The organism is Brevundimonas sp. ZS04, assembly GCF_001956865.1.
In the GTDB taxonomy this organism is placed as follows: Bacteria; Pseudomonadota; Alphaproteobacteria; order Caulobacterales; family Caulobacteraceae; genus Brevundimonas; species Brevundimonas diminuta.
The window spans coordinates 112476-167936 of sequence record NZ_MTHE01000005.1 but is presented as its reverse complement, the minus strand read 5'-3'; the positions used below and the strand labels follow the sequence as shown (position 1 = coordinate 167936).

Sequence of the window (55461 nt, the reverse complement as noted above, 5' to 3'; positions counted from 1 at the left end):
AGGCGGCGCGGATGGGGGTCGAAGCTGACCACGGCCAGGGGGACGCCCAGGCGATCCGCCGCCTCACGCGCCGAGGCGATGACCGCCTGATGGCCGCGATGCACGCCGTCGAAGGCGCCGACGGCCACGGCCGCCCCCTTCTGCGCGTCCGTCAGGCCGCGCCAGTCGCGAATGACCTCGACCACTTCAGGCGGCCTTCAGCGCGCCGAGGGCTTGCGGCGGCGCGGCACGCGCACGACGGCCACGCCGTCCATGATCAGCTTGTCCTCGACAAAGCCCTCGCAGCGCAGTTCGCCGCGCGCGCTGTCATGATCCAGGGCGATGACGGTGATGACGATCCGCACCGTGTCGCCGATCCGCACCGGGAAGTGGAAGGCCAGCGTCTGGGAAATGTAGATCGAGCCCGCGCCCGGCAGGATGGTCCCCACCACCGCCGAGCCGAAAGCCGCCGACAGCAGACCGTGGGCGATACGTCCGCGATAGGCCGTCTTGGCCGCGAAGGCTTCATCCAGGTGCACCGGATTGAAATCGTCGGACGCCTCGGCGAACAGACGAATCCGCTCTTCGGTGACGTGAACCGTCTTCTCGGCGGCCATGCCGACGTGGAGTTCGTCGAGGATATAACCACCCGACGGGTGCGCTTGGACCAGATCAACCATGAGCCGCCTTTAAGGCAGGTGCGACGAAATGGCGAGACTCACCACGTCAGTTCCAGCGCGGCGTAGCGAGCGAAGGTCGTCTCGGCGCGGAGCAGTTCGGCCGCACGCGCCGGATCGAGCGTTCCGTCCGCCCCCTTGGCGGCGTCGCCGTGAATGCCCTGGGCGATGAACAGACAGTCCAGCGCCTGTTCTGCGGCGCCCAAAACGTCCGTGACCACGCCGTCGCCGATGCACAGGACGCGCGAACGATCGACGGGGCGGCCCATCAGGCCCTCAGCCTCTTTCAGAGCCAGGGCGTAGATGGGTGCGAACGGCTTGCCCGCCATGACCACGCGGCCGCCCATCGATTCATAGAGGTCGGCGATGGCGCCGCCGCAGTAGATGATGGAATCGCCGCGCTGCACCACGCGGTCGGGGTTGGCGCAGATCAGCTCCAGTCCGCGCGCGACGGCGGGCGTCAGGCGCTCGCGATAATCCTCGGGAGTCTCGGTCGTGTCGTCGTAAGGGCCGGTGACGGAGATGAAGGCGGCGTCGTTCGCGTCGTGGGCGCTGGTCAGGTCCAGGCCCTCATAGAGGACGAAGTCGCGATCCGGCCCGATGATCCAGGCCGGGCCCGGCGCGCGGCGCGCCAGTTCCATGCGGGTGGCGTCGCCCGAGGTGACGAACGCCTTCCAGGCGCTGCGCGGCACGCCCAGAGCATCCAGCTGGGCCACCACGTCCGGCGAGGGGCGCGGCGAGTTGGAGATCAGGACGACATGGCCGCCCTTCTCATTGAACTTCGTCAGGGCCTCGCAGGCCGCAGGCCAGCTTTCGCGGCCGTTGTGGATCACGCCCCAGACGTCGCAGAGCAGGATGTCGTAGTCGTCGGCGACGGCGGACAGGCGGGGCAGCGGATGAGGCAGGGTCATGCCCCGCTTATAGCGGGGGAAAACCGGGGGGGAAGGCCGTGCGGCGATCGGCGCGCCTGCGCTTTCCCTCTTCGCCGTCGAACGTCTTCCTGCTAACCGGCAGGACATGAAGATTTCCCGTCTCGCCCTGGGGGCCTATCTGATCGCCCTCGCCGTCATCGTGCTGGATCAGTTGACCAAGGCCTGGGTGCTGAGCGCCATCGGCGCCGAACACATCACCCACATTCCCGACGGCTTCCGCATCGCCGAGGTGGCGCCGCCGGTGTTCAACCTGACCTATGTGCTGAACACCGGCGTCAGCTTCGGCCTGTTCGGAGGCGGCGCCGGGCGCTGGATCCTGAGCGTCTTCTCCGTCGTGGTGGCGGGCCTGCTGGCCTGGTGGGCGACGCGGGCGGACCGTCGACTGCTGATCGCCGCCATCGGCCTGGTCATGGGCGGCGCCGTCGGCAACGTCATCGACCGCATCCGCTTCGGCGGCGTGGTCGACTTCCTCGACTTTTCCGGCACGGGCCTGTTCCCCTGGATCTTCAACATCGCCGACAGCGGCATCACCGTAGGGGTCGCCCTGCTGATCCTGGACAGCTTCTTGTCCGAGCGCCGTTCCGCAGTTGGCTCGGCCCACGAAAAGTCGTAATCACACCCCCTTAACTATCGACCCGAGCCTGCGCCCGCGCGGCGCGCCTCCCGGAGCCGAACGACCCATGCGTAACCGTCCCGTCCTGATCGTGACCCTGGCCGCCGGCGCGGCCCTCAGCCTGAGCGCCTGCGGATCGATGAAGCAGAGCATCGGCCTGTCCAAGGTCGTGCCGGACGAATTCGTCACCGTGGCCAGCGCCCCCCTGGTGGTGCCGCCGGAATACGGCCTGACCCCGCCTTCGCCCGGCGCCCCGCGCCCGCAGGAGCTGGCGCCTGAAAGCGCCGCCCGCCAGATTCTGCTGGGTCAGCGCCAGGCCGTGACCCGCACTCCGGGCGAACAGATTCTGGCCGCCGAGGCCGGCGCTGACCGCGCCGATCCGCTGGCTCGCTACGTCGTCGACGACGAATTCGGCAGCCTGGCGCACAAGGAAGAAAGCTGGGCCAACCGCATCATGTTCTGGCGCAAGGACGATCCGGCCAGCCAGGCCGCGACCGTCAGCCAGACCTCGGAAGGCGGCAAGACCATCGACGCCGCCAGCGAGCGCGCGCGTCTGGACGCCCTGACCGGCGGTCGCGAGGGCATCACCATCGCCCCCCGCCGCGACGGCCGCTTCAAGCTGCCGGGCCTCTAAGACCGGACAGGCTGCATCTTCAGCCAAGGGGGCGCGTTCGTCACGACGAGCGCGCCCTTTGCAATTGGCGCGCTTGCTTGACGCAACGGCCGCGCTTCAGGATCGTTGTTCACAGCTGGTTGCGGGGTTGAAGCGATGGCTAGGGCTTGGAACGGATGGCGTGTCGCCTTGGCTGCGGGCGTTCTGACGGCCTGCGCGCCTCCCGCCCTGGCTCAGACGCAAGCCGCCGCCGAGACGCCGCGCACGCCCCTGACCTACGCCGAGGCTGAGGCGCGGCTGCGCACGACCTCCAGCCTGGGGCGCGCCGCCGGCTACGGGGTCGAGGCCGCCGAGGCCCAGGCCCAGGTCGCCGCCGGGCTGAACCGGCCCACGGTGTCGCTGGACGCCCAGCTGATCCGCTATCGCAAGACCTTCGACCTGTCGCTGTCGGACGCGCTGGACCGCGCCCAGTCCGACCTCGGCGCCGCCATCCCCGGCCTGATTTCGGACCTGCCGGGCGTGCCGGGCGACGTGCTGAACGCGGTGGGCCAGCGACTTGAGGCCGCCCTGCCGGAGATCTTCGCCGCCCTGCCCCACGACATCCGGCTGCAGGTGGACGACACGACCTTCCGCCCGACGGTGACGGCGCTGCAACCGATCTACACCGGCGGGGCCATCCCCGCCCTGCGACGCGCGGCGGCGGCCAATGTCGACCTGGCCGAGGCCCGGCGGCAGGAGGCCCTGAACCTGGAGAGCGTCAACCTGGCCCGCGCCTATTTCGGCCAGGTGCTGGCGGCCGAGGCGTTGAAGATCGCGCTGGAGACCCGCGACGGCTTCGACCTGCACCTGAAGAACGCCCGCCGCATGGAAGAAGAAGGGATGCTCAGCCGCGCCCAGACCCTTCAGGTCGAGGTCGCGCGCGACGCCGCCCAGCGCCAGGTCAACCGCGCCGAGCTGGAGCATGACAACGCCGTCGCCTCCCTGGCCCGCGTCGCCGACGTCGAGACAGGCGTGACCCCCACCACGCCTCTGTTCGTCAATCGCGATCCGGTCGGCCCGGCCGCCGTCTTCCTGGACAGCGCGAGCCAGTCGAATTCGCGCCTCGTTCAAGCCCAGGCGGGGCGCGATCTGGCCGAGGCCGGAGCGGATCTGGCGGCCTCGCGGATGAAGCCGTCGGTCTACGCCTTCGGCACCTACAACATGAACCCGGACAATTCCCTGCCGACCGAGCCGGACTGGGCCTTTGGCCTGGGCGCTCGCTACACCCTGATGTCATCGCTGGACCGACGGCGGATGCTCGGCGCCGCCCGCGCCCAGGCCTCGGCCGCCGGCGAGGTCGAGCGCCAGGCCCGCGACGACGCCCGCCTACTGGTCACGCGCGCCTACAACCAGGTCGAGCTGGCGCGGCGGCAGTTCCTGACCATGGACAGCAGCCTGGCGGCCGCGCGCGAGAACCTGCGCGTGCAGGAGGTCGGCTTCCGCGAGGGCGAGGCCACGGCCGCCTCGGTCATCGACGCCCGCAACCTGCTGGGGACGGCGCGGCTGCAACGAGCGGCGGCGGCCTATGAGTACGACCTCAGCCTGTCTGCCCTGCTGGCGGCGGCGGGAAGCGACCAGACCCTGAACGACTATCTGCAACGCGACGACCGGATCAGCGCCCCATGAATCAGCGCCCCATGAGCGAGACGCCTTCCTCGGCCTATACGCCGCCCCAGCCGGCCGAAGCGCCCCCGCCCAAGCCGCGCCGCTCGCCCCTGCCCCTGATCGTCGCGGCGGGCGTGGTCCTGCTGATCGCCTTCATCGTCGTGGGCCTGTTCCTGGCCGCCCGCCCGGCGCCGGATCAGGTGCAGGGCATGGTCGAGGCCGAGACCTTCACCGTCGCCACCAAGGTGCCCAGCCGCGTCGAACGCTTCCTGGCCGCCGAGGGCGATCAGGTGAAGGCGGGACAGGAGCTGGCCCTGATGAGCAGCCCCGAGGTCGAGGCCAAGGACGCCCAGGCCCGCGCCCTGCTGCAGTCGACGCAGGCCATCCAGTCCATGAGCCGAGAGGGCGCCCGCGCCGAGGACGTGCAAACGGTCGAGTCGATCTGGCGCGCCTCCCAGGCTGCCGCCCGCCTGGCCGACCAGACCGCGCGCCGGGCGGAAAACCTGTTCGCCGAGGGCGTCATCTCGGCCCAGCGCCGCGACGAGGCGGTCGCCGCCCGCGCCGCCACCGCCTCCCAGACCGAGGCCGCCCGCCAGCAGTATCTGAAGGCGCTGGCCGGAACCCGGCCGCAGGAGAAGTCGGTCGCCGACGCCAACGTAAGCGGCGCCCGCGCCGCTGTCGCCGAGGTCGAGAGCCTGCAGGGCGAGACCCGCCTGACCGCCCCGCACGGCGGCGAGGTGTCCGAACGCTTCGCCAATGTCGGCGAACTGGTGCTGACGGGGGTGCCGGTCTTCACTATCGTCGACACGGCCGATCCCTGGGTCGCCTTCAGCGTGCGCGAGGACCAGTTCCGCGACCTGAAGATCGGCGCCGCCGTGCGCGGCGACGTGCCCGCGCTGGGGATCAAGGGCACCGCCTTCCGCGTCACCGCCATCAGCCCCCAGGGCGAGTTCGCCACCTGGCGCTCGACCCGTCAGTCCAGCGGCTATGACGTGCGCAGCTTCCAGGTGAAGGCCAAGCCCGCCCGGCCGATCGAGGGTCTGCGGCCGGGCATGAGCGTCCTGTTCGACTGGTCCTCGCGATGACGCGCAGCGCGGCCGTCTTCCTCGCGGCCGTTCAGGACGAGACGCGGCGGCTGGCGACCCGCCCGTGGGACGCCTTCGTCGCCTTCGGCCTGCCGCTGATCCTGCTGGCCGTGATCGCGGCCATGCTGGCGCCCGGCGTGATCCGCCAGGCTCCGGTCGCCGTGGTGGATCAGGATGACTCGGCCTTCAGCCGCGCCGCCATCCGCAACATGGAGGCCAGCCCTGGCGTGCGCGTGGCTCACGCCCCGGCGACAGTGGACGAGGCCGTGGCCCTGATGCGGCGGGGCGAGGTCTACAGCATCGCCCATTTCCCTTCAGGCTTCACCGAAGGCGCCTTTCGCCGCCCGGAACAGGTGACGGTGTCGTTCAACGGCGCCTTCCAGACCGTCGGCGCCCTGTCGGCCCTGGGCCAGTCCTCGGCCATCGCTTCGGCCGCCGCGCCGAGGCTGGAAGAACGGGCGCGCCAGATGGGCCTGCCCGCCACGGCGTTGGAGCCGCCCGCCGTCCAGGTGTCGATCATCGGCAATCCGCAGCTGAGTTTCGAGCTGTTCCTCGGCGGCCTGCTGGCGCCAGGCGTGCTGCACCTGCTGGCGGCCTGTTCGGCGGTGCTGGCGGTCGGACGGCTGATGCAGGGCGGGTCGTTCCAGACGTTCAGAGCGCAGACCGGCGGGCGGACCACGGCTGCCCTGATCGGGCGGCTGACGCCGCACTTCGTCGTCTTCACCCTGTGGGGCCTGGCCTGGATCGGCTGGCTGTGCGGGGTCAGGGGCTGGGGCGTGGCGGGGTCGCTGCCCCTGCTGATGCTGGGCGTGGTCGCCCTGATGGCGGTCAGCGTCGCCCTGTCGGCCCTGCTGGTCGCCCTGCTGGGAGACGTCGACATGGCCTTCTCGGGCACCGCCATCTATTCCGGCGCGGCCATCGCCTTCTCGAACGGCACCCTGCCGCTGGATCACGGGCCGCGCTTCGCCCGGATCTGGAGCGACATCCTGCCCTACACCCACTATCTGCGGCTGCAGACCGGCCAGATGGTGACCGGCGCGGCGCCCGGCGGGGCCTGGCGCGACCTGGCGATCCTCAGCGCCGTCACCCTGATCGCCCTGATCCTGTCGGTCGTGCTGATCCGCCTGCGCGCCCGCCGCGCGCCCAAGGCCGAGGCGCTGGCCTTTCCTTTGCCCGAACAGGGCGTCGGCGCCGCCTTCATCGCGACCTTCCGCAACCTGCCGCGCGCCCGGCCGGTCAGCAGCCTGCTGATCCTGGCCGTGGTCCTCTACGCCTTCTACTATCCGGCGGCCTACGCCGGGCAGGCGGCGACGGGCCTGCCGGTCGCCGTGGTGACGCCGACGCAGAGCGCCCTGACCCGCGCCCTGGTCGAAGACCTGAACGCCTCCCACGCGGTCGAGGTCGCCGCCGTCCTCCCCTCGACCGCCGAGGCGTCGGACCTGATGCGGCGCGGCGTGGTCGACGGCGTCGTCATCCTGCCCGAGCGGTTCGAGGCCGATCTGGCGCGCGGCGCGCCCGACGGCGTGGCCGTCTGGCTGAACGGCGGCTATCTGGTCCGCGTCACCTCGGTCGGCAAGGCCGTCGCGGCGGCCGCCGCCCATGTCGCCGAGACGCGGCTGGAGGGCCTGCCCGAGGCCGCCCGCGCGGCCCGGTTGGCCCCGAGCCTGAAACAGGTCTCCCTGTTCAACCCGACCGAGGGCTATGGCGACTACGCCGTGCCCGCCGTCAGCCTGATCATCCTGCAACAGACCCTGCTGCTGGGCGCGGGCGTCATCGCCGCCCTGCGTCGCGAGACCGGCGCCGCTCCCCTGCGGCGCAGCGCCCGGCTGGGTCTGTGGCTGGCGCTGACCGCGATCGGCACGGCGTCCTGCCTGTTCTATTTCGGCTTCGTCTTCTGGCTTCAGGACTATCCGCGCGCGGGCGACATGGCCGGGGTGATCCTGTTGGCGCCGGTCTTCTCGGCCGGGGTTGCGGCGCTGGGCCTGCTGCTCGGCGGACTGTTCGACCGGCATGAGCGGGTGTTGCAGGTGCTGGTCGGCACGTCAGCGCCGCTGTTCTTCCTGGCGGGCGCGGCCTGGCCGCACTTCATGATGCCCAAACTGCTGGTCTGGCTGGCGCACCTGTCGCCCTCGACCGCGGCGGTTCAGGCCTTCGTGCGGATGAACGCCATGGGCGCCGGCCTGGCCGAGGTCGCGCCCCAGGCGCTGATGCTGGTCGCCCTGGCGCTGGTCTTCGGCGCCCTGTGGCTGTGGCGCGACGACGACCGCCGCCGCGCCTGAAGGCTCAACCCGCCGCCATCGGCGCCGAGACCCCCGCCGAGATCATCTCCTGCGCGCCCTGCTGGAAGCCGAAGTCCGGCACGATCTCGCCCTCGCGGTTCGAGGCCTCGTCCCAGCGCGCGATCAGCTGCTCGCCCGCATCCGCGCCCCCGCCGATCCGCACGCCCGGCGTCAGGGTGATGTTGGCCGTGGCGAAATGCCCGCCGCCCGCGCACAGGATGGCCCGCGTCGGCGCGGCCTCGCCCACCAGCGCCAGCAGGCCGGGGCTGACCAGGGCCGGGTCCAGCGCCTTCAGCACCTCTTCGGACAGGATGCCCGCCGTCATCTGGGTGGCGGCGGTCGGCGCCAGGGCGTTGACCTTGATGTTATGCTTGGCGCCCTCGATGGCCAGAGTCTGCATCAGACCGACTTGAGCCAGCTTGGCGGCGCCATAGTTGGCCTGGCCGAAATTGCCGTAGAGGCCGGACGAAGAGGTCGTCATGACGATGCGGCCGTAGGTCTGCGCGCGCATGATCTCCCACACGGCCTTGGAGCAGATGGCCGCCCCCATCAGATGCACGTCCACCACCAGGCGGAAGTCATCGAGGCTCATCTTCGAGAAGCTCTTGTCGCGCAGGATGCCGGCGTTGTTGATCAGGATGTCGATGCGGCCCCAGGCCTTCATCGCCGCCTCGACCATGGCCTGGACCGCGTCGACGTCGGTGACGGAACCCGCCGCCGCCATCGCCTGGCCGCCCGCCGCGACGATCTCGTCCGCCACGCCCTGCGCCGCCGCCTCGGTCAGGTCGTTGACCACGACCTTGGCGCCCTGACCGGCCAGATAGAGGGCGTGACAGCGGCCCAGCCCCCCGCCCGCGCCGGTCACGATGGCGACCCGATCCTTCAACTGCATGAACATCTCCGATGATGGGTGACTGGAAAACCGGCGGGCGTCCTAGCCCTTGAAACCGTCCTTGAGGGCGCGGCGCTCGGCGAAGTCGGCGGCGTCGCGGGCGCGCAGGAAGGGGTTGAAGCGACGCTCGATCCCCACCGTGGTCGGCACGCTTGCCTCGCCGCGCTCACGGGCGGCGAAGATGGCCTCGGCGTGCGCCTTCAACGCCTCATCGGCGTCCGGCAGCGACAGGGCGAAGCGGGCGTTCGAGGCCGTATATTCATGGGCGCAGTAAAGCGTCGTCGCTTCGGGCCAGGCGGCGATGCGGTTCAGGCTGTCCCACATCTGCTGCGGCGTTCCCTCGAACAGCCGCCCGCAGCCCAGGGCGAAGATGACGTCGCCGACGAAGGCCAGCCCATCTTCCGCCGCATGATAGACCACATGGCCCAGGGTATGACCCGGCGACAGCACCACATCGAAGGTCGTTTCACCCAGGCGCACCGCCTCGCCGTCGACCAGAACGTGATCCAGCGGCGCCGCGCGGCGCACCTCTTCCGGCCCGGCGATCTCGCAGCCCGTCTCGGCCTGCAGCCGTTCGTTGCCGCCGGTGTGATCGGCGTGCCAGTGGGTGTTCAGGATCAGATCCAACCGCCCCCAGCCCGACGCCTCCAGATCGGCCAGGACGGCCTCGGCGTCCGGCGTGTCGACGGCGGCGACCAGCCCCGTCGCCTCATCGCGGATCAGGAAGCCGTAGTTGTCGGACAGACAGGGAAACTGGCGAACGGTCAGGGTCATGGGGAGGTCTCCTATCGAAACCCTATCCTAAGCCGCGCGAAGAGGAACCCTCCGCCGCCCAGAATGGATGAAGTCGCGCAGACTTTCAGCCATACTGCCCCCCATGCGCCGCAGCATCGACGATCTCCGCACCTTCTACGGCGAGCCGACCGGCGCGCTGGCCCGGCGCATGCTGGCGCGACGGCTGGAGGACGCCTGGGGCGAGGCCAACAACTGCGACGTTCTGGGCCTGGGCTACGCCACGCCCTGGCTGGACGGCTTCATCGGCGCGCGCCGGGTGATCGCCGCCATGCCGGGCGGACAGGGCGCCGAGCAGTGGGCCGCGGCGGGACGCAACCGCACCGTCCTGGTCGACGACCGGCGCCTGCCCTTCGCCGCCGGAACGTTCGACCGCATCCTGCTGGTCCACGCCCTCGAGGAAGCCGACGATCCGCAGGGCCTGCTGGCCGAAGCGGTGCGCGTCCTGGCCCCGGCCGGGCGCATCATCCTGGCGGCGGCGGCGCGCGGCGGCATGTGGGCGCGCGCCGAAACCACCCCCTTCGGCCACGGCCGCCCCTTCACCCGCGGCCAGTTGGAGCGGCTGGTGCGCGAGGTCGGACTGGAGCCCGCCGCCTGGTCGCAGGCCCTTTATGTCCCGCCGTGGCGGCCGATGCTGCCCCTGGCCGACGGTCTGGAGCAGGTGGGGCCGAAGCTCTTTCCCGGCGCGGCGGGCCTGATCATGCTGGAAGCCTCGCGCAGGGCCTACGCCCGCGTGCAGCCCGGCGGCGCGGCCCAGGCCGTGCTGGCCGGACGCCCGGCCCTGACCCCCTCGCCCGCCGCTCGCGATCAAGCGTCCGCCGCGCACCCTATGGTCGCCGCACGCAAACAGCCGTAAAGCCCTCGCCATGCAGAGACTGATCCTGATGCGTCACGCCAAGGCCGAAGCCTCGGCGCCGGGCGGCGACGTGGCCCGTCCCCTGAGCGAGCGCGGCCGCCGCGACGCCGCCGCCATGGGCCGCGCCCTGGCCGAGCGGGGTCTGAAGCCCGACATGGCCCTGATCTCGGGAGCCCAGCGCACGCGCGACACTTGGGATGGCGTCAGCGAGCATTTCGGCGATGTCGAGCTGCACGTCTCCGACGCCCTCTACAACGCCCCCGCCGACGTGCTGCGCCGCGCGGTCGAGGCGGCCGAGGACCAGGCCGGCTGCCTGCTGCTGATCGCCCATAACCCCGGCGTGCACCAGCTGGCGGTCGAGTATCTGATCGAGAGCGCCGCCTCACCCTCGGTGCTGGACAAGATGAGCGGCGGTTTCCCCACCGGCGCGGCGGCGATCTTCAGCGTCGATGTCGCCGGTCGCCCGTCCTATGAAGGCTGGCTGACGCCGGAGACCCTGGCGTGACCGATCTGCCCGACGTCGCCTTCAAGATCCTGAGCCGCGTCGACTGGCGCGCCGCCCTGGCCGAGGGCCGTTATGACGGCTCGCCCGTGGACGTGGCCGACGGCTACATCCATCTGTCCGCCGCCGACCAGTTGGAAGCCACCGCGGCGAAACACTACGCCGGTCAGACCGAGCTGATGCTGGTCGAGGTCGACCTGACCGCCCTGGGCGACGCCCTGATCTGGGAGCCGTCGCGCGGCGGCGCCCTGTTTCCCCACATCTACGGCCCCCTGCCTATCGCGGCGACGCGCGCCGCCCGCGCCCTGTCGGTGACGGCCGACGGCCGCATGATCGTCGAAGAGACCGCCTGAACATGAGCCTGACCGACCTCGGCGCCTGGGCGCTGCGCCAACTCGACCCGGAAACCGCGCACCGCCTGGCCATCCGCGCCTTGCAGATGACGCCCCTGCCCGCCCCCGGCGCCGACGATCCGATCCTGAAGGCCACGATCGCCGGGCTGGAGATGTCCAACCCCGTCGGCCTGGCCGCCGGTCTCGACAAGAACGGCGAGGCGCTGGAAGGCCTGTCGCGCCTGGGCTTCGGCGCCGTGGAGTGCGGTTCGGTCACGCCGCGCGCCCAGCCGGGCAATCCCAAGCCGCGCCTGTTCCGACTGGCCGAGGACCGGGCGATCATCAACCGCATGGGCTTCAACAACGAGGGGCTGGAGCCCTTCGCCGCCCGTCTGGCGCGGCGTCCGACCCGCACGGCCATCGGCGCCAACCTGGGCGCCAACAAGGACACCGAAGACAAGGCCGCCGACTATGTCGCGGGGTTGAGGAGGCTGGCGGGACTGGCCGACTATTTCACCGTCAACATCTCCTCGCCCAACACGCCGGGCCTGCGCGCGCTGCAGGGCCGCGAGGCGCTGGACGACCTGCTGGGCCGCATTCATGAGGCCCGCCCCGGCGACGGGGCGCCTGTCTTCCTGAAGATCGCACCCGACCTGATCGGCGAAGAGATCGGCATGATCGTCGAGGCCTCCATCGCCCACCGCATCGACGCCCTGATCGTGTCCAACACGACGCTGGAGCGGCCCACCTCCCTGCGGTCCGCCTATAAGGGCGAGGCGGGCGGCCTGTCGGGCGCTCCATTGAAACCTTTCGCCCAGAAGGCGCTGGAGGCCGCGGCCGAGGCGGCGGGCGGGCGCCTGCCGCTGATCGCGGTGGGCGGCATCGCCGACGGCGCGGACGCCTATGCCCGCATCCGGGCGGGCGCCTCGGCGGTCCAGGTCTATTCGGCCCTGATCTATGAGGGACCGGGCATGGTCGGCCGGATCAAGCGCGATCTGGCGGCCCGTCTGCGCGCCGACGGCTTCGCCAGCATGGCCGAGGCGACCGCCTCCGGCCGTTGACGGAGCATTAGGTCTCCGTCGCCATGATGCAACCGAGGGGCGCCATCGCCCGTTCGGAACGCCGCATGACGCAGACCGACGCATCCCGGAACGGGTGGGCTTACGCCATCCGACAGCGGCACAAGATGCTGCCCCAACGGCTTGTCGTGGGGTTGGCCTGCGCCCTGTTGTTCAGCCCTATCCTGGGCCTGCCCATCTGCCTGGGCTGGCTGGCGGTCTATCTGCTGATGCAAGCGGCCGAGGCCGCCGCCTTCGCCCCCGTGACGCGCGGCCAGGTCTCCGCGCCCCAGGGCTGGCGCGGCGCCCTGGGCGATCTGGCGCTCACGGCCAACGCCGGGGTCTACGCCAGCATCGCCGTGCCGCTGTGGATCATGGGCGGTCTGCCCGGCGGCGTAGTCGCCACCACCCTTCTGGCGGCGGGCGCGATCAATTCGGTCATCGCCTCGGCCGGCAATATGCGGGTCTTCCTCTGGACGGTCGCGCCCCAGGTGGCGGTGCTGGCCTTGGCGCCGCTGTTCATGGCCCGCCTGGGGGTCGAGGGCCGCTTCATCCTGCCGGTCGCCATCGGCGTCGTGGCCTTCATCTTCTTCTGCCTGACGACCCGCAGCCGCCTTCACGCCGCCGGCGAAGCCGAAGCCCGCGCCCTGAAGGAAGCCGACGGCAAGCGCCGTCAGGCCGAGAGCGTCATGGCCGGCCGCAGCGCTCTTCTGGCCGCCGTCGCCCACGACCTGCGCACCCCGATCGGCGCCATCCTGACCGGCGCCCATGAACTGACGCGCGTCGCCGCCCCCTCGTCCGCAACCCGTCAGCAGACGGCCATGATCGAGGACGCCGGGCTGATGATGAAGGGGCTGCTGGACGACCTGCTGGACCACGCCCGCCTCGACGCCGGGCGCCTGAAGGTCGAGACGCGGAATTTCAACCTGCGCGACCTGCTCAACCACACCTTCCGCCTGTGGCAGGGCCCGGTCAGGGCCAAGGGCCTGCGCCTGCGCCTGGACGGCTCGCGTTATATGCCGGGCGTGGTTCAGGGCGACGCCATGCGCCTGCGCCAGGTGCTGAACAACCTGATCTCCAACGCCGTTAAATTCACCGATGCGGGCGTCATCACCATCCGGCTGCGCTCCTGGCGCGATGAGGCCGGGCTGCATGTCCTGCTGATCGACGTGGCCGATACCGGAGCGGGCATGACGGCCGGTCAGATGGACCGCCTCTTCACCCCGTTCGATCAGACCACCGACGGCGTCGCCGCACGCTACGGGGGCTCGGGGCTGGGCCTGGCGATCAGTCGTGATCTGGTCGAGCTGATGGGCGGCCGCCTGACGGTCCGCAGCCAGGCGGGCCAAGGCTCGACCTTCACCGTCGCCCTGACCCTGCCCGAAGGCGTGGAAGAGGCCGCCGCGCTCGCCTCCGACCTCGTCGCCGCTCCCCCTGTCCGCAGCCTGCCTGAACGGGCGCCCATGCCGCCGTCAGCCCCGACCTTGGCTCCAGCCCCGACGCCGCCCTCCGTCATGACTGAGACGGATGCACCGCGCGACGCAGAACGCCCCTTAAGAGTGCTGGTGGTCGACGACCACGCCATCAACCGCCGCGCCATTCAGGTGATCCTGCAAGCCTTCGACTGCGAGCTGACCATGGCCGAGGACGGCCTGGCCGCGCTGAAGGCCTGCGAATCCGGCGTCTTCGACGTCATCTTCATGGATGTGCGGATGCCGGAGCTCGACGGCCGCGAAACCACCCGCCGCCTGCGCTCGGGCCATGGGCCGAACGTCGCGACGCCCGTCATCGCCGTGACCGCCGACACCGCGCCCGAGGACATCGCCGCCTGCCTGGACGCGGGCATGAACCACTTCGTCGCCAAGCCGTTGACCCCGGCGGTGCTGTTGGCCGCCCTGAGCGAGGTGCTGGGCGCGGCCGACGAGGCGGACATCGACGCCCAGGCCGTCGCCTAAGTCGTCGCCTTCTCCAGCAACGCGTCCAGCAGCCGCTCGCCCCAATCCGGCGCCTTCTGCTCGCACTCCCACAGGGTCAGCACGCGCCAGCCCTGCGCCTGCAGCTCCGCCGTGACGCGGTCATCGCGCGCCCGGTTGCGGTCAATCTTGGCGATCCAGTAGTCGGCGTTGGAACGGGGCTGGCGCGCCCCGCGCGGGCAGTCATGGCCGTGCCAGAAACAGCCGTGGACGAACAGGGCGATGCGCCGCCCCTTCATCACCACATCAGGTCGGCCGGGCAGGCCGCAGCCGCCCAGCCGATAGCCGATCCCGGCGCCCCGCAGCAGGCGCCGGACCTTCATCTCGGGCGCGGTGTCGCGCCCCTTCACCCGGCGCATGACGGCGCTGCGTTTTTCCGGGGTGAAGACGTCGCCCATGGTTCAATAAGCGACGCGGGTCGTCACAGCTGGGCCAGCAGGTGCTCGGCCGAGGAGACCTTGAACTCGCCGCCCTGCTCGATGTTGAGCTGGTCGACCACGCCGTCCTTGACCAGCATGGAGTAGCGCTGCGAACGCTCGCCCATGCCGAAGCCCTTGGCGTCCAGCACCAGGCCCACCGCGCGGGTGAAGTCGCCGTTGCCGTCGGCCAGCATGACCACGTCGTCGGCGCCGTTCAGATCATTGGCCTTGGCCCAGGCGCCCATGACGAAGGCGTCGTTGACCGAGACGCAGGCGACCGTGTCCACGCCCTTGCCCGCCAGATCGGCGCGATGGTCGACATAGCCCGGCAGATGGCGCGCCGAACAGGTCGGGGTGAAGGCGCCCGGCACGGCGAACAGGGCGACCGTCTTGCCGCCGAACAGCTCGGCCGTCGTGACCGGCTTGGGGCCGTCGGGCGTCATGGTCGTCAGGGTGGCGTCGGGAATGCGGTCGCCGATCTGGATGGTCATGTCGGGGTCTCCGGGAGTTCGGCCCGGACGATCCAGGACGATGGGAGTCAGATAGAGACCCGTAAGGAGATCGCCAAGCGCGTGGGCCTTGAGAATGGCTTGCGCCCGCCATCGTCCGCCCCGATGATAGGGGCATGACCGCCTTCTCCTCCCTGACCGGGCGTCTTCTGGTGGCGATGCCGGGCATCGACGACGATCGCTTCCGCCACGCCGTCATCCTGATCTGCGCCCACGACGACGAGCACGCCCTGGGCCTGCGCCTGGACCAGCCCGCGCCGGGCGTCTCCCTGGCCGAGGTTCTGGAAAAGCTGGACACCCCCGTCGACGATGCCGCGCGCGACCGTTCGGTGCTGATCGGCGGCCCGGTCGAGCGCGAGCGCGGCTTCGTCCTGCACACCGCCGACTGGACCAGCGAGGACGCCAGCCTGACCTTCGGCGACGGCCTGGCCCTGACCGGCACCCGCGACGCCCTGGCCGCCATGGCCGACGCCGAGGACGGCCCCAGCCGCGCCATCCTGCTGCTGGGCTACGCCGGGTGGGGCGAGGGGCAGTTGGAGGAAGAGCTGAACGAGAACGTCTGGCTGACGACGGACGCCGATCCGGCCCTGATCTTCGACGCCGACTACGACACCAAATGGAGCCGCGCCCTGGCCGCGCTCGGCGTCGACGCCGCCCGCCTGTCCAGCCAGAGCGGCCGGGCCTGAAGGCGGTCGAACGCCCTCAGGCTCCGAGCATCTCGCTGACGAACTCATCAGTGTGACGGCGTTTGGCGGACAGGGCCGCGACGGCGATCCGTCGGTCCTTCACCACGACGACCTCGGCCTGCGATCCCCATGTCCCGCCGTTGTGGAAGGCGGCCTCTCCGCCCTTGTGCGGGGCCAGAAGCCAGCAATAGCCGATGGCGACCGCGCCCATCTGGGCCACAGGCGTCTGAGCCCTGAGCACGCCCTTCACGATCTCGTCCGGCCCCTCGCCCCAGGCGGCGCGCAGGAAACGCAGTTGATCCTCGACCGTGGAAGCCAGCATCCCCGCAGGCGCCATCTGATCGCGCAGATAGGGCACGGGGCGATCCCAGTCGTTGACGCTGATCGCCACCAGATCGGGCTCTTGCTCCGGCCGCAGGAAATCCGTGCGTCGGATTCCCAGCGGTCTGAGCAGGCGCTGATCCAGCAGATCGGCGAAGTCCATCCCCGCGGCGTGCGCCAGGGCGTCGCCCAGCAGGCTGACGCCCATGCTCGAATACCGAGACGCTTCGCCGACCCGCGCCTGTTTCACCGCCGCCATGAGCATGGCGCGATACTTCGCTGCATCCACGCCGCGCCACGGATCTTTCACCGACAGGGACAGGGCGGCTAGGCTTTCGCGCCAGAACAGGGGCTTCGGCGTATTCGGCAGTCCGCTGCGATGGCTGGCCAGCTCAACCAGGGTCGGCGGCCTGACCGGCCAGGGCAGAGCCTTGCCGAACAGATGATCCACCGGCGCCTCGGGATCGACGTCTCCCGCTTCGACCATGACGCCCAGCAAGGAGCCGGTGAAGACCTTGGTGACGGAGCCGATCTCGAACCGTCGGTCGATTTCATGATCGGGGAAGGCGGCGAAACAGAGCCTGGCCCCATCCTGTACGCCGACGGCGAGCGGCGCCGACGAGGCGCCTTTCAGCTTTTCAAAGCTGACATCAAGGCGCTCGTTCGTTTGAGACTCACCTTGTAAACGCATCGACTGTGCGCCCCTGAATGTAAGAACAAGAGGCGATCAATCAGTTCGACAGCAACAGGTTCAAGTTACAAATAACTTAGATAAAGCCTATCCGGCGTCACCTTTAACGCCCGAAGCAAATCTATTTTATACGAAGAGACGCGACACGGCCGCATCTTCTCACCTGCAGCTTGCTGAAGTCAGCCGGACCGCGCCTTGATCGGCGCCGCGCCGTCGGCGAGGGACTCGTTCAGATAGACCTCGGCCTCCTGGGCCGGCAGAGCGGGCGCATAGCCGAAGCCCTGGCCGTAATGGCAGCCGTCATCGAGCAGCAGTTGCGCCAGGGAGGCGTTCTCGACCCCCTCGGCCACCACTTCCAGCGCCAGGTCGCGACCCAGGTTGACGACGGATTTGACGATCTTGGCCGAGCCTTCGTCCTTGTCCATCGTCAGAACGAAGTAGCGATCGATCTTCAACGTGTCGAACGGCAGCTTGGCCAGGTAGGACAGGGACGAGAACCCCGTGCCGAAATCGTCCAGCGCCAGACTGGCCCCCGCCTCGCGCAGGGCCTTCAGCACCTCGGCGGCGCGCGCGGTGTCGCGCATGATGTCGCCCTCGGTGACTTCCAGCTTCAGGGCGCCGCGCGGCAGGCCCGCCTCCTTGATGATGCGGGCCACGTCCTCGACCAGATGGGCGCGCTCGATCTCGCCCACCGACAGGTTGACGCTGCAGAACAGCCGCCCGGCGCCGGGGTGGCGCTGCAGCCACTCGGCCAGCTGACGCGCCGCCTCGGTCATCATCAGCAGGCCCAGTTCGTTCATCAGACCCATTTCATCGGCCAGGGTCAGGAACTCGTCCGGCGGCACCAGGCCGCGCCGGGGGTGGCGCCAGCGCGCCAGGGCCTCGAAGCCCGCCACGGCGCCGCTGTTCAGATTGACGATCGGCTGGAAGAAGGGCTCGATCTCGCCGCGCACGAAGGCGTTGCGCAGGTCCGCCTCAAGCGCCAGGCGCGACAGGCTGTCGGTCTCCAGCGCTCGGCCATAGGCCGCCGCGCCGCCGCGCCCGGCCTGCTTGGCCTGTTCCACCGCCAGTTCGACCCGGCGCAGAAGCTCGGCGGCGTCCGGCGCGTCCGGTCCGCCCTCGGCCGTCACGGCGCCGATGGACAGGGTCGGATAGATGTCGAAGCCCGCCAACCGCAGAGGCTGCTCCAGCGCCTCGCGCAGGCGCTCGCTGCCGCTGGCCCCGCTGCCGCCGCGCCGCACCAGGACCGCGAATTCGTCCTCGCCGATGCGGGCCGGGGCGCAATCCTCGGAAAAGGCCGCCGACAGACGCGACCCCAGGGCCGACAGCACCAGATCGGCGCGCTCATGACCCAGGGCCTCGTTGAGGCGACGCAGCCGGTCCAGGTCGGCCACCACCATCTCATAGTCGCCGGCCGCCGCCAGGGTCTCGGCCACGCGGACCAGGAAGGTGCGTCGATCCAGCAGGCCCGTCAGCGCGTCGCGATCAGCGCCCGCGAACTTGGTTTCAAGCGCGACGATGCCCGCCGCGCGCAAGCCGTCCTCAAGCCAGACTCCGCGCCACAGGCAGGTCTCGCAACCGCGCATCCGCAGGCGCACGGCGATCTCCGTCCCCTCGGCCTGAGGCTTGAGCAGACGATCGGCCAGGGCGCGGTCCTGAGGCATGGCCAGGGCGGTGAAGGCCGCGCCCGAGCATTGCGGCGCCAGCGGCCCCAGACCCAGCGGCCGGGTGGCCCCCGTAAAGCGGATCTGATCCTCGGCGGGCGTCCAGATCCATAGGGCGGCGTCGGCCGCGGCGAGGGCTTCGATCGCCGTGGTCGGATCCCACGTCAGGGCTCTGGATCGTGTGCTCAAGACGGGTCCGATACTCTGACTGAAGGGGCGACGCCGACGGCGAACTCATCACGCAGAACGCCAAACAGCAGATGGTCTGCCCACCGGCCGTTAATTTTCAAATAAGCACGGGCCACGCCTTCCTGCCGAAAGCCCGACTTTTCCAGAACGCGGCGCGAGGCGTGGTTGGTCGGCACGCAGGCGGCCTCGACCCGATGCAGTCCCAGAGCGCTGAAGGCGTGGCCCAACATGGCTCGCGCCGCCGCCGTGCCGACGCCCTGTCCGGCATAGGGGCGGCCGATCCAGTAGCCCAGGGTGCCCGTCTCGGCCACGCCGCGCCGGATGTTGGACAGGGTGATCGCGCCCAGCAGCGCTTCGTCGGCTTGATCGAACACGAACAGGGGCCAGGCAGTGCCCTGCTCCATCTCCCGCGCATAGACGCCCAGGCGGCGGCGATAGGCGGCGCGGGTCAGATCGTCCTCGGCCCAGGCCGGCTCCCACGGCTGCAGATAGTCGCGCGACTCCTCACGCAGGGAGGCCCACGCCACATAGTCCGCAGGACGCGGCGGGCGCAGCAGAACCCCCTGCCCGTTCAGGACCGGTCCGGTCGCCTCGGCCATCCAATCGAACAGAGCCATGGGGCAGACGATAGCGCGAAGGGATCTCGGCGTCAGCAGGCCGCGATCAGCCCGCCGCCATCCGCTGGCGGAAGACGCGCCCCGCCCCGCCCGCCGCCTTGGGCCCCAGAACCGCCGTCGCCGCCAGTCCCTGGCTCGTCATGGCCTGGCCCACCGCGCGCAGATCCTGCGCCGTCTGGGCCTCGATGCGGGCGGCGCTCTCTTCCGACGAGACGGGCGCGCCGAACGCCAGGGTCTGCCCCGCCAGACGGCCCGAGCGGCTGGCCGGGCTTTCGTCGGCCATCCACAGGCTGGCGTTCAGCACCGCCTTGGCGCGCGCCAGTTCCGCCTCCGTCGGCCCCTTGTCGGCCAGGTCGAGGATTTCGGCGGCGCACAGTTCGGCCAGCTCCAGCGACCGCTCGGCCGCCGCCCCGGCGTAGACGCCCAGCACGCCCAGTTCGTCATAGGTCTCGTGATAGGCGTCGATGGCGTAGGCCAGGCCCCGATCCTCGCGCGCGCTCTGAAACAGGCGCGAGGCCATGCCCCCGCCCAGGATTTCGGTGAACAGGCGCAGGGCGGGCTGGCGCGGATCGCGCACGCCCAGGCTCGGCAGCTGGAAGACCAGATTGGCCTGTTCGATCTTGCGCGCCAACTTCGCCTCGCCGCCGGTGAAGACGGCCGGCTCCGTCGGTTCATGCGGTGCGGCGACCGCCTGGCCGAACCAGGCCTCGGCCAGGGTCAGCAGTTCGGGCTCATCGACCGCGCCGGACACCGACACCACCATGTGATCAGGCGAATAGAGGCGCGCGCGCCAGTCGGCCACGGCCGCCCGGTCGGCAGGCGCCAGGCTGGCGATCGAGCCCAGGATCGGCCGCCCCAGGGCCTGGCCGGCGAAGGCCTGGGTCTGGGCCATCTCGAACACATGATCGTCGGGCGTGTCGAAGGCCTCGGCGATCTCCTGCGCCACCACGTCCTTCTCGCGCTCGATCTCCTCGGACGACAGGGTCGGGCGGAACACCAGGTCGGACAGCACCTGCATGGCCAGCGGCAGGCTGCCCTTCAGGGCGCGCACATCGAAGCTCGTGCGCTCATAGCCGGTGGCGGCGTTGATCGAGCCGCCCTCTGCCTCGATGCGCTCGACGATCTCGCGCGCGCCCATGTCGCCCGCGCCCTTGAAGACCAGATGCTCCAGCAGGTGCGACCAGCCGGAACGCGCTTCGTCCTCCATGCGGGCGCCGCCGTTGACGGCCACGGTCACGGCGATGGTGCGCAGGCCAGGCATGGGGTCGCACACGACGCGCACGCCGTTGGACAGGGTGTGAAGACGAGCAGTCAGGTCAGCGATCCTTGGAAGGCGTGGGGCGATAGCGGCGCAGCAGCAGGGCCGCATAGAAGACGACCAGGGTGATCGCCAGGCCGAACCAGGTCAGGGCGTAGCCCAGGTGGTTGTTGCTGAAGGCGGCGGGCGGCGCCACCGGCCGCAACGCCGTCAGTTCAGGATTGGCCGAGGTGGTGGCATAGACGGTGTAGGACGACACCGCCCCCGTCACGCCCAGTGCCTGAGCCATCGCCGCCCGGTCGCGACCATAGAAGAGCTTGCCCGAGGGCGGCGGGGTCATGGCGTTGGGAGCGGGCGCCTGGCGCACCACGCCCGCGATGACGACCGGCATGGCGGCCTCAGCCTGCACGGCCGGACGCTCGACGGTCTCGGCGGGCAAGAAGCCGCGGTCGACCAGCACCGTCCCGCGCCCCTCGACCGGACAGGCCGAAATCAGCCGCACCCCGGCGTCGCCGTCCTCGATGGTCTGAAGCTCGACGAAGGGCGCCGCGTTCAGGCCGCGGCAGGTCACGACCACCTGGCGGAACTCGGGATCCTCCAGCGCCAGGGCTTCGGCCAGGGGAAGCGGCGCCTGGGCCGCAGCGGCTTCGGCCTTATCGATGAGGTCCAGCTTCCACTGCAGCCGCTGCACCTGCCATACGCCCAGCGCCAGCAGGGCGCCCAACAGCAGGACGGCGATCACGGTCAGGATGATGGGAAAGCGAGGCCGGGCGGCGACGGTCATCGGGTCTCTCGGTGGGAATTGGCGCCGCGCTGGCGCAGCATCTGCAGGGCCGTCATCAGCCCTTTGCCCGGCCGCATCAAGGCCACAGCCAGAACCGCGACCAACGGCAGCCAGATGATCAGGTGCAGCCAGATCGGCGGGCTCCAGGCGATCTCGACGGCCAGGGCCGAGAAGCCGACCAGAAAACCCGCGATCTGCATGATGAAGGTGGCCGCGCCGTCGCCCGTCTCGACCGCGCCCAGGTCATAGCCGCAAGCCTCGCAAACGGCGCGGCGCTTCAGGAAGCCCTGGAACAGAGGCCCGCGCCCGCAGGCCGGACAGCGCCCCATCAGACCCGCGCGAACAGCGGGCCAGACAAGCAAATCGGCGCGGGGCTTGAGGCCCCGCGCCGACGAAAGCTCGACTTGTCCGTCGCGTTCGATCAACCGAAGACGACGTACATGAAGACGAAGAGGAACAGCCACACCACGTCGACGAAGTGCCAGTACCAGGCGGCGGCTTCGAGACCGAAGTGCTTCTGCGGGGTCATCTGACCGGCGTAGAGACGCAGCAGGCAGACGGCCAGGAAGATGGTGCCGACCAGGACGTGGAAGCCGTGGAAGCCCGTCGTCATGAAGAAGATGGAGCCGTACAGCTTCGACTGGGCGGCTTCTTCGCTGAAGAACAGGTGGCCGTGCAGGATGTGGTAATATTCATAGGCCTGAACGCCGGTGAACAGCACGCCCAGCAGGACGGTGATCAGCAGACCCAGCTTGGCGCCCTTGCGGTCGCCGCCGATCAGGGCGTAGTGCGCCCAGGTCAGGGTCGTGCCCGACAGCAGCAGGATGACCGTGTTCATGAGCGGCAGGCTCCACGGATCCAGCAGCTCGACGCCCTTGGGCGGCCAGGTCTGCCAGGCGGTCGCCGTGTCGGCCCAGTTGCCGACTTCCGGGATGATCGTGCGCGCTTCGTTGAAGATCGCCATGTCGAAGAACATCCAGAAGAAGGAGACGAAGAACATCACCTCCGACGCGATGAACAGCACCATGCCGTAGCGCAGGCCGATGCCGACGACCGGGGTGTGGTCGCCCTTCTTGGATTCCTTGATAACGTCGGCCCACCAGCCGTACATCGTGAACAGCACGCCCGCGAGGCCGGCGAAGAACAGCCACTTGGTGCCTTCCGGCAGACCGAACAGGCCCTTCATCCACATCACGGCGCCCACGAACATGATGCAGGCGGAGAAGGAGGCGATCAGCGGCCAGGGGCTCGGATCGACCAGATGGTAGTCGTGTTGCGGTTTCGCGTGAGCGTCAGCCATTCCCAAGGTCTCTGAATTAAGGCGAGAGTCGTTTGAAGAGGGCTATAGCCCCCGCTCTCCGGCTTTGCCAACAGCAGAGTCGTTCGCAACGGCCTGCTGAAAGCCTTTGGTTGGAAAGAAGGTGTAGCTGAGGGTGATTTCGCGCACCCCCTTCACCTCGGCGTCGGTCGCCATCTCGGGCGCGACGAAATACTGCATCGGGAAGGAGACGGTCGCGCCCGGCGCGATCTCCTGCCCCTCGAAGCAGAAGCACTGAAGCTTCTGGAAGTACGGACCGGCCCGCTCGGGCACCACATTGTAGGCCGCCGTGGCGTGGATCGTCTGGTTCGAGGTGTTGGTCACCTCGAAATAGGCCATGCCCGTCTCGCCGATGCGGACCTTCTGACTGAACTGCTCGGCCTTGAAGGTCATCGGCAGGTCGCGGACGTTGGTGTCGAAACGGATCAGGACTTCCTGATCCAGGATCTCGGTCGGCGCCGCCTCGGCCTTCATGGTCGTGCCGTCGAAGCCCGTGACCTGGCAGAACAGCCGGTACAGCGGCACGGCGGCGAAGGCCGCGCCCGTCATGAAAATGACCAAGGCTGCGCACAGCAGCGCGACCGAATTCTTGTTCTTCACGGCCCTCAAGGCTCCTGGGTTGCGGGCGCGGGAACGGGTGCGTCCGGCTGGACCGGCGCCGGCAGGGCCGGATCGGCCCTCTCCAGCGTGGCCAGGGCCGCCGCCTCGGCTTCATGTCGCGCCTGGTTGTTGGCGTGCATGCGCGACACCGTCACGGTGTAGACCAGGGCGATGAAGGCCAGCAGGCCCAGGGCGATGGCCACGTTGCGACGCTTGCGCGCACGAACCTGTTCATCGTTCAGCTTCAGGTACTGGAGGTTGGACATGGGATTCAGACTCCGACGCCCGACAGATGCTCGACCAACAGGGCCGAGAACAACGCCATCAGGTACAAGATCGAAAAGGCGAACAGGTTGCGGGCCGGTTTGGCCTCGGCCCGGACGTCATACAATGCGGCCTCTCGCCCCACGGCCTCGGCCTTGTCGGGTTGATCGCCGGCGCGCGAGCGCCACAGGCGGAAGGCCAGGGCCAGGAAGCCCAAGCCGCCCGCGACCGAGACCACCAGATAGATGGGGCCGCCCAGGCCGGTGAAGGCGGGCGCGATCGCCACGGGCACGAAGGCCAGGCTGTAGAGCATGATCTGCAGGCGGGTGGACTTGGCTCCGCGCGCCACCGGCATCATCGGAATGCCCGCCTTGGCGTAGTCGCCGGCCGAATAGAGGGTCAGGGCCCAGGTGTGCGGCGGCGTCCACATGAAGATGATCAGGAACAGCAGCCAGGCCTGCCACGGCGCGTCGCCCGTCACCGCCGCCCAGCCGATCACGGGCGGCAAGGCCCCGGCCGCGCCGCCGATGACGATATTCTGAGGCGTGCGGCGCTTCAGCACCAGCGTGTAGAGCCAGGCGTAGTAGACGATGGTCAGGGCCAGCAGGCCGCCCGCCAGCCAGTTGGTCGTCATGCCCAGCAGCATGACCGAGAAGATCGACAGCACCATGCCGAAGGCGATGGCGTCGTTCTTGCGCACGCGTCCGGCCGCGACCGGGCGTCCACGCGTGCGACGCATCAGGGCGTCGGTCTCGCCCTCGACCGCCATGTTCAGCGCGCCCGCCGCCCCGGCGCCGATGGCGATGCACAGAACGGCGATGACGGCGTTGACCCAGCTCAGCTGTCCCGGCGCCACGACCAGGCCCGTCACCGCTGTGAACACCACAAGCGACATGACGCGCGGTTTCAACAACTGGAAGAAGTCTTCCGGCTGGGCCGTGGTGACGAGGGGCGTTTCTTGGGCGGGGCGTTCGATCATGGTCATAAAGCGCGAAGGCCGCCCTTCCGGTTACGGAAGGGCGGCCTCTCCGAGTCTATCCGATACGGATCAGTGGTTGTCCGCCTTGACCACCGGCAGTTCGTTGAACTGGTGGTGCGGCGGCGGCGAGGACAGGGTCCACTCCAGCGTGGTGGCGCCTTCGCCCCACGGGTTGGCCTCGGCCTTGCGGCGACGGATGGCGGATTCCACCAGCAGCACCAGGAACACGCCCACGCCGATGATGGTGATCAGATAACCGACCGACGAGACGTGGTTCCAGTAGGTGAAGGCTTCCGGATAGTCGACGTAGCGACGCGGCATGCCCTGCAGACCCAGGAAGTGCTGCGGGAAGAACACCAGGTTCACGCCCACGAACATGATCCAGAAGTGAGCCTGAGCCAGGAACTCGTTGTACTTCACCCCGAACATCTTCTCGTACCAGTAGTAGAAGGCCGCGAAGATCGAGAAGATGGCGCCCAGCGACAGCACGTAGTGGAAGTGCGCCACGACGTAGTAGGTGTCGTGCAGGCTGTAGTCGATGCCGGCGTTCGACAGGACCACGCCGGTCACGCCGCCGACGGTGAACAGGAAGATGAAGCCCATCGCCCACAGCATGGGCGCCTTGAAGGTGATGGAGCCGCCCCACATGGTGGCGATCCAGCTGAAGATCTTCACGCCCGTGGGCACGGCGATGATCATGGTCGCGGCCACGAAGTAAGCGCGCAGGTTCACGCTCATGCCGACCGTATACATGTGGTGCGCCCACACGATGAAGCCGATGAAGCCGATGGCGACCATGGCGTAGGCCATCGCGAGGTAGCCGAAGATCGGCTTCTTCGAGAAGGTCGAGACGATGTGCGAGATCATGCCGAAGCCCGGCAGGATCATGATGTACACTTCGGGGTGACCGAAGAACCAGAACAGGTGCTGGTACATCACCGGGTCGCCGCCGCCGGCCGGATCGAAGAACGACGTGCCGAAGTTACGGTCGGTCAGCAGCATGGTGATGGCGCCCGCCAGAACCGGCAGCGACAGCAGCAGCAGGAAGGCCGTGATCAGCACGCCCCAGGCGAACAGCGGCATGCGGTGCAGGGTCATGCCCGGCGCGCGCATGTTGAAGATGGTGGTGATGAAGTTGATCGCGCCCAGGATCGACGAGGCGCCCGCGACGTGCAGCGAGAAGATCGCCAGGTCGAACGACGGCCCCGTGTGGCCCATGGTCGACAGCGGCGGATAGGAGGTCCACCCCCCGCCGAAGCCGCGGCCCGGCCCGCCGTCGACGAACATCGACAGCACCAGCAACACGAAGGCGAAGAAGATCAGCCAGAACGAGATGTTGTTCAGGCGCGGGAAGGCCATGTCCGGCGCCCCGATCATGATCGGGATGAAGTAGTTGCCGAAGCCGCCCATCGTCGCCGGCATGACGACGAAGAACACCATGATCAGGGCGTGGGCCGTGACCGTGACGTTGTAGCCGTGCTTGGACGCCTCGACGATCCCCAGTTGCTGGATGATCGTGCCTTCCTTGAACAGTTGGATGCCCGGCTCGGCCAGTTCCCAGCGGATCAGGCCCGACAGGGCGCCGCCGACAAGGCCGGTGAAGATGGCGAACACCAGGTACAGAATCCCGATGTCCTTGTGGTTGGTCGACAGGAACCAGCGGGTGAAGAAGCCCGGCTTATGGTCGTGTGAATCGTGAACAGCAGCGGTGGCCATGGGTCTGGGCTCTCGCGTCTCTCTTACTGAGCGGCCGGCGCGGCGGGCGCGGCGGCGGTTGCGGGGGCCGCAGGCGCGGCGTCGGTCGGGGCGGCGGCGCCGGCGGCCGGAGCGGCGGGCGCAGCCGCAGCAGCGGCGGCCGCTGCGTCATCGGCGGCCTTGGTCATGGAGCCGCCCTTGGAGGCGACCCAGGCGGCGAAGGCTTCCTTGCTCACCACCTTGACGTGGATCGGCATAAAGGCGTGGTCGACGCCGCACAGCTCGGAGCACTGGCCGTAGTAGTCGCCTTCCTTTTCGGCGCGGAACCAGGTCTCGTTCATGCGGCCCGGAACGGCGTCCACCTTGATGGCGAAGGCCGGCACGGCGACGGCGTGGATCACGTCCGAAGCGGTGATCAGCAGGCGCACGTTCTGACCGACCGGAACCACCATCGGCTCATCGGCGGCCAGACGATACAGATGCTTGGGCGCCTTATCTTCCGGCAGCATGTTCGAGATGTACTCGGCCACGCCCTGGTCCGGATATTCATAGCCCCAGTTCCACTGGTTGCCGGTGATCTTCACCGTGACGTCCGAGTCCGGATAATCGTGATAGGCGAACAGCAGGCGGAACGAGAACAGGGAGATGCCGACCAGGATCAGCACCGGCACCACGGTCCAGATGACCTCGATGACCGTGTTGTGGCTCCACTTGGCCGGGGTCGGGTTGGCGCGCTTGTTGTAGCGGATCGCGATCCACACCAGCAGCGCCAGCACCAGGACGCAGATCACGGTGATGACCGGCATCAGCACGACGTTGTGGAAGAAGTGAGCCTCGTGCGCCAGCGGCGCGGCGGCCGTCTGCAGGCCCAGGCCCGCCGGAACCGGCTGCCCCAAAAGATCCTGCGCCATCGCCGGCGCAGCGAAAATGGCGGCAAGGGCGGTCGCGGCGATACCGCCCCCCAACCGCGCCATGGCTCGCATGCCCATCCCCATTCGAGAAGTCCTCATAAACCGTTCTGCAGCAGACGTTTGCGAGCAATTCGCAAGCGTCGCCGGGCCCAGACGGACCTCGGCGTGTCATGGCCGGTCCTTATCGGCTCGAACCGCCCTTGCCAAGCGATCAAGCGCACCTATGGCGCCCTCTCGACAAAATGCGGTCGATTAAATCGCTGTCATGTTTGAACAGCTACCTTGCACGACAAGATACCTTGCGATACCCCTTGAATATCCGAAGAGCGGACGCCCAAGAGGGATCGAATGCCCGACACCATCGACATTCAACTGAAGAAAGGCGTGCTGGGGCTCTGCGTCCTGGCGCTGCTCGCCCGACGCGACAGCTACGCCTATGAGATCGCCAGCCGCCTGTCCGACGCCATCGGCATGGGAGAAGGCACCATCTACCCGCTGATGCGGCGGATGCAGACCGACGGCCTGGTGGAGACCTATCTGGTCGAATCATCCAGCGGCCCGTCCCGCAAATACTATCGCCTGACCGCCGCGGGCCGCCGCGCCCTGGACGGCCAGACCGGCGAGTGGCGAGCCTTCGCCCGCGCCGTCGAAGCCCTGATCGCCGGCGATGACGACGAAAGCGTCATTGTCGCGGAAGCTCCAGCGGAGACCCCCGCCTTGCTCGATCAGAGCGCCCGAACCGAATCGACCGCCCAAGCTGACAGGGGAGAGGACAAATGAACCGCGCGGAATTCCTGGCGCGACTGCGACGCGGCCTGGTGGGCCTGCCCGCCGCCACCGCCAATGAGATCGTGGCCGACTACGAAGCCCACTTCGCCGACGGCGCCGCCGCCGGCCGCAGCGAGGCCGAGGTGGCCGAGGCCCTGGGCGACCCGGATCGCCTGTCCCGCGAGCTGAAGGCCGAGGCCGGCGCCCAGCGCTGGCGTCAGGAGCCGTCGGCCTCATCCGCCGCCGGGGCCGTGTTCGGCATCCTGGGCCTGGGGGCGATCGACATCCTGATCCTGCTGCCCATCGCCCTGCCCGTCTTCGGCACGGTGCTGTCCCTGCTGCTGGGCGGGGTCGGCGTCTTCATCGCCGGCGGCTTCGTCATGGTGGCGGGCGCCTTCATGGGTCTGCCGGGCGGGGCGCTGGCCGCCGCGCTGCTGGGCGTCGGCCTGATGGGTCTGGGCATCTTCATGGTCGGAACCATGGCGCTGCTGACCAAGTGGCTGATCGACGCCACCGTCTGGTACGCCCGCCTGCACTACCGCGTCATCAAACCCGCCCTGGAACCCCAGGCCTAAAGCCAGAGAGAGGAGAACACAGTCATGATCCGCAATCTGCTCATCATCTCCGGCGCGGGCCTGATCCTGGCCATCGTCGGCATCGGCGGCGCCTTCGCCGTGGGAGGCCGCGACCTGGCCCGCCACGACTGGACCTGGGTCATCACCGACGACGAGGCCGGCGACAGCGGCTTCACCGTCGAACGCGGCCAGGTCTCGCCCGACACGACCCGCACCATCGAATGGGCCGGCGGCGACCGCCTGGCGATCAACATCCCCGCCGACGTGGTCTACGACCAGCAGGCCGATACGCCGGGCATCACCGTCTCGGGCGCCCAGAGCGTGGTCGAGCGTGTCCGCTTCTCCAACGGCCGCCTGACGCTGGACGAGGCCCCGCGCGGCGATCGCAGCTATGTCCGCTGGACCCGCACCGGCATTCGCGGCTGGAGCGAGACCGACGCCCTGAAGATCATCATCAAGGCCCCCTCGGTGAAGACCTTCGACCTGTCGGGCCCGACCGAGCTGAAGATCCGCGGCTATGACCAGCCGTCGCTGGACCTGACGCTGACCGGCTCGTCCGACGTGCGGGTCCAGGGCCGGACCGACGCTGTGACGGTCGATGTCTCAGGCGCCGGCGACGCCCGCATGGACGAGCTGATCGTCGACGACGCCAAGGTCCGCGTCAGCGGCTCGGGCGAGGTCCGCGTCGGCCCCAGCGGCAAGGCCGAGGTCGACGTCTCGGGCAGCGGCGAGGTCCGCCTGACCCGCCGCCCCGCCGAACTGCGCCAGTCGGTCAGCGGCTCCGGCGAGGTGACGGAGGACTGACAAGTGCTCCCCCTCTCCCGGCGGGAGAGGGCTTGAGCCTCCAAGAGCCGAAGGCGATTGGAGCAGGCGAAAGGGTGAGGGGCTTGTCCCGGCCGTCGGCGTCAGCCGTCGCGCGACCTCATTAACCGCGAACCCTCACCCTTTCGCGCAAGAACGATCGCTACGCTCTCGTGCGCTCAAGCCCTCTCCCAACAGGAGAGGGTTTTTGCTGCCCCCGTGACGCCGCGCTCCTCAGCCCCTATCTAGCGTCCATGAGCACCGTCGCCTCCCCTTCCCCCATCCTCGACGCCGCGGGCGTAGCCCCGGACGAGGCCCTGTCGATCCTGCAGACCGCCCTGGCGGGCGCCGACGACGGGGAGCTGTTCCTCGAAAAAACCGAGAGCGAATCCCTGGTCTTCGACGACGGGCGGCTGAAGGGCGCCTCCTATGACGCCGTCGAGGGCTTCGGCCTGCGCGTCGTGGCGGGCGAGACGGCCGGTTACGCCCACGCCAATGAAATCTCCGCCGCCGCCATCCGCCGCGCCGCCGACAGCGCCGCCCTGGCCAAGCGCGGCTATAACGGAACCGCCGCCGAGGCGCCGCGCGACACCAACCAGCGCCTCTATGATCCGGTCGATCCGCTGCTGGCCCCGGCCTTCTCGGACAAGATCGCCCTGCTGGCCGAGATCGACGCCTGGGCCCGCGCCCGCGATCCGCGCGTGGTGCAGGTCTCGGCCTCCCTGGTCGGCGAGCGACGCGCCATCGACATCCTGCGCGGCGACGGACGGCTGCTCAGCGACCTGCGCCCGCTGGTGCGGCTGAACGTCTCCGTCACCGTCGAGAAGGACGGCCGTCGCGAGAGCGCCTCGTCCGGCGCGGGCGGCCGCGCGGGCTTTGAGCAATGGGTCGCCCCCGAACGCTGGCAGGCCCAGGTGGACGAGGCCCTGCGTCAGGCCCTGGTCAATCTGGACGCCGTCGACTGCCCGGCGGGCGAGATGGACGTGGTGCTGGGCGCGGGCTGGCCCGGCGTCCTGCTGCACGAAGCGGTCGGCCACGGCTTCGAGGGCGACTTCCACCGCAAGGGCTCGTCGGTCTTCACCGGCATGATGGGCAAGCGCGTCGCCGCGCCGGGCGTGACGGTCGTGGACGACGGCTCCATCGCCGGGCGTCGCGGCTCCCTGTCGTTCGACGACGAAGGCACCCCGACCTCGCGCACCGTGCTGATCGAGGACGGGATCATGGTCGGCCTGATGCACGACCGGCTGTCGGCGCGTCAGCTGGGCGCCAACGCCACCGGCAACGGCCGCCGCCAGTCCTTCGCCCATACGCCCATGCCGCGCATGACCAACACCTTCATGGAAGGCGGCAAGGATTCGCAGGCGGACATGATCGCCAGCACCAAGCGCGGCCTCTACGCCGCCAACTTCGGCGGCGGCCAGGTGGACATCACCAACGGCAAGTTCGTCTTCCAGTGCACCGAGGCCTATCTGATCGAGGACGGGAAGATCACCGCGCCTGTGCGCGGCGCCACCCTGATCGGCGACGGCGCCACGGCCCTGACCCAGATCCAGATGATCGGCGACGACTTCGCCTTCGACCCCGGCGTCGGCACCTGCGGCAAGGCCGGTCAGGGCGTCCCCGTCGGCATCGGCCAACCCAGTCTCAAGATCGGCGGCCTGACGGTCGGCGGCACGGCGGTCTAGAGCGCGGCCGCCCGCACCGCCACAGCCTCAGCGGCGCGATCCAGATCGCTCTCAGCGCCGCCGTCCATCGTGATCTCGTCCAGATCGCGCGCCCCCGCAGACGCGCGGCGATAGGCCGGGTCGTAGTGCTCGCGCATCAGGGCCGTCGCCAGGGCGCGCAGATCGCCCGCCTGGGACAGGGCGCGCCACTGCGCGATCCGCTCTCGGCTGTGGTGGCTGGGCATCCGCGCCAGCAGGGCGGCGCGCACGGCCGCATCCTCGGTCGCCGCCTGATAGTCGCGCAGCACCCGCTCGACCCGCGCCTCGAACGGGGCGGACAGGCGCAAGGCGGGCGCCGCCTTCATCGCCGCCCACAGCACGGGCGGCACGGTCAGGCGGCCGATGCGGCTGGCCTCGGCCTCGACCACCACGGGACGGCTCAGGTCGAGGGCGGAAAGCGCCGCATAGAGACGGCTCTCAAACAGCTTCTGCGACGGCTGCTCCGTCTCGGTGCGCCCGAACAGGGAGCCGCGATGCGCCGCCAGCCCTTCCAGATCCAGGCTCTGGACGCCGTAATCCGCCAGGCGCGCCAGCACCTCGGTCTTGCCGCTGCCGGTCAGGCCGTCCAGCAGGACCAGCTTCAGCGTCGGGGCCGTCTCCAGGTCATGCAGGGCGGCGGCCACCGTCCGGCGCCAGCTCTGATAGCCGCCCTCCAGCCGCGTGACGGGCCAGCCGACCTGCTCCATCACCGTGGTCATGGCCGTCGAGCGCTGTCCGCCGCGCCAGCAATAGACCAGGGGCTGAAACCCGCCGTCGCGGTCGCCCAGCGCCCCGTCCAGATGCGCGGCGATGTTGCGCGCCACCAGGGCCGCGCCCAGGCGGCGGGCGAGGAATTTCGACGTCTGAACGTAAAGCGTCCCCACCTCGGCCCGCTGGGCGTCGTCCAACACCGGCAGGTTGATCGCGCCGGGCAGGTGGTCCTCGGCGAATTCGCCGGGGCTGCGCACGTCGATGACGGCGTCGTAGCGGGCGAGCGCCCCCAGCGACACGTCCGCCGTCAGCCGCGCCATCAGCCGCCCGCCTTCACGACCACGGAAGGCGCACCCTCGCGCACCCGGCCGACGCGGCGCGCCGAGGCGAAGCCCATGCCCTGAACCAGCGCCATCACGCCTTGCACCGCCTCGGGCGCGACGGCGATCAGCAGGCCGCCCGAGGTCTGGGGATCAGTCAGCAGGTCGCGCCGCCATTCCGGCAGTTCGGCGTCCAGCGTCACCGCCCCGCCATAGGCCGCCCAGTTGCGCACCGAGGCGCCGGTCCGCACCCCGGTCTGAGCCAGGGCGGGCGACCCGTCCAGAAACACAGGCGCGTCGGCGTCGATCTCGACCGTCAGGCCCGCGCCGCGCGCCATCTCCAGCGCATGGCCCAGCAGGCCGAAGCCGGTCACGTCCGTCACCGCATGGACGCCGTCCATCGCCGCCAGCTTCGGCCCCGGCGTGTTGAGCTTGGTGGTCGAACCGATCAGGGCCTCATAGCCGCCCGCCTCCAGCCGCCCCTGCTTATAGGCGGCGCTCAGCACGCCGACGCCTAGCGCCTTGGTCAGGATCAGCACGTCGCCCGCCCGCGCGCCGCGATTGGTCAACACCCGATCGGGATGCGTCAGGCCCAAGGCGACCAGGCCGTAGATCGGCTCCAGGCTGTCGATCGAATGGCCGCCCGCCACGGGAACGCCCGCCTCGGCGCAGACGGACGCCCCGCCTTCCAGCACCCGGCCGATGGTCTGGGGCGACAGCTTGCCGACCGGCATGCCGACGATGGCCAGGGCGAAGATCGGCGTCGCCCCCATGGCGTAGACGTCCGACAGGGCGTTGGCCGCCGCGATCCGGCCGAAGTCGAACGGGTCGTCCACCATCGGCATGAAGAAGTCGGTCGTGGCCACCAGGGCCTGCTGGTCGTTCAACCGCCAGACCGCCGCGTCGTCCGAAGTCTCGGTCCCCACCATCAGATCGGCGAAGGCCGCCGTGCGCGGCGTCGAGGCCAGGATGGACTGCAGCACGTCAGGCGCGATCTTGCAGCCGCAGCCGCCGCCATGGGCCAAGGAAGTGAGTCTGGGTTCGATGTCGCTCATGCCCCCGGCGTCGGCCTTCGGAGGCCGGGCGTCAACCGCCTTCGTGCGTGGAGGACACGCGCCATTCGGGACCGCTGACCTCCAGTCCCCTTGCCGCCGCCTGATCCAGCAGACCGCCAGCTTCCGCCGCGACGCTGATCGGCATGACCATCAGGGTGGTTCGGGCGGCCGTCAGGGCGTCGGCCAGCGCCTCGCTCCACTGCGTGCGGCCGTTCCGGCGCAGATCGCTATCGGCGAACATGGCGCAATGGTCGACCGCCTGTTCCAACGGACTGGCCATGACCGCACGAACGTCCTGCCTGGCCCAGCTCGCGCCCCTCTGAGCCATGCCGTCCTTTCCCGCCTCGGTCGCGCGAATGGCGGCCGAGAGACAGGCGATCTGGTTGTCGTCCGGCACGGCGACGGCCTCGTCGACATGGCGAGCGTCCAGGTCTCCAACGTGAACCGTCGATTTCTTCGCCTTACGCGCCATGGAGCGGACCGTCGTCAGCACGCCGCGCCCCGCACCGCGCTCATAGGCCAGCCGGTCGTCCAGCAGATCGCGCGCAACGGCCACCAGCCCCCGGTCGGCGTAGTTCTGGCGATAGCGGGCGCCCAGGGCCTCCAGCCGAGCCAGTTGATCGGCTTCAAGATAATCCGCTGTCGTCGCGCCATCCGGCAGACGGGCGCGGGCGCGGCGCATGCGCATGTAATCCCCCAGGCTCATCGTCGCCGTCTGGGACATGACGATGGCGTCCGCCTGTAACACCGCCGCCTCCAGCGCCTCGGGCCGCCAGACGATGTCGCGCGGCACGGCCGAGAGCGCCCCTACGATGATCACGACGCTCTCTCCGTTGCGAATCTCCCATGTCGGCGCACCCGATCGACGCGCCACCACGACGATGTCCTCAAGAGTCGTTGCGGCTTCGTCCTGAGCCCAGGTCGGCGTCCCCGACACCAGAATCATCGCCGCTGCGAGAACCATTGCGCCTTTTGATCTCATGGCGTCCCCTCCCCTTCCTAAGCCCCGTCCGACGTCTTCAGCCGCCCGAAGGCGCCGCCTTCCACTGCGGACCGTCCACCTCGAAGCCCTGGGCCTCCAGCGCATCCAGCACGCCGCCCGGCTCGGCCAGACGACGCAGCGGGGCGACGGCCATGGTCAGGCCGGGCTGGTTCAGGGCCTGGGCGATGGCGTCGGTCCATTCCGTACGCAGTTGCGGCCCGATCTGCGGATCGCCCCAGGGCCAGCAGCGGTCCACCGCCTGATCGACCGGCGAGGCCAGCACCTCGGCCACCCGCAGCCCGCGCCAGGCCTCGGCCCGCAGGCGCACCGCCTCCGGTCCCAGTTCGGCCGCCGACAGGGCGGCGCGCAGGCATTCGCGATGCGTCAGGGGCGGAGCGGAGATCAGGCTCTCCACCAGATCGGCGCCGCGCACCACCCCGACGGAGCGGATCGGCACGCGCGCCTTGCGGGCGGCGCGGCGCACGGCGTCGTCGGCGCCGACCGGCCGGGCGTCCTTCTCGCCCGCCTTGTCCTTGAACAGGTCGATGGCCAGCATCAGTAGACTGTGCCGCCGCCACTGGTCGGTCTTTTCGTCCGCCATCAGGGCCTCCAGCCGCGCCTGATCCTCGGGCGTCAGATAGTCGGCCGTCGTCGCGCCTTCCGGCAGCCAGCCGATGGTGCGGATGCGCCACATCAGGCGCAGGACGTCGGCGGGCGAGGCTCGGCCGCGCTGTGGGAACAGGATGCGGTCGGAACGGGCGGCGGCCTCCTCCAGCGCCTGGGCGCGCCATTCGAAATCGCGCGGCGCCTCCTCGATGGCGCCGACCAGGATCATCACCCCCTCGCCGTCGCGCCGCACCGTCCACATCGGCGCGCCCGCCCGCCGCGCGGTGACGACCACCTCGTCCACCCGGGTCGCGGTCTCTTCTTGCGACAGCGGCGGCGAACCGGCCGAGCTCGCGACGGGCGCCGCAGCGGCGATCAGAACAGCGGCAGAGGCGGCCACGAGACGAGCTTTCATCGTGGCAACATAACCCGCGCCCAGCTCGCCGCACGTGACTATTCCGTAATAGTGTCAGCGATTTAATCCACCTGTCGGGCTTGTAACTGGAGATCGAACCGCCACGCCGCCAAACCTCTGCCGGACACCGAGGGAGAGGGACGTCATGAACACCAAGAGCGCCTTGCTGGCGACCACCGCCCTATTGCTGGCCGCCGCGCCGACTACCGCGCTCGCCGCCGATGCGCCCGCCGCGCCCGTGCGCCAGTCTGCCGCGCACGGCGATCAGGCGGTGCTGATCTTCACCCCCGACTTCTTCGCCGACGCCCGCCCGAACACGGCGCTGGACATGGTCAACCGGGTGCCCGGCTTCTCGGTCAACGACGGCGACGGCGCGCGCGGCTTTGAAGGCGCGGTCGGCAACGTCCTGATCAACGGCTCGCGCCCCGCATCGAAGAACGACACCGGCTCCAACGTCCTGGGCCGCACCGTGGCCAGCCAGGTCGAGCGCATCGAGTTGATCCGCGGCGGGGCGCCGGGCATCGAGATGCAGGGCTATTCCGTCGTCGCCAACATCATCCTGAAGAACACGACCAGCCGCGAACACATCGCCACCTTCAACGCCAGCCTGTTCGAGGGCGGCCAGGATCTGTACGGCGGCTCCTATCAGTTCACCGAGCGCAAGGGCGACCGCACCTGGGGCGTGACGCTGAGCGACGGCATCTCCAGCAGCGACTCCAACGGCGCCGGGCCGTTGCGCCGGGTCGGCCCGAACGGCGAGCTGCTGCGCGCCGAGGATTACTACAACGACGGCTACGGCGGCGGGAACTCAATCCGCGGCAACTTCTCAAGCCCCCTGCTGGGCGGCAAGGTCGACCTGACGGCGCGCTACGGGATCAACGACTGGCACAACATCAACCGCCAGACGGCGCCGGGCGTCCGCCGCGAAGCCCTGTTCGACGAGGACACCAAGAGCGGCGAGGTCGGCGTGGTCTACACCCGCCCTCTGTCCGAGCGACTGAAGCTGGAGACGCGCTTCATTCACGAGTTCGAGGAGTTCGACAACGTCGCCACGTCGCGCAACCGCGAAGCCGACATCGAGGAGCCGATCCAGCGTTTCGCCGCAACCGGCGATTCATCCGAGACTATCCTGCGCGGCCTGCTGCGCTTCGAGCGGTCCGCCGCCCTGGAGTTCGAAGGCGGGGGCGAGATCGCCTACAACATGCTGGAGGTCGAGCAGGCCTATTCGGTCGGCGGAACGCCCATTCCCCTGCCCTCGGCCTCGGTCAAGGTCGAGGAGACGCGCGGCGAGCTGTTCGGCAAGGCCACCTGGCGCATCAATCCCAAATGGACGCTGGAAGGCGGCCTGAGACTGGAATCCTCGACCATCAGCCAGTCGGGCGACGCCGAGCAGGAGAAGAGCTTCGTCTACGCCAAGCCGCGCCTGCTGACGACCTGGACGCCGATGGCGAACACCCAGGTCCGCCTGCGGATCGAGCGCACGGTCGGCCAGTTGGACTTCGGCGACTTCGCCGCCTCGGCCGAGCTCCAGAACGAAAGCGTCTTCGGCGGCAACGTCGATCTGCAGCCGGAACAGCGCTGGGTCAGCGAACTGACCTTCGAGAAACGCTTCTGGGGCGAAGGCATCGTCAGCGTCGGCCTGCGCCATGACGAGATCACCGACGCCATCGACGTCATCCCTCTGGACGGCGGCTATGCGGCCGTGGGCAACATCGGCGACGGCACGCTGGACCAGCTGGTGCTGAACGTCACCGTCCCGACCGACAAGCTGGGTCTGTCCGGAGGCAAGTTCAGCTTCAAGAACACCTGGAACCATACTGAGGTCACCGACCCCACCACCGGCGAGACCCGCCCCATCTCGGGCATACGCGCCAGCCAGGCGACCATCTCCTTCCAGCAGGACGTCACCCGTTTGAAGCTGCAGTGGGGCGGCGCCTGGATTCCGCTGCTGGGCCAGAAGAACTATCGGCCGGACCAGATCTCCGGCTGGCGCGGCCACGACTATTACGAGCTGTGGGCTGAATACAAGCCGACGCCGACCCTGGCGATCCGCGGCCAGATCAACATCTGGGATGACTTCAACGTCGAGCGCACCGAGTTCGGGGACCGCATCGCCCGACCGATCGCCTTCGTCGAGAACCGCTTCGTCGACCCGCGGACCTTCTACCAGATCCGCCTGCGCAAGACCTTCTGAGCCATAAGAAGAGAACCCTCCGGTCGTCGTCTCGTCCCCCCAACGCGAGCCGGCGCCAGGCGGGCGATCCCGGACCAACTGAAAAGGGCGGCGCCTCCTGCGAGACGCCGCCCTTTCCTTGTGTCAGCCGGTCCGACGCCTCAACGCCGGACCGACCGCGACCGTCGTCGCTTAATGCGCCGCCTTCTCGTGCGACCAGCCCTTGATGAAGAAGCTGAGGACGATGAAGCCGACGCCAATGCCCATGCCCCACAGGCCCAGCATCTCGAACACCTCGAGCGAGGTGCGCAGCGCCGCGCCGGGATCCAGCACCTGGCCGCCCACGGTTTCGGTGCCGGCTAGGCCGGCGATCCAGCCGCCGACGTACTGGGCGATGGACGAGGCCAGGAACCACACGGCCATCATGAAGCTGACCACCTTGGCCAGCGACAGCTTGGTGATCTCCGACAGGCCCACCGGCGACAGGAACAGCTCGCCCAGGGTGTGGAACATGTAGAGCAGACCCAGCAGCAGGATCGGCATCTGGAAGGCCGAGTCGGCCATGCCCGCGCCCCACACCACGATCATGAAGCCCAGGCCGACCTGCAGCAGGCCGAGACCGAACTTCAGCGTCGGATTCGGGTCCAGGTTGCGCTTGCCCAGGAAGGCCCACAGGGCCGCCATGATCGGCGCGAAGATCAGGATGAAGCCGGCGTTGAACGACTGGGTCTGTGCCGCCGTCACCGTGGCGTCGATCCAGAAGCCCGACGGAGTGATGCCCGCCGCAGCCAGTTGCGAGGGCGTGCCGATGGTGACGCCCAGGAACTGCACCGCCGTCGGCGTCAGGCTGAGGTCGACGTTCCGGTCAGCAAACAGGTTCAGCGACGTGCCCGCCTGTTCGAACAAGGTGAAGAAGACCACCGAGCCGATGATCAGCACCACCGCCAGCATCATGCGCTCGCGCTGGATGCGGTTCTCGCAGACCTTGATGATGATGTAGGCGATGAAGGCCAGCGACGCGAGGGTCGCGGCGCCCAGCACCCAGCCCACCAGTGCGTTGCGCTGAACCATAAACCACACCACGCCGACGCCCAGGATGCTGAGCAGATAGATCGACCATTCGCGGTTCAGCGGCCCCAGGAAAGGCTTCTTGAGATTGCCCTCGGCCGGCGGCTCGCCCTTGCCCTGCAGCAGGGGCTTGCCCAGGACGAAGACGACCCAGCCCAGCGCCATGCCGACGCCGGCCAAGCCGAAGCCCGCCCACCAGCCGACCGTCTGACCCAGGTAGCCGCACAGCACCGCGGCCCAGAAGGCCCCCAGGTTGATGCCGTAATAATAGAGGGTGAAGCCCGAATCCCGGCGCGGATCACCCTCGGGATACAACTGCCCCACGATGGTGGAGATGTTCGGCTTCAGATAGCCCACGCCCATGATGATCAGAGCCACGGCCAGGTAGAAGACGTTGATGCCCGCCATATCGCGGGTGACGTCGATCTTGTATTCGCCGGTCGGCAGCACGGCCGGAATCGGCGCGCCTTGCGGCAGATCCTTGATCGCCAGGCCGTTCTCGACCGGGGCGAAGGCGTACTTCTGACCGTCGATCACGATGCCCACGTCGCGCGCGGCGCCCCGGCCCTCGGCCGAAATCTCATAGGCCGCGCCCTGATAGGTCAGGGTTTCGGTGGCCGGGCGGCCCTCGAAGGCCATCATGGCGTGACCGGCGACCAGCAACAGGGCGCCGAAGGCCACGGCCTTGCGCGTGCCGATGAAGCGGTCGGCCATCATGCCGCCCAGCAGCGGCAACAGATACACCAGCGAGGTGTAGGAGCCGTAGGTCGAACCCGCCAAGGCGTCGTCGAACAGGAAGTGCTGCGTCAGGAAGAAGATCAGGATGCCGCGCATCCCATAGTAGGAGAAACGCTCCCACATCTCCGCGAAGAACAGGATGATCAGCCCGCGCGGGTGGTTCTTCAGGATCTGCATCAGCACGGGCACGCCCGTGACCAGGGTGATGATCAGACCGATCGCGATGACGATATTCATGCCTGGGCCCCCGCGCAGATCATGATCGACATCGTTTCATTCATAGCCATCGCCTGGGCTGCGCCCCCTCGAGTGCCGGGCCGGCGCGCCGATCGCGCGCCCCCTCCGTCCGTCGTTCTCAACGGCAAGCTCCATTTTCTGACGCCCCCGACGGGCGCGGAAGCGTGCAGAAACAGCACGGTCACGGATTGCAAACAAGCGTTAACGGCGAAATCCGGCCTACATGACGTCGCAGCCGAGGCGTTTCTTCGCCCTATGCGTGTCATTAGCCGAATTGACACTCTTTTACGGCCAGGTAGGCGTCTTGTGTTCCGCCTTTGGAGACGCGCAGGATGTCCATCCGCCCGGTTCGCCACTCGGACCTACACGCCGTGAACGCCCTGTACCACAGCGTATGGTGGCCTCAGCGCTCAGCCGAGGGATGGACCTGGCTATGGTCAAACCCCGCGGCTGTGGGCCGGAACGCGCCCCAGGGTTGGGTCATCGACAACGGCGACGGGCCGGTCGCCTGCGCCGGCAATTTCATCCAACGCTTCTGGCGGGGCGACGAAGCCCTGTACGGAGCGACCGGCTACTCCATCGTCGTGCCGCCCGCGCACAAGGGCCGCAGCCGCGACCTGGTTCGCGCGTTCGTGCAGCAGACGGGCTGCTTCGCCAAATACACGTTTAACGCGAACGCACGCTCAAGTCCTCTGTACAAGCGTCACGGCATGACGCCCTGGCCGCCGCCGACGCACGACATCAAGCTGTCCTGGCTGGTTGATCCTCTGGCCTGCCTTTACGGGCGCGGCCTGCGTCGCGTCGTGGATCATGCTCCCCAGGTGGCGCGTCTGCTAGGCGAGCAGTTGGCGCCCCTCCCTCGCCTGCTCAGCGGACGACTGCAGCGCGCCCAGTCTCGCCTGCCTGCCACGGTCGACCTGCTCGACGACCTGGGCGACAATTCGGATTACGCTCGGTTCTGGGGCGCCTTGCGACGCGAAGGGCGACTGGTCGCCGACCGCAGCCCCGCGATGATGCGCTGGCGCCTGTCTGACCCGGATCTGACGGTGCCTCCGCTGGTCCTGGCGCATCGCGCGGATGGGCGGATCGACGGCTTCGCCCTGGCCATGCTGAACAAGCAGACGCCGCTAGAGCCGCCGATTCTGGAGATCATCGACCTGGTCGGTCTCGAGAGCGAACCGTCGGCCGTACAGACCCTGGTGGAAGGATTACGCATCCTGGCTCCGACGCTGGGCGCGGCCAAGGTGCGTCTGCAAACGGTTTCGCCTAACTTGCTTCAGGCCCTAGGTCCGCTCGTCGACAAGGCCCGCCAGGAAGGCGGCTGGGGCCACTGTCATGTCGCCTTCGATACAGGGATGCAGGACGCGGGCTGGCGGCCCACCCCCTATGACGGCGACTATTCCTTCTGTTTGCGGCCGCTGCCCGCGCGGGCCAGCGCCGCCCTGCGGCTGACGCCGGCGCCCGCGCACCGCTCAGCGGTGGAAGCGAGGGCCTGAGACGACCCTCGCTGCGACATCCCCTTAGGGGCGCGCCTTCAGCTCGTCGCGGATTTCGGCCAGCAGGGCTTCGGTCGGCGTCGGGCCGGCTGCAGGCTCGGCCGGCTGCTCGCGGCGCATCTTGTTGATGGCCTTGACCGCCAGGAAGACCACGAAGGCCACGATCAGGAACTGAATCAGGGTGTTGATGAAGGCGCCGTACTGGATGGCCACCTTTTCAACCGCCTCGGTCGCCGGATTCTCCGGCACCAGCACCCATTCCATCTTGGAGAAGTCGACCTTGCCCAGAAGCAGGCCGATCGGCGGCATCACCACTTGATCGACCAGGCTGGTGACGATCTTGCCGAACGAAGCGCCGATGATGACGCCGACCGCCAGGTCGACGACGTTGCCGCGCGCGGCGAATTCCCGAAACTCGGTCAGCAGGCTCATGGGATCTTCAGTCTTTCGATTAGAGGTCAGGCGTCGCCGGAAGCGTTGAGACGCTCGCGCAGTTCCTTGCCGCTCTTGAAAAAGGGCACGGCCTTGGCCGGGACTTCGACCGTCTCGCCGGTGCGGGGATTGCGCCCCGTCCGTGCCGGGCGGCTACGCACCGAGAAGGCGCCGAAACCGCGAAGCTCGACCCGTCCGCCGTCCGACAGAGTCTCTGTCATACGGCCCAGGATCACGTTCACGACCCGCTCCACCTCAGCATGGGTGAGATGCAGGTTCTCAGCCGCCAGTTTCTCGATCAGTTCAGACTTGATCATTCAGGCCCCCGCCTTGGCTTCACCGTCCGGGACGACACCCTAACCGTCTGTCGCCACAGGAAGAAAGAGACAAAACGTATCGTCGTGAAGGTTTCTTGCTTTCGAGGCGGACAGGTTTCGCCGCGCAAGGGGCTCTCGCAGGGAGAAAAAGCCGACAGACGCTGCGATCGATTCCCAGAAGATCGCGCCGATGCGACGCGCAAAAGAAAAAGGGCGGCCGGATCGCTCCGGCCGCCCCTGGCTTCCCGTCAGACGGGGAAACCTATTCCTTCGACGCGTTCTTGAGCGCGGCGCCCAGGATGTCGCCCAGCGAAGCGCCCGAGTCCGACGACCCGAACTGTTCGATGGCTTCCTGTTCGTCCTTCATCTCCAGAGCCTTGATCGAGACCGAGACGCGGCGCGTGGCCTTGTCGACGGCGGTGATCATGGCGTCGACGCGGTCGCCCACGGCGAAGCGCTCGGTGCGCTGCTCGTTGCGGTCGCGCGACAGGTCCGACTTGCGGACGAAGGCCGTGACCGGCGCGTCGTCTTCACCGAACTTCACCTCGATGCCGCCGGTCTCGATCGCCGTCACGGTGACGGTGATCTGCTGGCCGCGCTTGTAGGTGTCGCCTTCCATCGGGTCGCCGCCGAGCTGCTTGACGCCCAGGGAGACGCGCTCCTTCTCGATGTCGACGTCCAGAACCTTGGCCTTGATGACCTCGCCCTTGCGGTAGCGCTGGATGGCTTCTTCGCCCGACACGTTCCAGTCCAGGTCCGACAAGTGGACCATGCCGTCGATGTCGTTGTCCAGGCCGACGAACAGGCCGAACTCGGTGGCGTTCTTGACTTCGCCTTCGACGGTCGAACCGACCGGGTGAGCCTCCAGGAAGGCCTCCCACGGGTTGTTCTGAGCCTGCTTCAGGCCCAGCGAGATACGACGCTTGGCGCTGTCGACGTCCAGGACGATGACGTCCACTTCCTGCGAGGTGGAGACGATCTTGCCCGGGTGGACGTTCTTCTTGGTCCAGGACATTTCCGAGACGTGGACCAGGCCTTCAACGCCGGCTTCCAGCTCAACAAAGGCGCCGTAGTCGGTGATGTTGGTGACGCGGCCGGTGTACTTGGCGTTGACCGGGTATTTGGCTTCGACGCCGTCCCACGGATCCGACTGCAGCTGCTTCATGCCCAGCGAGATGCGCTGGGTGTCCGGGTTGATCTTGACGATCTGGACCTTGACGGTGTCGCCGACGGCCAGGACTTGCGACGGGTGCGACACGCGCTTCCACGACATGTCCGTGACGTGCAGCAGGCCGTCGATGCCGCCCAGGTCGACGAACGCGCCGTAGTCGGTGATGTTCTTGACGACGCCTTCGCGGATTTCGCCTTCTTGCAGCTGGCCGACCAGCTCCGTGCGCTGTTCAGCGCGGGCTTCTTCCAGGATGGCGCGACGCGAGACGACGATGTTGCCGCGCGGACGGTCCATCTTCAGGATGGCGAAGGGCTGTTCCTTGCCCATCAGCGGGCCGACGTCGCGCACCGGGCGGATGTCGACCTGCGAGCCCGGCAGGAAGGCCGAGGCGCCGCCCAGATCGACGGTGAAGCCGCCCTTGACGCGGCCGACGATGGCGCCGTTGACCGGGTGGCCTTCGGCGAACACGGCTTCCAGACGGGTCCAGGCTTCTTCGCGGCGAGCCTTGTCGCGGCTGATGACGGCCTCGCCCAGGGCGTTCTCGACGCGCTCCAGGTAGACTTCGACGTTGTCGCCGACCTTGGGCAGGACGGCGCCTTCGCCCTGGCCGAACTCGCGCATGGCGATGCGGCCTTCGGTCTTCAGACCGACGTCGATGATGACGATGTCTTTTTCAATGCCGACGACGCGGCCGTGAACGACCTGGCCTTCGCCGAGGTCGCGGCCTTGCAGCTGTTCGTCGAGCAGGGCGGCGAAATCGTCGCGGGTGGGGTTGAGGGTTTCAGTCATGGAAACTCTTGGGGTTGATGAAGGGCGAAACGCACACGGCCAAGCGGACATGCGCGAATGGGTGAAAACAAAGAGGAAGTCAGGTCGTCACGAAACGAGGCCGGGCGCGCAGCAATGCGCACGAAGAGAAAGCCAGAACGCCCGCGGCCGTCGAGGAGATCGGAGCGTTGGATTCGCCCGGCGGGATCAGATCCCGGCCCTGGCTCGCGCCGCCTCGACGATACGGCGGGCCGCATCGAAGGCGGCCTCTATACCCAGATCGGTCGTATCCAGCAAGACGGCGTCGTTCGCCTGGACCATGGGGGCGTCGTCGCGACCGGCGTCGCGGGCGTCGCGGCGGCGGATATCCTCCAGCATGTCCTCGAAGGCGATGACCTCGCCGCGCGCAGTCAGCTGCTTCCAGCGGCGCTCGGCGCGCACCTCGGGGCTGGCGGCGATATAGAGCTTGGCCGGAGCGTCCGGCGCGATCACCGTGCCGATGTCGCGCCCGTCCAGCACCGCCCCGCCCGCTTGGGCGGCGAAGTCCTGCTGCAGCTTCAGCAGGGCCGCGCGCACCCCCGGATGGCTGGCGACCCGGCTGGCCGCCTCGCCCGCCCCGCGATCGGTCAGGCGCGGATTGTCGTTCAGGCTCGCCAGGTCCAGCGCCCGCGCGGCCTGCGCCGCCGCCTCGGCGTCGCCCAGATCCTCGCCCGCATCCAGCACCGCCAGCCCCACGGCGCGATACAGCAGGCCCGTGTCCAGATACGGCAGGCCGTAGTGGGCGGCCAGGCGCGCGGCGATGGTGCCCTTGCCCGAGGCGGCGGGGCCGTCGACGGCGATGACGAGACTCATGCTGCATCTCCCGCGACGATGTTCCCGCCCAGCCCGTTCATCATCTCCACGAAACCGGGGAAGCTGGTGGCGATCATCTCGGGATCGCGGACCGAGACGGGCTGCTCCGCCGCCAGACCCAGCACCAGATGACTCATGGCGATGCGGTGATCGTGGGCGGTGTCGACGGTCGCGCCGCCCCGCACCGGACCGGGCGCGCCGGTGACGATGAAGCCCTCCGGCTCCTCTTCGACCTGAACGCCGCAGGCCGACAGACCCGCGACCATCAGGGCGATGCGGTCGCTTTCCTTGACGCGCATCTCGCCGACGCCGCGCATGACGGTGCGCCCCTCGGCGAAGGCGGCGGTGGCGGCCAGGATCGGATATTCGTCGATCATGGAGGCCGCGCGGTCTTCGGGAACCACGATCCCCTTCAGCGCCGAGCAGCGGGCGGTGACGTCGCCGACCTCTTCGCCGCCGGCCATACGCCGGTTCGTGATGTTCAGGTCCGCGCCCATGTCCAGCCAGGTCTGGAACAGGCCGGTGCGAAGCGGGTTCAGCATCACCCCCTCGACCGTCACTTCCGACCCCGGAACCACCAGGGCCGCCGCCAGCGGAAAGGCCGCCGAGGACGGATCGCCCGGCACGGCGACGTGGGTTCCCTTCAGCCTCTGTCCGCCCGGCAGACGGATGCGCCAGCCGGCGCCTTCTTCCGTCACCTCAAGCTCGGCGCCGAAGGCGCGCAACATCCGCTCGGTGTGGTCCCGGCTCTTCTCCGGCTCGACCACGACGGTCTCGCCCGTGGCGTTCAGCCCGGCCAGCAGGATCGCCGACTTGATCTGGGCCGAGGCGACGTTCTGAACAAAGGTCACGCCCTTCAGTCCGCCCCCGTGCAGGGTCAGCGGCACCCGGTCCTCGGCCGCGTTCCAGTCGAAACGCGCGCCCATCTCGGCCAGCGGCCCAGTGACGCGCTTCATCGGCCGCTTGCGCAGGGAGGCGTCGCCGTCGAAGGTCGCCGTCAGCTCATAGCCCGCGACCGCCCCCATCAGCAGGCGCACCCCGGTCCCGGCGTTGCCGCAGTCGATGACGCCGTCAGGCGAGCGCAACGGCCCGCGCCCTTCGACCCGCCAGCGCCCCTCGCCGATCCGCTCGACCGAAGCGCCCAGCGCCTGCATCGCGCGGCCGGTGGCCAGGATGTCGTCGCCTTCCAGCAGCCCCTCGATCTCGGTCACGCCCTCGGCCATGCCGCCGAAGATCAGAGCCCGATGCGACATCGACTTGTCGCCCGGCGCGCGGACCACGCCTCTCAGCCCGGAAACGCGGGACGCGGTGAAGGTCTGGGGAGTGCTCACCCTGGTGCAGGCTCCGAATGTCAGGAGGGCCGCGCAGGCGCGGAAAAGAAGGCTTTTGACAGCGGCCCCCGCCGGTGGCAAGGGAGCCGCCCTATTTCCGATTTTCCCTTAAACCCGCCGAAGGTCTAATCACGTGGCCAATCCCGAACTGGGCCAAAAGCAGGTCTGCCCGAACTGCCAGGCCAAATTCTACGATCTGAACCGTCGCCCGGCTCGCTGCCCCAAGTGCGACACCGAGTTCGATCCGATGGAAGAAGCCGTCCGCAGCCGTCGCGTGCGTCGCGGCGCCGGCTACGCCGCTGACGAAGAATCCGAAGATCAGGTCGCCGACAAGTCGGTCGACGGCGACGAGGACGAAGAGGACGCCGAAGGCTCCACCCCCGAAATCGACCAGGAAGGCCATGAGCCGATCCTGACCCCGGACGACGACGACGGCGAGCCGGGCGGCGACGACGCCGGCATGGGTTCGTCCGACGGCGACGATGACGACGACGTCCTGGACGACGACGACGATTCCGTGCCCTTCATCGAAGACGAAGACGACGATGACCTCGACGAAGAGCTGGCCAAGCCGTCGCGCGACGACGACTAAGCAGCAAGGTTCGGAAAAATAAGCGGAAAAAAATGTGTCAGACCCGCTTGATCTTCAAAACGGCCTGACCTAGTTTCCGCGCCTCGCCGGGGGGCGACATTCTCTCCCCGGCGGGACCGACCGAAAGGTTCGGGGCTATAGCTCAGTTGGTAGAGCGCTTGAATGGCATTCAAGAGGTCAGCGGTTCGACTCCGCTTAGCTCCACCATCGAAGGCCTCGCGGAACGCCGCGGGGCCTTCGTCCTTTCCAGGCGCTTTCGCTTGATCCGGTCGACGACATAACCAAGCCGAAACGGCCTGGGGCTATAGCTCAGTTGGTAGAGCGCTTGAATGGCATTCAAGAGGTCAGCGGTTCGACTCCGCTTAGCTCCACCACCGAAGGCCTCGCGGAGCCCCCGCGGGGCCTTCGTCCTATCTGGGCTTCACACCGGCATGGCCCGATCCAGCACCGCCCGGTGATCCGCCTCGACCTCATAGGCCCCGTAGGCCATGCCGCGCGGGCGCAGACGAAGGGCGATGAAGGCCTCGGCCGAGGGACTGTCCATCTCCAGCAGGGCCGCCGCCTGGGCCGCCAGCGCCAGACGTTCGACCGCCAGACGCGCCCCCGCCTCGCTCGCCGTCACGTCCAATTCGGCGATGAAGCGGTCATAGTCGGGGGACTTCCCGGCCTGCGACGCCAGCCAGTCGCGCAGGGCCTCGACCGCATCCGGCTCGCGCCTCGCCGCGCGCAGCACGTCCAGGGCGATGACATTGCCCGAGCCTTCCCAGATGGCGTTCAGCGGCGACTGGCGGAACAAGCGCGGCATCGGTCCCGTCTCGACATAGCCCGCGCCGCCCAACGCCTCCATCGCCTCATAGACCAGGTTGGGCGCGCGCTTGCAGACCCAGTATTTGGCCACCGGCGTCAACAGACGCCCCACGGCGTCGTCGGCGTCGAACGTCGCCGCCAGCCGCATGGACAGGGCCGTCGCCGCCTCGCTCTCCACCGCCAGATCGGTCAGGACGGCGGCCATCATCGGCTGGTCGATCAGCCGCTTCTGGAAGGCCGTTCGGTGCGCCGCGTGCCACGCCGCCTGCGCCAGCGCCCCGCGCATCTGCAGCGCCGAGCCGACCACGCAGTCCAGCCGCGTGTGCTGGACCATGCGGATGATGGTGGCGACGCCCCGTCCCTCTTCGCCCAGCCTCTGAGCCAGAGCGCCGTGATACTCGACCTCGGACGAGGCGTTGGAACGGTCGCCCATCTTGTCCTTCAGCCGCATGACGCGGAAGCCCGCATTGCGCGTCCCGTCCGGCAGCCAGCGCGGCAGGATGAAGCAGGTCAGCCCGCCCGGCGCATAGGCCAGCGTCAGAAAGGCGTCGCACATCGGCGCCGAGCAGAACCACTTGTGCCCGGTCAGGCTGTACCAGCCGTCCTCGCCGACCGGCTCGGCGCGGGTGGTGTTGGCGCGCACGTCCGAGCCGCCCTGCTTCTCGGTCATGGCCATGCCGATCGTCACGCCCGCCTTCTCGCTCGCCGGACGCACCGCAGGGTCATAACGGCCGGACAGCACGCCCCCGATCCACGGCTCGCCCACGGCCGGATCGGCCTGAAGCGCCGCGACCGAGGCGTAGGTCATGGTCATGGGACAACTGGTCCCTGAATCCGCCTGCCCCGTCAGGAACAGGATCGCGGCATGCAGCAGATGCCCGTTCGGCGTCCCGTCCCAGGCGCTGGCGGCGAGGCCTGCGCCCAGCCCCAGGTCCATCAGCTGATGATAGGCCGGATGAAACGTCACCTCGTCGATGCGGCGGCCGTAGCGGTCGTGTGTGTCCAGCACCGGCCGGACGCGATTGGCCTGCACGCCCCAGTCGATCACCTCGGCCGAGCCGCAGCGGCGGCCCAGATCGGTCAGCCGCTCGACATGCCCCGCCCCGCCCCAATGGCGCACGGCGTCGTGCAGCGCCCTGTCCTCGGTGAACAGGTCGACGTCCTCCAGCGGCGGAACCTGATTGGACACCTCATGGGTGTCGAGACGCTCGACGGGACGCAAGGCGGACATGGGCGGGCCTCCTGACAAGGCCAGGAGGATGGCATGGGCGGAGAGAGACTTCTAACCCTTCTGCGCCGCCCCCACGTGCGCCACGCCCCTGGCGCGGGCGATCTCCATCTGCTTCTGCCGCTCGGCGTAGCCTTCGCGCTGAACCTGATCCCGGCTGTCCCAGCAGCGGTCGCAGGACACGCCCTCGACATAGCGGGCAGAGCGACGCCCCTCAGGGCTGACCGGCATCCTGCATCCCCGGCACAACGTATGTTCGCCCTCGACGAGCCCGTGCCCCACGGCCACCCGCTCGTCGAAGACGAAGCACTCGCCGCGCCACAGGCTTTCCGGCTCCGGCACGGTCTCCAGATATTTCAGGATGCCGCCTTCCAGGTGATGCACGTCGCGCACACCCTCGGCCTTCAGGAAGGCGGTGGCCTTTTCACAGCGGATGCCGCCGGTGCAGTACATGGCGACCTTGGGCGGGGTCGGCCGGTCCAGCAGGGCGCGCCCCTCGGTGCGGAACCAGTCGGCGAACTCGCGGAAGGTGCGGGTGTTGGGCTGGACGGCGCCTTCAAAGGCGCCGATCTCGCCCTCATAGTCGTTGCGGGTGTCGATGAGAACGGTGTCGGGATCGGCGATCAGGGCGTTCCAGTCCTGAGGCGAAACATAGGCTCCCACGCCCTCGACCGGGTCGATGTCGGGCTGGCCCATGGTGACGATCTCGGCCTTCACCCGCACCTTCATACGGTGGAAGGGCATGGCCTGGGCCGTCGAATACTTCAGCTCCAGCCGCTGGAACCCCGGCAGGGCGCGCACGCCGTCGATAACGCGAGCGATGTCGGCTTCCGGCCCGGCGATGGTGCCGTTGATCCCCTCGTACGCCACCAGAAGCGTGCCGCGCACCTGCGTCCCGCACAGGTCCAGCAGGTGCAGGCGCAGCGCCGCCGGATCGGCCACGGGCGCGAAACGATACAGGGCGGCGACGGTGAAAGGGGTCGAGGACGACATCGGGGGAACGGCTGGGACGGTCACGACCTTCCTATAGCGTCCCGCCGCCGCCCTCGCGACGCCAATAATCCGGAACCCAGAGTGACCGCTTCCCGGCTTGCTTCCCCCGTCGAAGCCGTGTGGACTGCCCGCATGGTCGTCGTCGGTTCCCGCTTGCTCCGTATCGTCCATGCGAGGAGCCGCCCCGCATGAGTTCGACCGACGCCGCCGCCGCTTCTGGGCCGCCGTCCGTCCCGCCGGAGCGCCCCTCGGCCCTGGCGCCGCTGCGGCATCCGATCTTCCGGGCGGTGTGGATCACCAGCCTGGTCACCAATTTCGGCGGCCTGATCCAGTCGGTCGGCGCGGCGTGGATGATGACCTCCATCGCCTCAGCGCAGATGGTCGCCCTGGTGCAAGCGTCGATCACCCTGCCGATCATGCTGCTGTCGCTGGCGGCCGGGGCGCTGGCCGACACGGTGGACCGGCGCAAGATCATGCTGGCGGCCCAGACCTTCATGCTGCTGGTCTCGGCGGGGCTGGCCGCCATGACCTGGATGGGCTGGATCACGCCCTGGGTGCTGCTGACCTTCACCTTCCTGATCGGCTGCGGCACGGCCTTCAACGGCCCCGCGTGGCAGGCGTCGGTCGGCGACATGGTCCCGCGTGAGGATCTGGCCGGGGCCGTGACCCTGAACTCCATGGGCTTCAACATGGCCCGCAGCGTCGGCCCGGCGCTGGGCGGCATGATCGTGGCGGCGGCGGGCGCGGCGGCGGCCTTCGCCGTCAACGCCGTCAGCTATCTGGGCCTGCTGGTCGTGCTGTTCCGCTGGAAGCCCGAGCGGCCCAAGCAGACCCTGCCGCGCGAGGGCCTGCTGGCGGCCATGGCGGGCGGGGTGCGCTACGCCTTCCTGTCGCCGCGCGTGACCGCCGTGCTGCTGCGCGCCGTGGTGTTCGGCGTCGGCGCCAGCGCGGTCCAGGCCCTGATGCCCGTCGTCGCGCGCGAAGGCGGCGGCGGCCCCCTGGCGTTCGGTCTGCTGCTGGGATCGTTCGGCATCGGCGCGGTCGGCGGGGCGCTGTTCGTCGGGCGGCTGCGCGCCAAATACGAGACCGAGACCATCGTCCGCGTCGCCGCCCTGGCCTTCGCGGCGGCGGCCCTGGGCCTGGCCTACATCCCCTGGCTGGCCGTCACCCTGCCGGCGCTGATGCTGGCCGGGGCGGGCTGGGTGCTGGTGCTGTCCAGCTTCAACGTCACGGTCCAGATGTCGGTGCCGCGCTGGGTCGTGGCGCGGGCGCTGGCGCTGTATCAGATGGCGGCCTTCGGCGGCATGGCGGGCGGCAGCTGGCTGTGGGGCAGCCTGGCCCAGACCTATGGCGTCGACGTCGCCCTGGGCGTTTCGGCGGGGGTGCTGGTTCTGTGCGTGCTGATCGGCCTGAAAGTGCCCCTGCCCTCGACCGCCAACCTCAACATGGACCTGCTGCGCCGCTGGACCGAACCGCAGACCGCCCTGGCGATCGAACCGCGCAGCGGGCCGGTCATCGTCTCCATCGCCTATCGCATCCGCGAGGAGGACATCGACGCCTTTCTGGCCCTGATGGACGAACGGCGCCGCATCCGCCGCCGCGACGGCGCGCGCCAGTGGCGCCTGATGCGCGACCTAGCCGAACCGCAGATCTGGGTCGAGAAATACCAGACGCCGACCTGGCTGGACTACATCCGGCACAACCAGCGGATCACCCACGCCGACGCCGCCGTCAACGAAGGCATCCGCGCCCTGCATCAGGGGCCGGACAAGCCCGAGGTGCATCGCCTGATCGAGCGGACCACCGCCCCCCTGGCCGCCAATCTGCACGGCGACCGCCACTACGGCGAGCCGCTGACCGACCCGACCCGATCCTCCTAGATCAAGCTTGTCGCGCCTGCCCGATATAGCGAGCAAATAATCAACCGTGATCGGCCGAACACAGGCAGTCCTTATCAACACCGCCGATATTGCGGCGCACACAAACTGCGACTTGCGCGACGGGCGCAAAATCTGGTCTAGGGGGCCACGCGTCTGGTTCGCGCAAGGTCAAGACCCATGAAGATCGCAATTCTCGGCGCCGGCGTCATCGGCGTGACCACCGCCCACTACCTGGCCCGCCAGGGTCATGAGGTGACCGTCATCGACCGCCAGACCGGCCCGGCGCTGGAGACCAGCTTCGCCAATGCGGGCGAGATCTCGCCCGGCTATTCCTCGCCCTGGGCCGCGCCCGGCATTCCGGCCAAGGCGGTCAAGTGGCTGTTCATGCGCCACGCCCCGCTGATCCTGCACCCCCAGATCAACGCCCCGACCGTGCGCTGGCTGCTGGCCCTGCTGCGCAACTGCACCTCGAACCGCTATGCCCTGAACAAGGCGCGCATGGTGCGCCTGGCCGACTACAGCCAGGTGGTGCAGACCGAGCTGAACGAAGAGCTGGGCCTTGAGTACGATCACCGCACCCAGGGCACGCTGCAGCTGTTCCGCACGCAAAAGCAGCTGGACGGCATCTACAAGGACACCGAAGTCCTGCGCGAAGGCGGCGTCCCGTTCGAAGTGCTGGACCAGGACGGCTGCATCCGCGCCGAGCCGGGGCTGAAAGCCACGCGCGACCTGTTCGTCGGCGGCCTGCGCCTGCCGCGCGACGAGACCGGCGACTGCTTCAAATTCACCAACGCCCTGGCCGATCATGCGACGGCCGCTCAGGGCGTGACCTTCCAGTACGGCACGACCATCCAGGGCCTGATCGCCGAGGGCGGCCGCATCACCGGGGTCAAGACCGACAAGGGCGTGGTCACGGCCGACGCCTATGTGCTGGCTCTGGGCTCCTACTCGCCGCAGATGGTCAAGCCGCTGGGCATGACCCTGCCGGTCTATCCGGTGAAGGGCTATTCGATCACGGCCCCGATCATCGACGAGCCCGCCGCCCCCGTCTCGACCATCATGGACGAGAGCTACAAGGTGGCCATCACCCGCCTGGGCGACCGCATCCGCGTCGGCGGCATGGCCGAGATCTCGGGCTACAACAACGTCCTGCCGGAACAGCGCCGCAACACGCTGGAGCATTCGGTCGGCTCGCTGTTCCCCGGCGCGGGCGACCTGAAGGCGGCCAGCTACTGGTCCGGCCTGCGCCCGATGACGCCGGACGGCACCCCGGTCATCGGCAAGACCAGGCTGGACAACCTGTTCCTGAACACGGGCCACGGCACCCTGGGCTGGACCATGGCCTGCGGCTCGGCCCGCGTCATCGCCGACCTGATCAGCGGCCAGACCCCGGACATCGAAACCGCCGACCTGGGCATCGCCCGCTACAGTTGACCTGACCCTTCTCCCCTTGCGGGAGAAGGTGGCCCGTCAGGGCCGGATGAGGGTCTCTCCGAAATCGAACGAAGGGTTGCCAGGCCAAGGCCCCGCAACCCCTCATCCGTCTCGCTTCGCGAGCCACCTTCTCCCACAAGGGGAGAAGGAATTAGGCCCGCGCCTTCACCGCCACGGCCTTCAGTCCCGCCAACAGATGATCGGTAGCCGCATTGCGTTCGCAACCGGCCTTGAGGATCAGCCGCAAAGCCTGAACGTGCACCTGAACCGGCGGCCAGTCCCAGACGCCGGCCGTCGCCATGCGATCCGACACGTCGGCCAGACTGTAGCCGGCGTCGAACAGCGGGCCGGTGTCGAAGAAACCCGCCAGATCCAGAATGCGCGACGCCAGTCGATAGACCTCGGCGGCCGACGCCTCCGACCGCGCGGCGCACAGTCCTTCTAGCCCCGCGACAGCGGCTTCGATCTCGGCCATGACCTCGGCCTTGTGGCGGCCCAGGCGCTCATTGGCGCGGCGTTCGACATCCGCCAGCGTCCGCCCGCCCGGCTGGGTCATCTGCTGCGCCAGAGACGTCCTGATCTTCTGCGTCCGAACCTCGCTCACAGCGACACCCTCTGCGGCTTCAACAGCATGTCGATGTCGGCCTGATCCATGTTTTCCTCAACGGCGTGGCCGACGTGGGCCGACAGGTCGCCCTTGCGTCGCCCGGCCATGCCGACCGGCGGCCCGAAGTTGCGCACCCGGCGATCGGGGCCGACGTAGGTCTCGCACTCGACGAACTCGCGCTCGTCGCCCGCCAGCCACAGGATGCGCTTCAGCAGCACCGCAGGCGTCAGGGGCTTGGCGACCACGAAGCTGACGCCGCAGTCGCGCCCTTCCTGAACCTTGGCCTGCGAGGCGTGGCCCGTCACCAGGATGACGGGGGTGTAGCGCAGGGGCGCAGGCGTTTCGCGCCGCAGCCAGCGGGTGAAGGCGTAGCCGTCCATCTCCGGGTCGCCGCAGTCGATGACGATCAGATCGACCGGGCGCTGTTGCAGGATTTTCACCGCCTCGACGGCCGAGGGGCATTTGATCTGCTCCTTGACGCCGAAGCCCTGGAAGATCGAGCCCAGCATGTCGAGCGCCTGCGGCGCGTCGTCCACCAGCAGGACCGTCGATTGCTCCAGATTAATGCGGTCCTCGGCCATGGTTCAGAACAGGTGCAGCACGCCCGCCGTCGCGACGGGTTCGGTGTCGTCAGCGTCCGCGATCGGGGCCGCGCCGGGCCGGGCGCGGTGCGCCGTCTCCTGCATCCGCTCGGCCATCTCGGCCAGGGGCAGGGCGGCCAGGGCGGTGTCCATCGGCTGATCGTCGGCCACGGCCTGAGCCAGGCCCGACAGGGCCTCGATGCGCTGGGACAGGACGTCGAAACTTTGGCTGCGCGTCAGATAGCCCAGCCGCGCCTCGGCCGGCAGTTGGCGCAGGACTTCGGACACCAGGCCGCCCGCCGCCTCGATCTCGGCGCGGATGTCCGCCAGCTCCGCAGCCATGGCGGCCAACAGATCGCGGTTGTCGTTCTCGCCCATGTCAGAAGAGCTCCAGATCGCCGGTCGCGACGGACGGCGGCGGCGGCGTCGCGGGCGGCAGGATCGCGCCGTCCGTCACCACGCGCTGACGCGCCCGACCGCTGACCGGCCAATAGTGAATGCGGCGCCCGCCCGCGCCTCTCAGACTACGGCTGACGACGGGGATGCCCTCGTCGGCCAGGAATTTCTCGGCGAAGTCGGCGTTGGCGGCGCCCACGTCGCTGAGGCTGTCGAACATGCGGCCGCCGCCGAACAGCTTGGCCTCCAGCCGGTCGCGACGCCCGCCCGCCTTCAGCACGTCGTTGATCAGCACTTCCATCAGATAGGCGCCGTAGCGGCGGCTGGCGTCCGTTCCCGATCCCGCCCCTTCGGGCAGCAGAAAGTGGTTCATGCCCCCCACCCCGGCCGCCGGATCACGCAGGCACAGGGCCACGCAGCTGCCCAGGACGGTCGTCAGCACGACGTCGGGATCGGACGACACGCAGTGATCGCCCTGCCCCACGTGCACGCGCCGCTCCACCGGCTCCTGAGCGGCCGCGCCGATCACGTCAGCGTGCCGAAGACCGCTTCCAGCTTCTCTTTCAGCTGGGCGGTGGTGAAGGGTTTGACCAGGTAGTTGTTCACGCCGAACTGCACGGCGCGCTGAACCAGTTCGCGGTCGGCCCGGCCCGTCAGCATGATGAAGGCCGTCTTGGAGATCGGCGGGTGCGCCCGGATGGCCCGCAGCAGGCTGAGCCCGTCCAGGTTCGGCATGTTGAAGTCCGAGATCACCAGATGCACCGGCTGGACCAGCAGGGAGCGCAGGGCCGCCTCGCCGTCGGGCGCCTCCTCGATGTCGCGCACCCCGATCTGTTGCAGACTGGCGCGGACTAAGGAGCGCATCGTCAGCTGATCGTCGACGACAAGGGTGCGGATAGCGGAAGCGGCGGGCATGAACGTCCTTACGCAACAGACTGGGGCGCGCCCGAACGGGCGGCGCAGGATTCGAGAATGGCCGAAGCCATGCGGGACAGCGGCAGCTGACGCTCGACGGCGCCCAGCTCAAAGGCGGCGCGGGGCATGCCGTAGACGACGCAGGACGCCTCGTCCTGACCCAGGGTGCGGGCGCCGGCCTGACGCATGGCCAGCAGGCCCTTGGCCCCGTCCTTGCCCATGCCGGTCAGGATGACGCCCGTCATCGGCCGGCCCAGCTGGGCGACCGAGCCGAACAGCACGTCGACCGAGGGGCGGTGGCCGTTGACCGGATCGGCGGCGACCAGGCGGCAACGCCCGCCCGACACGGCCAGATGGGCCTCGCCGCCCGGCGCGAT

Annotated in this window: 56 protein-coding genes, 2 tRNA genes and 1 pseudogene (2 of these 59 running past the window's edge); 22 read left to right on the top strand and 37 right to left on the bottom strand. The window is 68.9% G+C overall.

All coding sequences use genetic code 11. The annotated features are described in order from the left end of the window. The 3 genes in view from BJP32_RS08745 to BJP32_RS08735 are tightly spaced (at most 38 nt apart) and all read right to left on the bottom strand, a layout consistent with a single transcriptional unit that may run on beyond the window. Positions 1–185, bottom strand: partial view of a bifunctional riboflavin kinase/FAD synthetase gene (locus BJP32_RS08745; RefSeq protein ID WP_046652124.1) — the beginning only. The gene continues 745 nt to the left of window position 1, outside the view; only the first 185 of its 930 coding nucleotides appear in the window; its start codon is at positions 183–185; its stop codon lies beyond the left edge, outside the window. Positions 186–197: 12 nt separating this feature from the next. Continuing rightward, entirely contained in the window at positions 198–659 is a 462-nt protein-coding gene (locus BJP32_RS08740; protein ID WP_046652125.1) for a MaoC family dehydratase, read from the bottom strand. A gap of 38 nt (positions 660–697) precedes the next feature. Beyond that, on the bottom strand, positions 698–1567 hold the full coding sequence (locus BJP32_RS08735; protein WP_046652126.1) for a TIGR01459 family HAD-type hydrolase: 870 nt from the start codon (positions 1565–1567) through the stop codon (positions 698–700). Between the two features lie 106 nt (positions 1568–1673). Between BJP32_RS08735 and lspA the strand changes: the two genes are divergently transcribed. From lspA to BJP32_RS08710, 5 genes are all read left to right on the top strand, one after another. After that, the gene (gene lspA / locus BJP32_RS08730) at positions 1674–2201 is read left to right on the top strand and encodes a signal peptidase II (protein ID WP_003165948.1); all 528 of its coding nucleotides are present in this window, start codon (positions 1674–1676) and stop codon (positions 2199–2201) included. A gap of 67 nt (positions 2202–2268) precedes the next feature. Continuing rightward, positions 2269–2835, top strand: coding sequence for a DUF3035 domain-containing protein (locus BJP32_RS08725; RefSeq protein WP_003165949.1), 567 nt, complete (start codon positions 2269–2271; stop codon positions 2833–2835). Between the two features lie 168 nt (positions 2836–3003). Continuing rightward, entirely contained in the window at positions 3004–4479 is a 1476-nt protein-coding gene (locus tag BJP32_RS08720) for a TolC family protein (RefSeq protein WP_052747960.1), read from the top strand. An 11-nt stretch (positions 4480–4490) separates the two neighbouring features. Then, positions 4491–5543, top strand: a complete 1053-nt coding sequence (locus BJP32_RS08715) for an HlyD family secretion protein (protein ID WP_233126780.1) — start codon at positions 4491–4493, stop codon at positions 5541–5543. Next, on the top strand, positions 5540–7822 hold the full coding sequence (locus tag BJP32_RS08710) for an ABC transporter permease (protein WP_076223678.1): 2283 nt from the start codon (positions 5540–5542) through the stop codon (positions 7820–7822). Before BJP32_RS08715 ends, BJP32_RS08710 begins: the two co-directional genes overlap by 4 nt. A gap of 4 nt (positions 7823–7826) precedes the next feature. On the opposite strand, the gene BJP32_RS08705 is transcribed toward BJP32_RS08710, so the two are convergent. After that, complete coding sequence (locus BJP32_RS08705; protein ID WP_046652773.1) at positions 7827–8714, bottom strand: SDR family NAD(P)-dependent oxidoreductase; 888 nt, start codon at positions 8712–8714, stop codon at positions 7827–7829. Between the two features lie 42 nt (positions 8715–8756). Next, positions 8757–9488: a hydroxyacylglutathione hydrolase gene (gloB, locus tag BJP32_RS08700; protein WP_046652128.1), complete on the bottom strand. Its 732-nt coding sequence runs from the start codon at positions 9486–9488 to the stop codon at positions 8757–8759. Between the two features lie 103 nt (positions 9489–9591). Between gloB and BJP32_RS08695 the strand changes: the two genes are divergently transcribed. From BJP32_RS08695 to BJP32_RS08675, 5 genes are all read left to right on the top strand, one after another. Continuing rightward, positions 9592–10362, top strand: coding sequence for a class I SAM-dependent methyltransferase (locus BJP32_RS08695; protein WP_076223677.1), 771 nt, complete (start codon positions 9592–9594; stop codon positions 10360–10362). Between the two features lie 10 nt (positions 10363–10372). Then, positions 10373–10867 carry a histidine phosphatase family protein gene (locus BJP32_RS08690; RefSeq protein ID WP_046652130.1) on the top strand — a complete coding sequence of 165 codons (495 nt, stop codon included), beginning with the start codon at positions 10373–10375 and terminating at the stop codon, positions 10865–10867. Continuing rightward, positions 10864–11217, top strand: coding sequence for a DUF952 domain-containing protein (locus BJP32_RS08685; protein WP_083673943.1), 354 nt, complete (start codon positions 10864–10866; stop codon positions 11215–11217). The genes BJP32_RS08690 and BJP32_RS08685 overlap by 4 nt, the downstream gene beginning before the upstream one ends. Positions 11218–11219: 2 nt before the next feature. Continuing rightward, complete coding sequence (locus tag BJP32_RS08680; protein ID WP_046652131.1) at positions 11220–12257, top strand: quinone-dependent dihydroorotate dehydrogenase; 1038 nt, start codon at positions 11220–11222, stop codon at positions 12255–12257. A gap of 65 nt (positions 12258–12322) precedes the next feature. Beyond that, positions 12323–14209, top strand: a complete 1887-nt coding sequence (locus tag BJP32_RS08675; RefSeq protein ID WP_233126779.1) for an ATP-binding protein — start codon at positions 12323–12325, stop codon at positions 14207–14209. On the opposite strand, the gene BJP32_RS08670 is transcribed toward BJP32_RS08675, so the two are convergent. Continuing rightward, the gene (locus BJP32_RS08670) at positions 14206–14625 is read right to left on the bottom strand and encodes a very short patch repair endonuclease (protein WP_046652133.1); all 420 of its coding nucleotides are present in this window, start codon (positions 14623–14625) and stop codon (positions 14206–14208) included. The two genes, BJP32_RS08675 and BJP32_RS08670, sit on opposite strands and share 4 nt — an antisense overlap. A gap of 23 nt (positions 14626–14648) precedes the next feature. After that, positions 14649–15137, bottom strand: coding sequence for a peroxiredoxin (locus tag BJP32_RS08665; protein WP_003165964.1), 489 nt, complete (start codon positions 15135–15137; stop codon positions 14649–14651). A 134-nt stretch (positions 15138–15271) separates the two neighbouring features. Between BJP32_RS08665 and BJP32_RS08660 the strand changes: the two genes are divergently transcribed. Then, positions 15272–15841, top strand: a complete 570-nt coding sequence (locus BJP32_RS08660; RefSeq protein WP_003165965.1) for a YqgE/AlgH family protein — start codon at positions 15272–15274, stop codon at positions 15839–15841. 16 nt (positions 15842–15857) lie between these two features. On the opposite strand, the gene BJP32_RS08655 is transcribed toward BJP32_RS08660, so the two are convergent. The 12 genes from BJP32_RS08655 to coxB all read right to left on the bottom strand — a co-directional run bounded on the left by BJP32_RS08655 (position 15858) and on the right by coxB (position 27216). Continuing rightward, complete coding sequence (locus BJP32_RS08655; RefSeq protein ID WP_046652134.1) at positions 15858–16853, bottom strand: serine hydrolase; 996 nt, start codon at positions 16851–16853, stop codon at positions 15858–15860. Between the two features lie 179 nt (positions 16854–17032). Further along, a complete protein-coding gene (locus BJP32_RS08650) occupies positions 17033–18706 on the bottom strand; it encodes a bifunctional diguanylate cyclase/phosphodiesterase (protein WP_003165967.1) in 1674 nt (557 codons plus the stop codon). Further along, a complete protein-coding gene (locus BJP32_RS08645) occupies positions 18703–19323 on the bottom strand; it encodes a GNAT family N-acetyltransferase (protein ID WP_046652135.1) in 621 nt (206 codons plus the stop codon). Before BJP32_RS08645 ends, BJP32_RS08650 begins: the two co-directional genes overlap by 4 nt. Before the next feature lie 46 nt (positions 19324–19369). Further along, the gene (locus BJP32_RS08640; protein ID WP_095046015.1) at positions 19370–20584 is read right to left on the bottom strand and encodes a pitrilysin family protein; all 1215 of its coding nucleotides are present in this window, start codon (positions 20582–20584) and stop codon (positions 19370–19372) included. A gap of 55 nt (positions 20585–20639) precedes the next feature. Further along, positions 20640–21365 (bottom strand): SURF1 family protein, encoded by a 726-nt coding sequence (locus BJP32_RS08635; RefSeq protein WP_076223674.1) that lies wholly within the window; start codon positions 21363–21365, stop codon positions 20640–20642. After that, positions 21362–21694 (bottom strand): DUF983 domain-containing protein, encoded by a 333-nt coding sequence (locus tag BJP32_RS08630; RefSeq protein WP_076223767.1) that lies wholly within the window; start codon positions 21692–21694, stop codon positions 21362–21364. Before BJP32_RS08630 ends, BJP32_RS08635 begins: the two co-directional genes overlap by 4 nt. 92 nt (positions 21695–21786) lie before the next feature. Further along, positions 21787–22665, bottom strand: a complete 879-nt coding sequence (locus BJP32_RS08625; protein ID WP_076223672.1) for a cytochrome c oxidase subunit 3 — start codon at positions 22663–22665, stop codon at positions 21787–21789. Between the two features lie 42 nt (positions 22666–22707). Next, positions 22708–23283 (bottom strand): cytochrome c oxidase assembly protein, encoded by a 576-nt coding sequence (locus tag BJP32_RS08620; protein WP_003165975.1) that lies wholly within the window; start codon positions 23281–23283, stop codon positions 22708–22710. A gap of 5 nt (positions 23284–23288) precedes the next feature. Beyond that, the gene (locus BJP32_RS08615) at positions 23289–23549 is read right to left on the bottom strand and encodes a hypothetical protein (RefSeq protein ID WP_003165976.1); all 261 of its coding nucleotides are present in this window, start codon (positions 23547–23549) and stop codon (positions 23289–23291) included. Between the two features lie 5 nt (positions 23550–23554). Then, on the bottom strand, positions 23555–24532 hold the full coding sequence (cyoE, locus tag BJP32_RS08610) for a heme o synthase (RefSeq protein ID WP_003165977.1): 978 nt from the start codon (positions 24530–24532) through the stop codon (positions 23555–23557). A gap of 63 nt (positions 24533–24595) precedes the next feature. Then, complete coding sequence (ctaD, locus tag BJP32_RS08605) at positions 24596–26242, bottom strand: cytochrome c oxidase subunit I (protein ID WP_046652139.1); 1647 nt, start codon at positions 26240–26242, stop codon at positions 24596–24598. A 23-nt stretch (positions 26243–26265) separates the two neighbouring features. Then, on the bottom strand, positions 26266–27216 hold the full coding sequence (gene coxB, locus BJP32_RS08600; RefSeq protein ID WP_046652140.1) for a cytochrome c oxidase subunit II: 951 nt from the start codon (positions 27214–27216) through the stop codon (positions 26266–26268). Between the two features lie 264 nt (positions 27217–27480). Between coxB and BJP32_RS08595 the strand changes: the two are divergent. The 4 genes and pseudogenes from BJP32_RS08595 to tldD all read left to right on the top strand — a co-directional run. Continuing rightward, positions 27481–27792, top strand: a pseudogene (locus BJP32_RS08595) (PadR family transcriptional regulator); the annotation flags it as partial. Between the two features lie 116 nt (positions 27793–27908). Then, on the top strand, positions 27909–28475 hold the full coding sequence (locus BJP32_RS08590) for a DUF1700 domain-containing protein (protein ID WP_003165980.1): 567 nt from the start codon (positions 27909–27911) through the stop codon (positions 28473–28475). 24 nt (positions 28476–28499) lie between these two features. Beyond that, on the top strand, positions 28500–29279 hold the full coding sequence (locus tag BJP32_RS08585; RefSeq protein WP_076223671.1) for a GIN domain-containing protein: 780 nt from the start codon (positions 28500–28502) through the stop codon (positions 29277–29279). A gap of 251 nt (positions 29280–29530) precedes the next feature. Then, positions 29531–30961, top strand: a complete 1431-nt coding sequence (tldD, locus tag BJP32_RS08580; protein ID WP_076223669.1) for a metalloprotease TldD — start codon at positions 29531–29533, stop codon at positions 30959–30961. Here the strand turns inward: tldD and mnmH are convergent. From mnmH to BJP32_RS08560, 4 genes are read right to left on the bottom strand one after another with little or no spacing between them, the layout of a single operon-like run. Beyond that, the gene (gene mnmH / locus BJP32_RS08575; protein WP_076223668.1) at positions 30958–32010 is read right to left on the bottom strand and encodes a tRNA 2-selenouridine(34) synthase MnmH; all 1053 of its coding nucleotides are present in this window, start codon (positions 32008–32010) and stop codon (positions 30958–30960) included. The two genes, tldD and mnmH, sit on opposite strands and share 4 nt — an antisense overlap. Next, a complete protein-coding gene (gene selD / locus BJP32_RS08570; RefSeq protein ID WP_076223666.1) occupies positions 32010–33065 on the bottom strand; it encodes a selenide, water dikinase SelD in 1056 nt (351 codons plus the stop codon). The genes mnmH and selD overlap by 1 nt, the downstream gene beginning before the upstream one ends. 31 nt (positions 33066–33096) lie before the next feature. Continuing rightward, positions 33097–34029: a TraB/GumN family protein gene (locus BJP32_RS08565; protein WP_158043303.1), complete on the bottom strand. Its 933-nt coding sequence runs from the start codon at positions 34027–34029 to the stop codon at positions 33097–33099. Positions 34030–34084: 55 nt separating this feature from the next. Then, positions 34085–35053 carry a TraB/GumN family protein gene (locus tag BJP32_RS08560; RefSeq protein ID WP_233126778.1) on the bottom strand — a complete coding sequence of 323 codons (969 nt, stop codon included), beginning with the start codon at positions 35051–35053 and terminating at the stop codon, positions 34085–34087. 160 nt (positions 35054–35213) lie between these two features. Here BJP32_RS08560 and BJP32_RS08555 point away from each other — a divergent pair, with 160 nt between their 5' ends. Further along, positions 35214–37262, top strand: coding sequence for a TonB-dependent siderophore receptor (locus BJP32_RS08555; protein ID WP_076223662.1), 2049 nt, complete (start codon positions 35214–35216; stop codon positions 37260–37262). A 171-nt stretch (positions 37263–37433) separates the two neighbouring features. Here BJP32_RS08555 and BJP32_RS08550 read toward each other — a convergent pair whose 3' ends face one another. Continuing rightward, on the bottom strand, positions 37434–39284 hold the full coding sequence (locus BJP32_RS08550) for a peptide MFS transporter (RefSeq protein WP_046652150.1): 1851 nt from the start codon (positions 39282–39284) through the stop codon (positions 37434–37436). Positions 39285–39616: 332 nt separating this feature from the next. Here BJP32_RS08550 and BJP32_RS08545 point away from each other — a divergent pair, with 332 nt between their 5' ends. Next, positions 39617–40780 (top strand): hypothetical protein, encoded by a 1164-nt coding sequence (locus tag BJP32_RS08545; protein WP_046652151.1) that lies wholly within the window; start codon positions 39617–39619, stop codon positions 40778–40780. A gap of 24 nt (positions 40781–40804) precedes the next feature. Here BJP32_RS08545 and mscL read toward each other — a convergent pair whose 3' ends face one another. The 5 genes from mscL to aroA form a co-directional block, all read right to left on the bottom strand. Then, positions 40805–41212, bottom strand: coding sequence for a large-conductance mechanosensitive channel protein MscL (gene mscL, locus BJP32_RS08540; RefSeq protein WP_003165991.1), 408 nt, complete (start codon positions 41210–41212; stop codon positions 40805–40807). A 26-nt stretch (positions 41213–41238) separates the two neighbouring features. Then, positions 41239–41529 (bottom strand): integration host factor subunit beta, encoded by a 291-nt coding sequence (locus BJP32_RS08535; protein WP_003165992.1) that lies wholly within the window; start codon positions 41527–41529, stop codon positions 41239–41241. Positions 41530–41791: 262 nt separating this feature from the next. Further along, positions 41792–43489: a 30S ribosomal protein S1 gene (gene rpsA / locus BJP32_RS08530; protein ID WP_003165993.1), complete on the bottom strand. Its 1698-nt coding sequence runs from the start codon at positions 43487–43489 to the stop codon at positions 41792–41794. Positions 43490–43675: 186 nt separating this feature from the next. Beyond that, positions 43676–44320 (bottom strand): (d)CMP kinase, encoded by a 645-nt coding sequence (gene cmk / locus BJP32_RS08525; RefSeq protein ID WP_076223660.1) that lies wholly within the window; start codon positions 44318–44320, stop codon positions 43676–43678. Next, on the bottom strand, positions 44317–45651 hold the full coding sequence (aroA, locus tag BJP32_RS08520) for a 3-phosphoshikimate 1-carboxyvinyltransferase (protein WP_046652153.1): 1335 nt from the start codon (positions 45649–45651) through the stop codon (positions 44317–44319). The genes cmk and aroA overlap by 4 nt, the downstream gene beginning before the upstream one ends. 133 nt (positions 45652–45784) lie before the next feature. Between aroA and BJP32_RS08515 the strand changes: the two genes are divergently transcribed. The 3 genes from BJP32_RS08515 to BJP32_RS08505 all read left to right on the top strand — a co-directional run bounded on the left by BJP32_RS08515 (position 45785) and on the right by BJP32_RS08505 (position 46617). Then, on the top strand, positions 45785–46243 hold the full coding sequence (locus BJP32_RS08515; protein WP_076223658.1) for a TIGR02300 family protein: 459 nt from the start codon (positions 45785–45787) through the stop codon (positions 46241–46243). A 131-nt stretch (positions 46244–46374) separates the two neighbouring features. Next, a tRNA-Ala gene (locus BJP32_RS08510) sits at positions 46375–46450 on the top strand. 91 nt (positions 46451–46541) lie between these two features. After that, a tRNA-Ala gene (locus BJP32_RS08505) sits at positions 46542–46617 on the top strand. Positions 46618–46664: 47 nt separating this feature from the next. On the opposite strand, the gene BJP32_RS08500 is transcribed toward BJP32_RS08505, so the two are convergent. Continuing rightward, positions 46665–48281, bottom strand: a complete 1617-nt coding sequence (locus BJP32_RS08500) for an acyl-CoA dehydrogenase family protein (RefSeq protein ID WP_046652156.1) — start codon at positions 48279–48281, stop codon at positions 46665–46667. A gap of 51 nt (positions 48282–48332) precedes the next feature. Then, positions 48333–49271, bottom strand: a complete 939-nt coding sequence (locus BJP32_RS08495) for a rhodanese-related sulfurtransferase (RefSeq protein ID WP_046652158.1) — start codon at positions 49269–49271, stop codon at positions 48333–48335. Between the two features lie 188 nt (positions 49272–49459). On the opposite strand from BJP32_RS08495, the gene BJP32_RS08490 reads away from it, so the two are divergent. Both BJP32_RS08490 and BJP32_RS08485 read left to right on the top strand, forming a co-directional pair. Continuing rightward, positions 49460–51151, top strand: coding sequence for an MFS transporter (locus BJP32_RS08490; protein WP_046652159.1), 1692 nt, complete (start codon positions 49460–49462; stop codon positions 51149–51151). A gap of 153 nt (positions 51152–51304) precedes the next feature. Next, positions 51305–52585, top strand: coding sequence for a D-amino acid dehydrogenase (locus BJP32_RS08485; RefSeq protein ID WP_369822401.1), 1281 nt, complete (start codon positions 51305–51307; stop codon positions 52583–52585). Between the two features lie 151 nt (positions 52586–52736). On the opposite strand, the gene BJP32_RS08480 is transcribed toward BJP32_RS08485, so the two are convergent. The 6 genes in view from BJP32_RS08480 to BJP32_RS08455 are tightly spaced (at most 8 nt apart) and all read right to left on the bottom strand, a layout consistent with a single transcriptional unit that may run on beyond the window. Beyond that, the gene (locus BJP32_RS08480; RefSeq protein WP_046652162.1) at positions 52737–53189 is read right to left on the bottom strand and encodes a hypothetical protein; all 453 of its coding nucleotides are present in this window, start codon (positions 53187–53189) and stop codon (positions 52737–52739) included. Beyond that, complete coding sequence (locus BJP32_RS08475; protein ID WP_003166006.1) at positions 53186–53773, bottom strand: response regulator; 588 nt, start codon at positions 53771–53773, stop codon at positions 53186–53188. The genes BJP32_RS08480 and BJP32_RS08475 overlap by 4 nt, the downstream gene beginning before the upstream one ends. 3 nt (positions 53774–53776) lie before the next feature. Next, positions 53777–54151 carry a hypothetical protein gene (locus BJP32_RS08470; RefSeq protein ID WP_003166007.1) on the bottom strand — a complete coding sequence of 125 codons (375 nt, stop codon included), beginning with the start codon at positions 54149–54151 and terminating at the stop codon, positions 53777–53779. A gap of 1 nt (position 54152) precedes the next feature. After that, positions 54153–54698 carry a chemotaxis protein CheD gene (locus BJP32_RS08465; protein ID WP_003166008.1) on the bottom strand — a complete coding sequence of 182 codons (546 nt, stop codon included), beginning with the start codon at positions 54696–54698 and terminating at the stop codon, positions 54153–54155. Beyond that, the gene (locus tag BJP32_RS08460) at positions 54695–55084 is read right to left on the bottom strand and encodes a response regulator (RefSeq protein WP_003166009.1); all 390 of its coding nucleotides are present in this window, start codon (positions 55082–55084) and stop codon (positions 54695–54697) included. The genes BJP32_RS08465 and BJP32_RS08460 overlap by 4 nt, the downstream gene beginning before the upstream one ends. A gap of 8 nt (positions 55085–55092) precedes the next feature. Next, on the bottom strand, positions 55093–55461 hold the 3' portion of the coding sequence (locus BJP32_RS08455) for a chemotaxis response regulator protein-glutamate methylesterase (protein WP_046652163.1). Its footprint extends 669 nt past the window's final position; 369 of the gene's 1038 nt are visible here — the last part of the coding sequence; its start codon lies beyond the right edge, outside the window; it ends in the stop codon at positions 55093–55095.

Excerpts from the sequence above, each read along its gene's own strand:
- BJP32_RS08740 (WP_046652125.1), bottom strand. The coding sequence starts at position 659 with ATGGTTGATCTGGTCCAAGCGCACCCGTCGGGTGGTTATATCCTCGAC.
- BJP32_RS08735 (WP_046652126.1), bottom strand. The coding sequence starts at position 1,567 with ATGACCCTGCCTCATCCGCTGCCCCGCCTGTCCGCCGTCGCCGACGAC.
- lspA (WP_003165948.1), top strand. The coding sequence starts at position 1,674 with ATGAAGATTTCCCGTCTCGCCCTGGGGGCCTATCTGATCGCCCTCGCC.
- BJP32_RS08725 (WP_003165949.1), top strand. The coding sequence starts at position 2,269 with ATGCGTAACCGTCCCGTCCTGATCGTGACCCTGGCCGCCGGCGCGGCC.
- BJP32_RS08715 (WP_233126780.1), top strand. The coding sequence starts at position 4,491 with ATGAGCGAGACGCCTTCCTCGGCCTATACGCCGCCCCAGCCGGCCGAA.
- BJP32_RS08710 (WP_076223678.1), top strand. The coding sequence starts at position 5,540 with ATGACGCGCAGCGCGGCCGTCTTCCTCGCGGCCGTTCAGGACGAGACG.
- BJP32_RS08705 (WP_046652773.1), bottom strand. The coding sequence starts at position 8,714 with ATGCAGTTGAAGGATCGGGTCGCCATCGTGACCGGCGCGGGCGGGGGG.
- gloB (WP_046652128.1), bottom strand. The coding sequence starts at position 9,488 with ATGACCCTGACCGTTCGCCAGTTTCCCTGTCTGTCCGACAACTACGGC.
- BJP32_RS08695 (WP_076223677.1), top strand. The coding sequence starts at position 9,592 with ATGCGCCGCAGCATCGACGATCTCCGCACCTTCTACGGCGAGCCGACC.
- BJP32_RS08690 (WP_046652130.1), top strand. The coding sequence starts at position 10,373 with ATGCAGAGACTGATCCTGATGCGTCACGCCAAGGCCGAAGCCTCGGCG.
- BJP32_RS08680 (WP_046652131.1), top strand. The coding sequence starts at position 11,220 with ATGAGCCTGACCGACCTCGGCGCCTGGGCGCTGCGCCAACTCGACCCG.
- BJP32_RS08675 (WP_233126779.1), top strand. The coding sequence starts at position 12,323 with ATGACGCAGACCGACGCATCCCGGAACGGGTGGGCTTACGCCATCCGA.
- BJP32_RS08670 (WP_046652133.1), bottom strand. The coding sequence starts at position 14,625 with ATGGGCGACGTCTTCACCCCGGAAAAACGCAGCGCCGTCATGCGCCGG.
- BJP32_RS08665 (WP_003165964.1), bottom strand. The coding sequence starts at position 15,137 with ATGACCATCCAGATCGGCGACCGCATTCCCGACGCCACCCTGACGACC.
- BJP32_RS08660 (WP_003165965.1), top strand. The coding sequence starts at position 15,272 with ATGACCGCCTTCTCCTCCCTGACCGGGCGTCTTCTGGTGGCGATGCCG.
- BJP32_RS08655 (WP_046652134.1), bottom strand. The coding sequence starts at position 16,853 with ATGCGTTTACAAGGTGAGTCTCAAACGAACGAGCGCCTTGATGTCAGC.
- BJP32_RS08645 (WP_046652135.1), bottom strand. The coding sequence starts at position 19,323 with ATGGCTCTGTTCGATTGGATGGCCGAGGCGACCGGACCGGTCCTGAAC.
- BJP32_RS08640 (WP_095046015.1), bottom strand. The coding sequence starts at position 20,584 with ATGCCTGGCCTGCGCACCATCGCCGTGACCGTGGCCGTCAACGGCGGC.
- BJP32_RS08635 (WP_076223674.1), bottom strand. The coding sequence starts at position 21,365 with ATGACCGTCGCCGCCCGGCCTCGCTTTCCCATCATCCTGACCGTGATC.
- BJP32_RS08630 (WP_076223767.1), bottom strand. The coding sequence starts at position 21,694 with ATGGGGCGCTGTCCGGCCTGCGGGCGCGGGCCTCTGTTCCAGGGCTTC.
- BJP32_RS08625 (WP_076223672.1), bottom strand. The coding sequence starts at position 22,665 with ATGGCTGACGCTCACGCGAAACCGCAACACGACTACCATCTGGTCGAT.
- BJP32_RS08615 (WP_003165976.1), bottom strand. The coding sequence starts at position 23,549 with ATGTCCAACCTCCAGTACCTGAAGCTGAACGATGAACAGGTTCGTGCG.
- cyoE (WP_003165977.1), bottom strand. The coding sequence starts at position 24,532 with ATGACCATGATCGAACGCCCCGCCCAAGAAACGCCCCTCGTCACCACG.
- ctaD (WP_046652139.1), bottom strand. The coding sequence starts at position 26,242 with ATGGCCACCGCTGCTGTTCACGATTCACACGACCATAAGCCGGGCTTC.
- coxB (WP_046652140.1), bottom strand. The coding sequence starts at position 27,216 with ATGGGGATGGGCATGCGAGCCATGGCGCGGTTGGGGGGCGGTATCGCC.
- BJP32_RS08590 (WP_003165980.1), top strand. The coding sequence starts at position 27,909 with ATGAACCGCGCGGAATTCCTGGCGCGACTGCGACGCGGCCTGGTGGGC.
- BJP32_RS08585 (WP_076223671.1), top strand. The coding sequence starts at position 28,500 with ATGATCCGCAATCTGCTCATCATCTCCGGCGCGGGCCTGATCCTGGCC.
- tldD (WP_076223669.1), top strand. The coding sequence starts at position 29,531 with ATGAGCACCGTCGCCTCCCCTTCCCCCATCCTCGACGCCGCGGGCGTA.
- mnmH (WP_076223668.1), bottom strand. The coding sequence starts at position 32,010 with ATGGCGCGGCTGACGGCGGACGTGTCGCTGGGGGCGCTCGCCCGCTAC.
- selD (WP_076223666.1), bottom strand. The coding sequence starts at position 33,065 with ATGAGCGACATCGAACCCAGACTCACTTCCTTGGCCCATGGCGGCGGC.
- BJP32_RS08565 (WP_158043303.1), bottom strand. The coding sequence starts at position 34,029 with ATGGTTCTCGCAGCGGCGATGATTCTGGTGTCGGGGACGCCGACCTGG.
- BJP32_RS08555 (WP_076223662.1), top strand. The coding sequence starts at position 35,214 with ATGAACACCAAGAGCGCCTTGCTGGCGACCACCGCCCTATTGCTGGCC.
- BJP32_RS08550 (WP_046652150.1), bottom strand. The coding sequence starts at position 39,284 with ATGAATATCGTCATCGCGATCGGTCTGATCATCACCCTGGTCACGGGC.
- BJP32_RS08545 (WP_046652151.1), top strand. The coding sequence starts at position 39,617 with ATGTCCATCCGCCCGGTTCGCCACTCGGACCTACACGCCGTGAACGCC.
- mscL (WP_003165991.1), bottom strand. The coding sequence starts at position 41,212 with ATGAGCCTGCTGACCGAGTTTCGGGAATTCGCCGCGCGCGGCAACGTC.
- BJP32_RS08535 (WP_003165992.1), bottom strand. The coding sequence starts at position 41,529 with ATGATCAAGTCTGAACTGATCGAGAAACTGGCGGCTGAGAACCTGCAT.
- rpsA (WP_003165993.1), bottom strand. The coding sequence starts at position 43,489 with ATGACTGAAACCCTCAACCCCACCCGCGACGATTTCGCCGCCCTGCTC.
- cmk (WP_076223660.1), bottom strand. The coding sequence starts at position 44,320 with ATGAGTCTCGTCATCGCCGTCGACGGCCCCGCCGCCTCGGGCAAGGGC.
- BJP32_RS08500 (WP_046652156.1), bottom strand. The coding sequence starts at position 48,281 with ATGTCCGCCTTGCGTCCCGTCGAGCGTCTCGACACCCATGAGGTGTCC.
- BJP32_RS08495 (WP_046652158.1), bottom strand. The coding sequence starts at position 49,271 with ATGTCGTCCTCGACCCCTTTCACCGTCGCCGCCCTGTATCGTTTCGCG.
- BJP32_RS08490 (WP_046652159.1), top strand. The coding sequence starts at position 49,460 with ATGAGTTCGACCGACGCCGCCGCCGCTTCTGGGCCGCCGTCCGTCCCG.
- BJP32_RS08475 (WP_003166006.1), bottom strand. The coding sequence starts at position 53,773 with ATGGCCGAGGACCGCATTAATCTGGAGCAATCGACGGTCCTGCTGGTG.
- BJP32_RS08470 (WP_003166007.1), bottom strand. The coding sequence starts at position 54,151 with ATGGGCGAGAACGACAACCGCGATCTGTTGGCCGCCATGGCTGCGGAG.
- BJP32_RS08460 (WP_003166009.1), bottom strand. The coding sequence starts at position 55,084 with ATGCCCGCCGCTTCCGCTATCCGCACCCTTGTCGTCGACGATCAGCTG.